This is a genomic window from Porticoccaceae bacterium LTM1 (assembly GCA_030252795.1).
In the GTDB taxonomy this organism is placed as follows: domain Bacteria; phylum Pseudomonadota; class Gammaproteobacteria; order Pseudomonadales; family Porticoccaceae; genus SCSIO-12696.
Window position 1 is genome coordinate 2,879,559 of sequence record CP127080.1, and the last position, 57,671, is coordinate 2,937,229.

Below are 57,671 nucleotides of genomic sequence, written 5' to 3' on the forward strand. Positions count from 1 at the left end.
ATTGTCGAGCTGGACCCTGAATCGCCCCAGTTTGGCGATATCCTCAGTGAATATGAGTTCAGCGGCTTTGAACAGCCCCTGCACCACCTCTACTACAGCCCCACTGGTCGCCTGTACGCCACTGGCCTCGATCCCAAATGCAGCCTGGCCGAAATTGGCCTGAACCGTGACGCAACCGGCTCACCAGTAATCACCGGCTATACCTGCCTGGACACCCAGAATCAGCAAGTGGGTGAAGACATCATGTGGCACACAGTCAACGGACAGGAATACATGTTTGTCACCTTTATGGGCGGTACCGGTGTCGACCAGTCGGACTGTGGCTCAATTGGTGTATTTGATCCGCAGACCAACGAAGTGGTGAAAATTATCACTGCCCGTAAAAGTGAGCAGGAAGATGGCCCTTACATCATGTATCCCCACGGCCTCTCGGCCTATGGTGACCGAATGGTGGTCAGCTCCACTGTGCACCCCGACCTGCAAACCGGGGTCGGCAATGCCGTAACTGTGATCGACCTGAACACGTTCGAGCCCATTGAAAACATTACCATCGAAGACGCCAAGCCGGTTGGCTTCCCGTCATCCCCGGTGGAAGTGCTGTTCCTGCGACCCAGCATTGTGGCCGATGTGCAGCCTACCGTACTGGTGAACACCATGTTCGGGTTTGAAACCTGGAGAATCCCTTACAACGCGGACGACAAAAGCTTTGGCGCACCGGAAGTGGCGTACAGCGGTGTTGAGCAGGGCACCGGCGTACCGCTTGAGTTCTACGGCAACGAAACCGAACTGTTTATCAGCCATTCCATACCCGGCGTGGTTAAGCGCTACCATCTCGACAAACTGCCCGAGCTGGTTTCGTCCGGCCCGGACATTGTGTCCGACCTAGGCGCGCACCATATGATCTTTTATCCGTCTGGTTCGGGCCGCAAATTGATCGCTGTGCAAAACAACCTGCTGAATTTGGGCTCGGCTGAGGACAATGACCCCACCGATGTCGACTTCATCGCCAAGGTTAACGCCCACACCATTACCGTGCATGATCTTGCCAGCAGTGAAAAACTGGCTACCATCAACTTTAAGGATCGCTATCAAAAAGGGGTCGAAAACGTCGAGGCACTGTTTGGCTCCGGGTTTGTTCACCACCATTGAGCGCCTCACTGAAATGGCCACCCGGGTGTGGCCCTGAATTATGAAACGCAAGGCTCTTTATGTGCCAGCCATCGGCGTTCTGCTAGCCGGAGCACTGATGGTCTGGCGGAGTCCAACTCCACCACCGGTTACCACCCCGCTGAGTGGTTTCAGCGCCCCCTTTGTATTTGGTCATTTCACCGTCCCCGACGACAACCCCCTCACCAATGAGGGTTTTGAGCTGGGCCGGCGGTTGTTTTACGACACTAAACTTTCTGCAAACAACACGGTAGCTTGCGCCACCTGTCACCTTCAGGAGTTGGCCTTTACCGACGGCAAACGCACCGCCGTTGGTATTAGTGGCAAACCGCTCGACTTTAACAGTATGAGCCTGGTCAACCTGATGTGGGGACCGCAACACTTTTTCTGGAATGGCCGGGCGGCCTCGCTGGAAGATCAGGCGCTGACCCCAATTCAGGACCCCAATGAAATGGGCCAGAATCTCGATGAACTGGTTCGCGAACTGGAGGCTGACCCACAATACCCACAACTGTTTGCCGCCGCCTATGGCGACATCACGCCCCAGAATATCGCCAAAGCGCTGGCCACCTTTCAGCGCGCACTGGTCTCTGATAACTCTAAATACGATCAGTACCTGCGCGGTGAATTAAAACTCAGCGAACAGGAGGAGTTGGGCCGCAAACTGTTTATGGCCCACCCCGATGTCAAAGTCAGTTTGCGCGGTGGTAACTGCATCGACTGTCACAGCCAGTTTCTCACCAGCGGCTTCAATACACTTTACGACGGCTTTTCCAATAACGGCCTGGACGATGAACAGCATCTCCGTCCCGGCCTGCAAACCGTTACTAACGACCCTAATCATCGCGGCATGTTCAAGGTACCCTCGCTGCGCAACATTGCCGTCACCGCGCCCTACATGCACGACGGCCGCTTTGCCACACTGGAAGAAGTACTGGAACACTATGACAACGGCGTCATGCGCAGTAACACTCTTAGCCCACTGATTGCCGAGGCGACTAACCTCAGTAAAGGCCAGGACGCACCGATCGAATTGCACCTGTCTGATGCCGAAAAGCAGGCCATTATCGCGTTTTTACACACCCTGACCGATCAGAGCCTGCTGACCAACCCCGACTTTGCCAATCCATTCAGTCCTGCCAACCCTGCTGCTGACAGTGTGCCTGATGATCAACCAACGAATCTTCACACTTCACCCGAGTAAAGCCATGAATACCGCCACCCGAAAACACATTCCGCTGATTACTTTCCTGGTCGCTGTAGTCTTGGCTACAGCACTTTATCTGGTATTACGTCCGGCCCCCGTCATCAACCTGACCTTGCGGCTTGATGCCATCATCGACAGCGAGCCACTGGTTCTCAACCAACTCAAATATCCCAACCCCGGCGGAGAGGGAAATTTCAAGATTCGGGATTTTCAGTTTTACCTGACCAATATTGTTTTGACCGCAGACGGTGAAAGCTATGTCGAGCCCGACAGCTATCACCTGGCACGTTTTGATGGCGCCAGCCCAAGCTACGCAATTACTCTGGAGGGAATTCCCAACAACAAATACCACACCCTGAGCTTCGCCATTGGTGTGGATCCCAACGCCAATAAATCAATCGCCAGTCGCGGAGACCTGAACCCCAATAGCCGCATGGCCTGGAGCTGGGACGTGGGATACAAATTTGTACTACTGGAAGGGCAGCTGGATACGGGAGGAGAGTTAATACCTCTGGTTTACCACATTGGTTTTGACGAGAACTATAAACCCCTGGAGTTTAATCTGGCACCATCGCTGTTTACTGCAAGTCTGTTTGGCAACTCCCTGCTTGCAGAAAACCTGTTTGGTGGATCCAACACAACGGTAGCGCTCAACGTTGACCCCACCAGGCTTTTCAAAGGGCAGCAGGTGGTTGATCTTACTGCCCTTCCCAGTGTGAAATTCGATCACGACGATGCCAGGCTCATTGCCGACAACTATCAGGACATGATCACTTTACAGTGAAGGGAACTGCTTTTTAGTTGCTATTACCCCACCACAGTAATCGCTATACTGAACTCCTTAAAAATTCACCAAAAATTCGATAATCCAGGTGGGCAAACATGAAAGTCATTGGCTACAGCGGCAAGCTGCAACTGCAACATCCCAATGCATTTGTCACCTTTGAGATGGAATATCCCGAACCAGCAAATCACGACCTGTTGGTTGAAGTCAGTGCGGTGTCCGTTAACCCCATCGACACCAAAATACGCGCTCGAACAGATACACCTCAACATCCGCCCAAAATTCTCGGCTGGGATGCAGTGGGTACCGTGATTGCAACAGGTCCTAAAGTAACCCGATTCAAACCCGGTGACAGAGTCTATTATGCCGGGGACATAACTCGCCCCGGGTGCAATGCCAGCCATCAACTGGTGGATGAGCGGATCACCGGCCATTGCCCCACATCGCTCAGCAATAGCGAAGCCGCTGCATTGCCACTGACCACCATCACAGCCTGGGAAGCGCTGTTTGACCGCCTGAAAATAAACCGTGACAACGACCGAAATAAAACACTGCTGATAATTGGTGCAGCCGGAGGTGTAGGCTCTATGGCCATACAGCTGGCAAGGGAGATTGGTGGCCTGAACGTTATTGCTACGGCGTCACGTCCGCAAAGCCGTCAATGGTGTTTTAACATGGGAGCCAACTCTGTGGTGGACCACCGCAGCGACCTGGTTTCTGAGTTTCGCCAAAAGCGACTACCTGCGCCTGACTATATCCTGTGTTGCAACAGCCCCGACCAGCATTTTTCCGCTATGGCGGAATTAATCGCTCCACAGGGAATGATCTGCAGTATCGTTGATTTTAACCAGACACCGGATATGAACGTTCTCAAGCCGAAAAGCGTCGGTTTTGTCTGGGAATTTATGTTCACTCGTCCAATGCAGCAGACTAAAGACATCAGCGCCCAAGGTGAGCTACTGGATCGTGTGGCTGCACTGGTGGATCGCGGCACCCTCAAAACGACACTACGCCAAAATCTGGGTGCAATGTCACCCGCCAGTCTGTGCGAAGCGCACAGACTGATTGAGCAGGGATCTACGATCGGGAAGATTGTACTGGAAGGTATCCAGTAAACCGGAAACTCAGTTCCTTACCGTTACCTCAAGGGAAACCGGACATTTCATAGAGTTGGTCACAAGGCAGTTTTCCTCGGCCTTGTGTAACACGCGTTCTGCCTTGGCAGCATCTACATCCGCAGAAACGGTCAAAGCAGCTTTGATCGTTAACCCGGTAAACTGCAATTTTCCGTCTGCCTTGTCCAATACGCCATCAGCAGAGCACTCCAGCGCCTGCCACTCCAGCTTGGAAGCACGGGCAATGGCCCGGAAGGTGAGAATAAAGCAGTCCGCAACCGCACCAACAAACAAGTCCTCTGGCGACCAGTACCCTTCCGGGCCACCAAATCCGGGAGGCGCATTGCTGATAAGCCGCGTGGCACTGCCTTGATCAAGAACTATATCGCCCTCTTGCTGGGAGCGGGCGGTAACAACATAATTGTGTGGTAACGGTTGCATAGCAATCACTCTCGTAAGACCTGAGTCATTCACAATTTAGACTCAACTGTTAGGCAGTATGACCTACAGTTTTACTCAAGTATTTGATCGGTGTCAGTCAAAACGCAACTCGCCCATGCGGTTACTTGATCACTCAACCTGGTTTGAGTGCTCAACGATGATCAGCTTATCAACATCAAAACCACGCGCCTTGGACATCGCCTTGAACTTCTCCATCACTGCCGGATCCACCGAAGGCGTTCGCGATAACAACCATAGATAATCTGTGTTCGGGCCGGAGATAAACGCGTACTGATAGCCCTTTTTATCCAGTTCAAAAATCACATATGAGCCATAAAACGGCCCAAAGAAAGATACCTTCAGATAACCTTCGGTTTCTTCATTGACAAAATACGCCTTGCCTTCGGCTTCTTGCCATTCTTTATTAGCTGTCGAAAAACCCCGATTCAGCACCCGAACACCGCCATCCTCTTTCAAGCTGTATTCTGCCGTGATATCGCTCAGGCCACGCTCAAAAGAGTGATCCAAGCGGGCAACTTCGTACCACTTACCCAAATACCGATCCAGCTCAAAGCCAGTCACTGGCTTGACCGGTTCGGGCATGCCTAGGCAGCCATTCAAAACAAAGAGGGAAAGTAGTATTAGAGATTTTCTTAAGATCAGATGCATACCTATCAACCAAAATTTTATCTTTAAAACAACTCAACTATAGAATGGATCCAATTTTTTGAACATGATTTTTGCCGAGCCCGGACATACTGACGAATATTGTGTGGTGCTTTTAACTGACTCCAGCACACTCTCTCTGGGTGCAGAAGCGTAGCCAAACATAGAAAAATAAGAAGTGGCTGTTGTAGTTAATAGATAAATCGCCTTTACACCTTTTGACGCACAAAATATTTCAACATGCCTAACCAAGGCCGCCCCATCACCTTTCCTTTGCCTTGATGGCAAAACAGCAAGCGAACGCAGTAGGGCTATCTCACCAAGCACCTCAACGCCTACACATGATGTCAAAACATCGCCATCATATATGCCAAAGAAAAAATTATTATTATCCACCTTTAAATCAGATGTTGGCAGAGAACTATCCTGAAGCAGTTCAGCTACATCTTCAACAGCCTTAATTTGCTCGATATTCATATTGATTTGATTAGTTCCCAAAAACGTGTAATTTCAATCTCCTTACAAAGATAGCAAGTTATCTATGCTTTTTAACAAACCTGCTAACCCTTTGTTTTCAAAGTCAATTATTCAGCCCTGAAAGGAGAGCCTCATATTCTTTATATGGAAAATCGACAAATTCGTCTTTAGCGCCTCAATTTGATACTAAAATCCATAGAACATTCCTATCAAGGTATGTTCATATGGTGAAATCAATCTGCGGCGTTATTCTATCCTCGGCAGATCCTGCGGCATTAGCCAAATTTTATTCTGCAATAATGGACATTAGTTTTGAGCCAGAAAAACATGGCAACCTGCATGTTCACTTTGGCGCAGATATTGGCGAGGTTCACTTTGGCATTCACCCACCAGAAAACCTGGCCAAATCTGCCACAGGATACTCCACCACTACTATCGCATTTAATGTGGCATCTCTTGATATGGTTATTGAGAAACTGAAAGCTTTGGGCGCCAAGGAAGTGATTGCTCCGCACAATGAGGGATTTGGCCTGACAACCACTTACATGGACCCTGAAGGCAACCATTTAGAGTTGGTTGAGCTGGATTACAATTTTGACAGATGACTACTAATCAATTCCGTAATTACTTCACTGGCCCACTCTCTCACCCTGCCCTACTATCTGTCTACGATTAATGGAGAAGAATCATGGCTCAATATCTATTTATTTATCACGGAGGTGGAGCACCGGAACCTGAGGAGATGAATCAGGTAATGGAAGCCTGGGGAGACTGGTTTGCCAATTTGGGCTCATCCGTTGTGGATGGTGGCAACCCGGTAGGTATTTCTACCACAGTGACCAGTGATGGTACGGTGCTTAATCACGGCGGCAGTAATCCAGCCACTGGCTACAGTATGATTGAAGCCCAATCCCTGACTGATGCCATTACAAAGGCGCAAAAGTGTCCGATACTTGCAGCAGGCGGCAGTGTCGAGTTAGCTGAAATTATTGATACGCCGCTGGAGTAATTTCTCTTTACTAAGATAGCGACTGAGAAAATTTATGAATAACTTATTACTAATTATTCTTGCCATTATCGTTCCGCCAGTAGCTGCCTATGTAAAATCGAGGGCGAACAAATATCTGGTTCTTAATATTATTTTATGGATTCTCGGAGTAATACCTGGAGTTATTCATGCTCTTTGGGTGGTCACCAAGTAGCCACCCTAAATGAAAGTTCATAGCCACTGATACAGATTTTTAGTTTGTTAATCGTTAAAATTGAATAACTTTTATTGGCAGCTTGTTACTTTAACCAAATCCTGTAAATAACCAATCAGCCTTAATCAGCCCTCCATTAATCAACTAGTTAAAGAGGGGGCTCTGGAAATAAGCTAATCACATTGTCGAGTAACCCGCAGGGCAGCAATAAAAGCACCTCACATTGAGGGTTTTGATTTCCACTCAAATCGCAATGCAACCTTTGTAAGAGCGCCTTAGGCACTTCATTCGCTAACCAGCCTTCGCTTTGGAACTTTCACCCCAAGCCCATAGAAACGCTATATCTATGATTCACAAGGATAAATTGTGAATTCATAGTGAGATTTTAGTTTGAGTCTCTCCAATACAGTCACAATCAGTCAATTTTCTATCAATTCATATCCAACCTTCCTTAGTGCTTGGTACGTAAAAAAACTGAGAGAGATATAGGGTTTTGGTGCGCCAGATACGTGTGCTAATTAGTGAGGTACTTTTTTAGAGCTGACATGTATAGAACAAGAGGAAATGTTGTCGTTTTCAAGCGTCTTGATGGCGGGGGGCGCCAATGGCTTGAACAATTGTTCAGGCTGCACCACAGCGCAGTTGAAGCTTTTCTTCGTGCTCGTATTGGACTTGATGAAAGTGTTGAAGACCTGGTGCAAGAGGTATTCAGTAAAGTGGCGGGAGTTCCAGATGCCGAAAGCCGCCTGCCCCCGGATAAATCATCAACTCGCTCTTATCTGGTATCAGTGGCCAACAACCTTATGGTCGACAAGGAGCGTCAAAAGTCTGTCCGACGACGCCATTTAGAGAGAGAGACATTGTTGCCAGGTGAGGAAGATCATCGTGTATGTAGCTTATCGCCGGAAATTCAAGCGTTATCCGGGGAGCAACTTGACTATATCAAACAAGTAATTCTAGGGATGTCGCCCGGTACACGCGAAGTCTTTTTACTAAATCGCTTCAAGGGTTTGACACAAAAGGAAATTGCTGCCCGAAGACGAATTACCGTAAAGCAGGTTGAACAGTATATGCGCCAAGCACTTCAACAATTACAAATTGCTGCAGATGAACTGAGGCGCTGGGAGTGATCTCAATACGAGGTCATCAGGAAACCAAGAAATGATTGAGAAGAGCGTGATAGGAAAAGGTCGAACAATGGACGCCCAAAAGCGTGCAGCTAACAGAATTGTCGATATGTTGTCAGGCGATCAGGCTAAGGAGGCGCGCGCTGCAGAATCTAATTGGCGAGAGCGTCCCGCTGCCGAGCAACAGGCCCTACTAAAGGGACTGCACATGCTTTCGGACATAGAACAACTCGCCAATGATGATGACATCCAGAAATTACTGGAAAACATCGATCAACCACATTCAGACTTTCCGAATAGACAGCTTCCTTGGAGACCAATTGCGCTAGCGGCATCCGTGCTGATTGGCGTAATTATCACTCTTCTTGTCATAAAGCTGAACGAACCCCTGCAAATGCAATTTGACCGTTATATCACTCGCACAGGAGAGCAAAAAACGGTAGAGCTCGAGGATGGTTCAGTTATAACCCTAAATACAGCCACACAATTACTAGTGGCAATCAGCGACAATGAACGCCGCATCGTTCTTGATCGCGGCGAAGCTTATTTTGCAGTGGCCAAAGACGCGAATCGCCCGTTTACTGTGCAGGTGGACGGTCGATCAGTCACTGCCTTGGGGACTGCGTTCAACATTCGCAATGATCTTGATCATTTTAAGCTGGCAGTTGTTGAAGGGATCGTTGCAATTCACCAACCGAGCACCACTCCATCTCTGGCTGCACCACTGCTGGATGAGACCACACCATCTCCCCGCCTACTAACCGGCCAGTACCGCATTGAAGCAGGTATGGTGATTGATTACGACCTAAAAGAGCACGGTATTAAAGCCACAAAACCGGAAAACGTATCCTCGTTATTTCAATGGCGAACCGGAATGATTGGCTTTAATGCCGTTCCGCTTTCAGAGGTTGTAAAAGAATTGAACCGATATTCAGCAAAGAAAATCCTAATTGAGGATACATCAATAATGGACCTGAAGCTCTATGCCGGGATTCGCCTGGATCGACTGGACATTTCCCTGATGGGAATTGAAGCCTCATTACCTGTAACGGTCAAAACTTATATCGATCGAATTGTTATCGTCGGTCGACAATAAAATCTGCAACAAAATGATATAGGGTTTTGTAATTGCTTAGACGTGCACTTATAGATTCATAAATTTGGATCTTGATGGTTTTAAATCAATACAATTAATAGGTGGGTAAATATGAAAGCAACCAAGCAATTTACAAACAAACGACTTGCTTTAGCTGTTGCAGCATCACTGGTACTTGGTGCCGGAAACCTGATGGCAGCAGGCCAAAAAACTTTAGAACTGGATGTTTCCAGTCAAAAAATTGGCTCCGCACTGGTAGAGCTGTCTAAAACCTCAGGCGTGCAAATTGTTCTGTCTCAAGAGTTGGGAGACAAAGTTATTTTGGATGCGATCAAGGGTCAATTTACTCTGTCCGAGGCACTGGATCTCATGTTAAGTGGCTCTGGTCTGACTTACGAGTTTCGTTCAGACGAGCTTGTTGTTATTAATGAAGAAGAAAAATCTGACTCAGCTGAAAAAGAAAAGGAAGTTGAGGAAGTTGTTGTAACAGGAACAATGCTTCGTGGCGCAAGAAGCGCATCACCAGTAATTCAAATTGACAGAACAGAATTTCGCAGACTGGGCGCATCTACTGTTGAGGATGTAATCAGGTCTTTACCTCAAAACGTCTCTACCATGAACACTGCTTCATCGATGGAGAGCTCGAATGAAATTTATGATGGCGTCCTGACCCCTTCATCCCAGGGAACCTCAATGGCAAACTTACGAGGATTGGGAAGTGCCGCTACGCTGGTTTTGGTTAATGGCCGACGCAAAGCAGGTACAGCGACCAGCCAGGGTCGCGCAGTAAACTTATCAACTATCCCCCTTGCTTCCGTTGAAAGAATTGATGTGATGCTTGATAGCGCATCCGCGATCTATGGCTCTGATGCAGTGGGCGGTGTAATCAACATTATTACCAAGAAAGGGGAATATACCAGCGGCTCAACCAGTGTTCGATATTCTTCTATTGGAAATGGTGACAGTGAGAAAGAGATAAGCCAGACAATTACTCTGTCCGGGGAAAAGTATCGTGTAACCTTTAACGCTGGCCTACAAGAAAATGCCCCAGTTTCCGCCTCAAAAGCTGGTTATACCGGCGCTGATAAAAGCTCATTCGGGGGAACCAACTGGTATGACTACATCACGTATTACTCCACTCCAGGTCGTATCAGGAATATTGGCAATGGTTGGGCTTATCTCGGCTCCCTGCCAGATTCTTTTGATGGAACTGAAGACTGGAGTGAAGCTGACCTAACTGACTCCACGCCAAGTACCAAAGCTTCTGCCAGGGAGCATGTCAGACCTTATGCAAAAAGCTCTTCAATCTCCATGGATTTTGAATACGAACTCAATGAGGATCTTGAGATCTTTGGTGATCTCCGATTCACTGATAACAAAACCGAATCAATAAGGTCTGTTTCTGCATACTGGTATAACATTTCAGCGGACAACCCTTTCAATCAACTAGACAGAGATGTAAGAGTTTATTACAGCTTTGAAAATGAGGTTGAAAATGGCCTGATTCCGGGGGCAACAGAGGTTTTCACCAGACAACAATCCAGAAGTGGCGTAATTGGTGCAAATTACTCACTGCCTTTTAAAGATTGGCAGCTAGAGCTGACTTACTCCCACGATGAAGACAGCACCAAATTAGACCAATTCGGTTTTAACTACAGTCCCACAAACGATAGCACGGGGACCTGGGATACTCTTTTAAACTCTCTCGATCCTTCTGAGGCATTTAACCCATTTGGTAATGGCAGCGCTCAATCACCGCTGATTTCCAACCTGTGGGGCAAATTTTACGACACAGAAAACTCCAGTGAATCATCTTCCTGGAACCTGAAAGTTGACGGGGAGCTGTTAACACTGTGGGAGCGCGAAGTAAGGTTTGCTGCCGGATTGCAATCTACAGAAATAACACTGGATCTATCCAAGGGCTTTTATGATAACACTGCAGCTCACCCGTACCCAGGGCGTGATTCACTAGCCGCATTTATTGAGCTTGGTTCTCAGGTCAGTGAAAATCTTTACCTCAAAGTAGCCTCCAGGTACGACCGCCATGAAAACCACTTAGGCCAGGTCCAATATAACTTCAGAGCCGATAGAGATGACCCTGATCGTTTCGTGATACTTAATGATGATGGAGCCGTCAACTCCAAGGTTACCTCCAAGTTGGATGTAATTTGGAATCCGATGGAGTCAGTTCAGCTCACCGCCAGCTGGGGCCAGTCATTTATCATGCCACGCTTCCAGGATGTTATGGATCCACCCACCCCAGATGTTGGTGAAGCTGATGCATACTCTACCTATACCTATGACTGGGTTAATGAAGAGTACATTACTGTAGACACCCAATGGGGTGGAAACCCCAACCTGAAACCAGAGACAGCCGTTTCTAAAACATTTGGTGTGAAGCTTACTCCAGAGTTTATTGAAGGACTTGTATTTGGTGTTACCTATTCAGACATTGATTACACCAATCGAATTAAAAAATATTACCCTTGGCCGGGCTTTATCGGTGAGTCAGAAGGTAAAGCTGTTTACTCCGATCCCAATATCGCAGTGCGAGATGAAGATGGAACGCTGATTGGTTTCCGGGTTCTGCCGGTAAACATCGCCACCCGCAGAACGAAGAGTCTCGACTTTGATGCCAACTACATTTTTGACACAAAAGTTGGACAGTTTGGGGTAGAACTGGTCGCAATGCACTCACTGAAGCAATACGACGAAATAAACGCGGAATCGCCGAGAGTATCCTTGCTCGACACTCAAGGTGGTGCTCCGGAATGGGCTGGCCGAGTTGGCCTGTCATGGACTGGCAGTGGTAAAGGTTTGGATCTGATCTTTAATCACAGGGATGGATTCGCATATACCTCAAGAGGCACTCCAAAACGAGTTGATGACTGGAGGACTGTGGATCTGAGTGGATATTTTGAAATTGATCAGAGCAATATTCTTATCTCCGGTGGAATAAAAAACCTGACCAATGAAGATTTCCCATTCCTTGACACAGCTGGCGCTCCATACAGCACAGTGCAAGTAGATGTAAGAGGTCGTGTTGCTTATCTTTCATTCCAGATTGATTATGATCTTTAAGAAAGGCTTAACTCACTAACGGTAAAACCCTCCTGAAAAAGTGGCCAGTTTTATAACTTGTCACTTTTTCAGGGAGCTTTGGAAGTTTTCAGTCCAAACCTCACTAGAGCTTCGGTTGTCCTATTCGCTTAGACTTTGTTAAATCTTAGGAAACGATGGAAGAAAATAAATTAGACAGCCTCACCCAACCAACTCATTCAGACATTTATGCACCATTTCATGAGCTGAACTGAATCCTTTCAGACACTCACCATATACCTTCATGTCATTCACCATAGTGCCGCAACACCAGGAATCCCCCAGGAACCAACCATAAAGCCAATGAGCTCATTGTAATACATCCAGGAGTTAATTTATGATCAAAATTGTCGCTTTAATTTCACTTAGCCTTTTTATCAGCAGTGCATTAGGATCTGAATTTAAATATCAAGCCAATTCATTCGAAATCGTTAGAGATAAGAAGTTATATTTTCCTATTTATGGAAAACCAGAAAATCTTTATCTGCATAAAAACAATGATGAATCCAGTTACACAGGAGAATTACCAGTCGCCAACAATTTAATTTCAATTAAAGTTGGCGACTTTAGCAGCTCAACTGGCTGCCCGACATTGAGATGTGATCAGGACCGGGATGGAAAGTACGAGCTTTCAATCGAACATTTTCGGGTGAGAACAGATGAAAAGAGTGGTGTTACCAGTTGTGCATATAAGGACTATTTAAACATAAGCTATAACACTGAAGAAACCAACCTATCACCCCGAAAGATAAGAGTTCTATTTTATCTATCCATGGATAAAAACGGTTTCGTTTCAGAGGCAGCTCGCTTTAGCGTCGGCATGACATTGACATCTAAAGTTAGCATTAACAACATTGACTTTGACATTGTTCTTCAGGATATGAATAGTAATGCCCTGATTGATAAAGATACTGACTATTGGGTTCTGCGCCGCAGTGATATTAATCAGCGCATCAATCACACAGACCCTCGTGGCATGAATGATTTTATGTGGGTAGATGGTATTGCATATAAAGCTGTTCTGACAGATACGTATCCAACTTCTGTATCAATTCATACATTTAATCCTGGAATTAGCGAGAAAGAGGACCTAGCAAATCGTGACAGATATCAAGCTGACAGAGCAGCCCCTAAAGCAAAAAAACCTCTTTTTTTCTCAAACAATTTTCGCGATGCCATATCTGAGTCCAAATCAGCCGGAAAGCCTTACTTTGTTGACTTTGAAGCTTCTTGGTGCGCACCTTGCAAGGCTATGGACACTCACGTATACACAGCCAAAGCCGTTGTAATGGCCGCCGAGGGTATTACTTGTATAAAAGTAGATGGGGACGAAGAAGTAGAGCTGGTTTCTGAGATGAATGTGAAGTCTTATCCAACCGGGATTCTTTTTGATGCAAAAGGCAACGAGATTAAACGCTTCATTGGTTATCAAAGCGTTGAAAATATGATTCAATTTTTCCAGATGTAACTTGGCCCATTCAAGCCAACCCAGACAACTCCCTGCAACAACGGGAACAAACCATCAACAAAAAGCCCATAAAACCTAAAACTTACCAAAACTAACTGAAAACAATATTACATAGAGTTTGACCTGACAGATTACTACCGTAGCCTGTCAGGTCTAGGATCAAACAACAATGTCAATTCTTGCAACTATCATTTTTGAACGAAAAATTTCTTTAATTGAATGATAGACTGATAGCCAATAAATCGCGCCACTTCCTCTCCATCAGGAGAGAATAAAATACCGGTTGGATAGCCATCTACCTTGTATTTCTTAACCAATTCTTCACTTTCATCCCCATCCACCTTGATAGATATTATATCTTTGGCAGCTTCAACAATTTCTTTTGCCGTATATACATACCTATCCATCTGCTTACACGGGCCGCACCAGTCTGTTTCAAAGTCAACGAAATACATTTTTCCTTGTTGCTTGGCTTCCGAGATAGCTTTTTTGAAGTCATGATAAAAATTCATCGGCTCCAAAGATCTCTCTGCCTGCTTATCTGCGTAAGTCGAATCCCTGTTAATTCTATCCTGTTCCTCTGAGAGCCCTGAATCAAAAGCGGAAACAACTGCGGAATCAGGCAAATTTCCCACAAGCACAACTTTATAGGACTTCCCGTCAGCCCAATTAAAATCACTCAAGCTTCGGCATTCGCTTGGCCTCACAGAACTTTCAACATCAGACCTTCTTAAAACCCAATAGTCACTTTCTTTTGTAAAAAAGCCATCATAATTCATGTCCATAAGAATTAAATCATGCTTAACGCCTTCAATATTTACCTCAGAAGTCAGGTACATATCAGTACTATATCGAGCCACTGCTGGAAAACCATCGTTTTTGGAAAAATACAGATACAGCCCCACCTTACACAATCTTTTCTGGCTAGTTGAACCAAACTCCAAAGGCAGCGTAACACTGTAAACAGTTTCTTTTTCAGTCTCTCGTAATAGCTTCGCAGGAAGCTTCAACTCATTATCTTCTACGTCTATTTGTTTCGCTATCAGCTCTTCGAGTGCAGTTGAATCTTCGTTACCAATAAACTTAAGATTCCATCGTTGATCTGCAATTTTCAGAATTCCAGATTTATGGCTCTTTGCATCATCAAATGAAAGGTTGATAGTTCCGGATTTTCCAAAAACCGGAGGATTCAATTTGCTCCTTTCTATCGTAGATTTTGACTCAAACACCCCAACAGGGTAACCAGTATCACTCCACGCCAGACACGAAACCAGCAAAGAAGTTAAAAAAATACAAATAGGCTTCATTAAAAAATCCCTCACATTAAAATATAATGGCCACCCACAAAGAGGTGGCCATAACGAACAACTTAAATTTCAAAATCCTTACTAACTTCCATGTAAACCATTCGACCTCGGGGATCAAATCTACGAGAATCCCATGGCCCTCTAAAATAATCCATAAAATCCCAACTCTTATTTAGCACATTTTTAACGCCAAAATTTACCTTAGTTGAATATTCAGGAATATCTAAATATGCCGTCAAATCATAAGTAGTTGCGTGAGGCATCCATTTGTCTGAAATTTTATTTTCATAATAATCTGTAAGGTGGTAACCGCTTCTCCAGTTGGCATAAAGTGTCACGCCTTTATTATCACCACTCCAGCCAGCCTTGGCACGAATCTTAAATCGATCTGTACCCGTTAATAGACCAACACGATCTTTGGGAGCAATCGTTGGAACGGTTTGGTCATATTGCTTTAATGTTTCAACCGCATATATATTGAAATCAAAGAACCCAATATCTGTTTCCATCTGATAACTAACATCCAGATCCAGACTCTTATTCTTTCTTGACCATCCGTTTACAGGCTTACTGGCAGCAAAAGTAACTAAACCTGTATCTGGATCTCTCACCACCAACTCAGGAAACAGCTCTGGATTCTCTCGTACTTCAAGGCTCCCCCAGTACAATCGAGTCAATCGATTAGCCCACTCAATACTTGACAATGTGGCTGTTACTTTAAAGCCTTCCAAGTATTCAGGCTCATAAGTAACCGAGAAATTTGTATTTGTTGCCGTTTCAGGTTTTAGGTCTGGATTACCTCCTGACAGTGTTCGCACATTCTCTGTTTTTACTAGCCAGTAATCACCATTTGGAAAGTATTCTGCGCCAGGTACACTTTCTGGATTTGGATGATAATAGTCGTAAATCGTCCTTTCTGTTTCTTTAACTTCTGCATGCAGCCATTCGAGTGGCGGAGCTCGGAAAGACTCACCCCAGGAGCCCCTGATTGTTACTTCCGGTGTAACACCCCAAGCAATACCTAGCCGAGGATTTACACTATCAAAGGATTTTTTAGCCAAGGGCTTATCATCACCATAAAAATACCCTTCAAAACGATAATCCTCATAACGACCAGCCAACGACAAAATCAAACTATCAACCATTGGGAAATTATTCGCCTCCCCAACCAATGGAACTGACAACTCAGCGCCAAAGCCGAACACCTCACGAGCCATATCATCTGAAGTGGAACTACGCAACCCCACCAACCACTTAGCCTTACTCCAGTCGAGATGCTCTTCACGATGATTCAAGTTGATCGCCATCCTGACTGTACCACCTGAGATATCAAATAGTTCTCCATCAGCTGATATATCGAAATATTCATTGACAGTCGCTGGCCCTCTGCCGGCACTATCTATCACTAATGAATTTAAATCGAGATCGGGGTCATGATCAGAACCATCTCCGAACAAGTTGAGGGCTGGTACTGAAATTGTTTCTCCATCACCATCCAGAACAGGCTCATACTTTCCTGAGCTAATAAATTTCATTTGTATACCCGCAACAGCAGATGCCAATGCTTCATTCTCAGAGTATGTACTCATACTCCAGGAGCTGTATTGACCTTGCTCCTCTCCATAGCCGTAATTGACATCTATCAACCAGTCTTTGAATCCTGCATCAAACTTAAAGCCAACATCATAACTTACACGCTTATAGTTATTTGTTTGAGAGTTGCCCCGCATCCCTTGCTCGCGGAATTCATTCAAGAAATTTTTTGCTACGTACGCTTCTTTTCCAAATTTATTGAAAGGGTTTGTAGTCGGAACCACAAACGTAGTCCTGAACGGCCCTCTATCTGCATGGTTTTCCGATGAACTCCAAAGTGCGTTGGCATAAACTTCAAGGCTGTCAGTCAACTGCTGCTCAACCTTCAATGTAACAGACTTAGACTTCGATGTAGGAGTTCCTTCCAGGCCCAAAGCTGGTTCGTCGTAATACAGCCCCAAGGCCTCTCGATCCTCTTCCGAATAATAATCAAAGAGAATTAAATCAGACTTGTCCCAAGATGAATTTTCATATGCATCTTGATCAATTACTCCATCAACCCAATCCCATGGATCATCTGATGAATCCCTCAGGCCATATATAGATGAATATCTGCCACCACTAATTGCTCGTCGATCCCGTCCACCTAAATAACGGAAATCGTTAGTATACCAACCAGCTTTATATGTACTGGCACCATCAGTCTCACCATAAGACATGGTTGCCAACACACTTCCTGAGTCCCAAGAATAACCTAGTGTTTGAGTTAGCGTAAAATTATCTGCATTGTTAACACTATCCTCATATCGAACTTTGGTTAAAGCGCCTATATAGTCTTTTTTCAGGATAAAGTTAATTACTCCCCCAATAGCATCAGACCCATAAATTGCAGACGCACCATCAAGTAATATCTCTACACGTTCAATAGCAGCCGCTGGAATTGTCCCCAAATTCACACGTCCATCCGCCGAAAAACCTGGTGAAGACGCCATACGTCGCCCATCCACAAGGACCAGGGTCCCTTCTGAACCTACACCTCTAAGGTTTGCCGCTGCCTCACCCAATGTTCCATATGGCGTATCATTCTCTCCTCCATTAATTGTTGTAGAGGCTAGATTGACGTTATTGTTGTTTTGAGGAAGTGATGCAACAATATCAGCTGCAGTATTCACCCCCATACGATCTAACTCGTCTCGCGTCAACACCTTTACGTGTGATGTTGGTTTGCTATTACGTATCCGAGAACCGGTTACAACCAACTCTTCGACATCTTTCTTTTGAACATCCTTTTCAGCCCCCTCATCCTCACGCTCTACTAAAATGGCATCATCTGAAAGAACTTCATACTTAAGACCGGTACCATCCAGCAACTTATCGAGAGCAGATGTCAGCGTATATTCACCAGTTAGCCTAGGCAGATTTATCGCCTTACCCAAGTTGTGTGGAACCATTATCTGAACGCCAGTCTTTTTACCAAGTTCCAACAATGATTCACCGGCTTTTTTTGCCTTAATATCAATTTTAAATACTGATGATTCAGCCATAGCTGTTGCAGCACAAAGCAGCATTGCAGATGCAACACCAACTGACAAACGATTTCGGTTTACATTTTTTAGTAATTTCATTACTTACCCACCTCATAGTGTTCCAGATTAGAGGCCAACAAACTCAGGCCTACCCCATACACGGAGCCACGAAGCTTTTACCCTACACTATCTATTGGAATCACCTACCACAACGATTCGATCAAAATAGGTCGATACTTTAATAGGCAACATCTTCTCAAATCCAACCAGTGCCATTCCGACATTATCCGTACGAACTGTCGCAAATACTTTCATTTCCATAATTGATGAATCTTCGATCAAAATCTTTTTCACTGTATAACGATTCAATTCTTTAACAACTTCGGACAATGAAACATCAGAGAAAACCAGAATACCTGACTTCCACTCACCCATGCCGAATCCGTCATTATCTCTAGTTACCAGAAAATCATGAGATCGGCTATTAAACTTTACCAACAACCCTGACTCCACCCTTAGTGGAACTCTCGCATCATGAATCAAAGTCCCTGTTTCAGAAGGAGATAATCGTTTCAATTTATCGAAATTCTCCCCTCCTTTTTCATGCAGGGCGATGCTCCCTTCTTTTACACCAACAACAAAACCATCTGATGTCATTCTCAAATTAAAACTGGTACCCAGAACAGTTATCGTCTCTCGGCCCAAATCAATAGTGAACGGCCGATTCTCATCAGGTCGTACATCAAAGAAAGCTTCACCTCGATCGAAGACAACCTTTCTACCCATATCATCAAACTCTGCAAAAACTTTTGTAGCCGAGTTCAAGAACATCACACTACCATCAGGAAGAACAAACTCTTTTAGCTCTCCAATCCTGGTAATATATCGATCAACTTTTCCATGGCTAGGCGTCCGCTCATATTCATTAAGGGCCACAAAAATCAAGCCAACAAAAAAGACAACTGATGCCGCCAGAGACATTAATGACTTTCGATTCGCCATCTTAGACTTCCAATTCCTCTCAAGTGCATCTTCATCCAGAATTTCCAATAGCTCTGCATCATCTGACAGCACCTGTACCTTATCTATAATTTGATTAAACCCATTAAAGGCAGATTCATAATCACTAGACTCTTTACATCTCCGACGGATATATTCTTCGTCTGCCTCTTCCGCATATAGTTTGACGACATCTGCTGCCGCCTGAGAAACAGCCAGATCTGTACCTTTTCTAGAATTCATATGGAACTACCTCCTTGAAGATCCATCAAATCTCTTCGAAGCTCTATGAGCGCATTCCTCACATACTTCTCTACCGTTTTCACAGAAACTCCCATCTTTTCGGCCACCTGAGGAAACGTTAAATTTTTGAATCTATTGAGCATGAACGCCTTACTCCAATTTGGATTCATTTTCTTCAGGGTCATTTTCATTACTTCCAAATCTTCCAATGCTTGAGCAAGCACCTCAGGAGAACCTTCAGACGAATCTTCGACAAGTAGCGTGTGTGTTTGAACCACGTCCTCGTTACGCCGTCTGGAACTGTTCGATCGTTCAATATCTACCACAATGTTATTAGCCATTGTGAACATATATGCCCTATTCCTTTTTTCATCTTGACCAAACTTATCCTTCAGATCATTTCGTTTCGCTAATTTTGCAAAAATTTCCTGAATAACATCCTCTGGCTCACAGCAACCGCTCCGCCCCCTCAGAAACTTTTTTAAGGCTAAACTGTGTTTATGAAACAGTGACTCAAGCAACTCCTGCTGAAGTCTGGTTCCAATAAGGGTTACGCTCACTGCATCTGCTCTTCTGGACTTTTTAGTTTTCACTTGACTGAAACTTGTATTTTCTCACTCCGTACACGTAACCAAGTCTAGGTTACCCTACGCATAGCCCACAATATTTTCATTTTTCCCTAGGTTTTATCTATTTCTGGATATCGAATTTACCTCCAACCCAGAACAAATCGGAACAACACCCCAATAAACATCTTGGATTGGCAACCGCGCCCCACAAACAGGAGCCTTTGCAGCACAAATGTTTACTATGGTTTGAATTTCTTGGTATGTGGCAAGAGAAGTATCATCCAGTAGATGAGTGAGCTAGATAAATCATCGTGACGCCTAAAAAACAGAAAAACCGCAAATGGTAATAATTACCATTCCCAATTTCTGGTATTAAGGAGCCGGATAACAACGTTATGGGGGATAAATTGCAACGAAGTGCCTGCAGATTACAGGCACTTCAAGAGGGACCATTTCAGGGCAGGGCAAGTAGCAAGAAGTCACTCCCACCCCGATAAGCTCTATCTGTTCAATTCAGCAAAACACTGCTCAATAATATCCAGTCCTTCGTTAATCAGTGCATCGCTGATGGTCAGTGCTGGCAGGAAGCGAATCACATTGCCATAAAAACCGCAGGAAAGCAGCACCAGGCCCTTTTCTATCGCTTTACCAACCAACGCTTTGGTCAGTTCGGCATTGGGCTGCTCACTGTCACCGTTGTTAACCAGTTCCATGGCGATCATGGCACCGCGCTCGGCGCGAATGTCGCCAATCAGTTGTGGATACTGGGACTGCAATGCCGCCAATCGCTGTCCGAACAGTGCGCCGATCTGGTTGGCACGATCCACCAGCCCTTCTTCCTTGATGGTTTCGATTACCGCCAGTGCGGCCGCACAACCGATTGGGGAACCGCCGTAAGTACCACCCAGGCCACCCGGCATTGGTGCGTCCATAATTTCGGCTTTACCAATTACTGCGGCCAGCGGAAAACCACCGGCGATGCCTTTGGCTGAGGTCATCAAATCGGGTTCGACACCGGAGTATTCAGAGCAGAAGAATTTGCCGGTCCGGGCAAAGCCGGTTTGAATTTCGTCGGCGATCAGCACAATGCCGTGCTCGTCGCAAAGTTTGCGAAGCGCCTGCATAAAGCTGTTTGATGCCGGATAAAACCCGCCCTCACCCTGTACCGGCTCGATAATAATGGCAGCGACATCACGCGGCTCAATATCCACTTTGAATAAATTATTCAGCGCCTTGAGGGAGTCTTTTTCGCTGACACCATGGTACGGAATTGGAAATGGCGCGTGGTAAATTTCACCAGGAAATGGTCCAAACAGGTTTTTGTAGGGTGTGACTTTACCGGTAAGTCCCATCGCCATCATGGTGCGACCATGAAAGCCGCCGTTAAAGGCAATAACACCGCGACGGCCAGTATGGGCGCGGGCAATCTTGATACAGTTCTCTACCGCTTCGGCACCTGTAGAAACAAAAATGGTTTTCTTGGGAGTATTACCCGGTGCCAGTTCGTTTAGCTGTTCGGCCAACTCTACTGCGCTGTCGTACGGTGTCACCATTACACAGGTGTGGCTGAACTTCTCCAGCTGAGCCTGAACTGCCGCCTTTACTTTCGGATGGCCGTGACCGGTGTTTACTACCGCAATGCCGGAACCAAAATCGATATAGCGCTTGCCTTCCACGTCCCAGAGTTCGGCGTTTTCTGCTCGATCGACATACACTTGTGCCAAATTGCCCTGACCGCGAGCGATGGCCTGCTCTTTGCGGGCCTGGAGTTCTGCGTTTGTTGCCATTTTCGTTTCCTTTGTTCGGGAGATGGGAGACAAGAGATGAGAGACGTGTTACTCCGAAACAACCACGGAGCTACTCGTCTCTCATCTCCCATATCTCATCTCTCGTTACCTATCAATGCCACCCAGGCACATATATTTAATTTCGAGGTAATCCTCGATACCGTATTTGGAACCTTCTCGGCCGTTGCCGGATTCTTTTACTCCGCCAAAGGGAGCGGCAGCATTTGAAATAATACCTTCGTTGACGCCGACAATGCCGTATTCCAGCCCTTCGGAGACGCGCCAGATGCGGCCGATATCGCGGGAATAGAAATAGGAGGCGAGGCCAAACTCGGTGTCGTTGGCCATATCGATAGCTTCCTGTTCGGTGCTGAATTTAAACAGCGGTGCCACCGGGCCAAAAATTTCTTCGCGGAATACCCGCATATCGTCGCTGACATTGGTAAGCACGGTCGGGTCGACAAAGCTGCCGCCCAGTTTTGAGCGACCGCCGGTGGTTACGGTTGCACCCTTGGCAATGGCGTCGTCCACCATAGCGCAAACATTGTCGGCAGCGCCCTGGTCAATCAGCGGACCGATATTCACATCCTGCTCGGTACCATTGCCAACTTTGAATGCCTTCTCAACTGCCGCCGTCAACTTGGTAGCGAATTTGTCGTAGATACCTTCCTGCACCAGCACTCGGTTGGTGCACACACAGGTCTGCCCGGCGTTACGGTATTTTGAGGCGAGTACTCCCTGCACCGCCGCATCAATATCGGCGTCGTCAAAAACAATAAACGGCGCGTTACCACCCAGTTCCATGGAGGTTCGCTTCATGGTGTCGGCGCACTGTTTTACCAAGTGTTTACCCACTGGGGTGGAGCCGGTAAAGGTGAGCTTGCGCACCAACGCATTGCCGGTCAGTTCGTCGCCAATTTCGCGGGTAGCACCAGCCACCATATTTATAACGCCAGCAGGAATACCAGCGCGCTCAGCAAGCTCGGCAATGGCAAATGCAGACAGTGGCGTGGCATTGGCGGGTTTACACACTACGGTGCAACCGGCTGCCAGCGCTGGTGCAATCTTGCGGGTGAGCATGGCGTTGGGGAAATTCCACGGTGTGATGCACGCCACTACGCCAATCGGCTGCTTGATGCACACCAGACGCTTGTCGTTGGAAGGATGTGGAATGGTGTCACCGTAAATACGTTTGGCTTCTTCGGCAAACCACTCTACGTAGCTGGCACCGTAAGCAATTTCACCTTTGGCTTCGGCCAGCGGCTTGCCCTGTTCGGCTGTAAGAATGGCAGCCAGGTCGTCCTGATGTTGCATCATCAGGTTGAACCAGTTACGCAATAAATTGGCGCGCTCCGCTGCCGGGCGCTGGCGCCAGTTTTTTTGTGCCTGATTAGCCGCTTCAATAGCACGTCTGGTTTCAGCAGTACCGCATTTGGCAACTTTGGCCAGAGTTTCTCCAGTAGCCGGGTTGGTTACAGTAAACAACTGGCTGCTGTCGGCTGCCTGCCATTTACCATCAATGTAAGCCTCTGTTTTTAGCAGGGCGTTATCTTGTAAGGCGATTGCCATCATTATCTCCCGAACTCTGGGTGGCACTGGGTACATTCGATTGTTGGTCGATTTATGCACCATTATGAAAGATGCGAAAAATAGCAATTAATTCGTTGCGATTCTCTACCCTGTGTGGGTAGGGAGTAGCTCTTTTAATTATTGCTGAAGTCACTGGATTGCTTCGTCGTTTCACTCCTCGCAAAGACGTTCTAGCCTGGCAGCTGATAACCGGCAAACTGCTGGCGCAGGGTTTTCTTGCTGACTTTCCCGGTGGCGGTATGGGGAAGCTCTTCCACTATTTCACAAGCATCCGGCAACTGCCATGAAGCCACTTTATCGCGAAGGTAGTCGAGTACATCTTTTCCGTTCGCCTTTACTCCAGCTTTAAGCACCACCACCAGAAGCGGTCGCTCGCCCCAGCGCGGGTGATGTATGCCAATGGCAGCTGCCTCTGCCACCGCCTCGTGGCCCAGTGCCGAGTTTTCAAGATCAATGGAGCTGATCCATTCACCACCTGATTTGATCATATCCTTGCTTCGGTCGGTGATGGACAGGTAGCCATGTTTATCGATAGTGGCGACATCACCGGTATCAAACCAGCCGTTTTCAAAATGATCATCCAGTCCTTCCATTCGGAAGTAGCTACTGGCTACCCAGGGGCCACGTACTTTCAGCTCACCCGCACTGACTCCATCCCAGGGCAACTCGTTGCCTGCGGAATCCTCGATTTTTAACTCGACACCAAAAATTGCGCGCCCTGCTTTCAATTGCTGCTTTCGCCGCTGCTCCGGTTCCAATACTTCACTGCCAGGCATTGGGGAGTTATAGACGCCAAGGGGACTGGTTTCAGTCATTCCCCAACCGGGGTGCACCGTAACGCCGTAACTCTCAAGTGCTGTCATTAACGTCTCTGAGCAGGCAGCACCACCAACTACCACTGATTTAAGTGAAACAATCCGCTCACCGCTGTTTTGAAGGTAGTCGATCAGGGCATTCCAGATAGTGGGCACCCCCAGTGAATAGCTGACCTTATGGTGGTTGATCAGTCGGGTCAGGGTTTCGCCGTCGAGCATTTTGGGGCCTGGAAGTACCAGCTTGGCGCCGGTCATTGCTGCTGCATGAATAGAGCCCCAGGCGTTTACATGAAACATCGGTACCATTGGCATCAATACGGTATGGCTACCAATACCCATGACATCCGGTAGTGCTGCCATCATGCTATGCAGCACCATACTGCGATGGCTGTAAAGCACCCCCTTGGGGTCACCGGTGGTACCCGAGGTATAACAGAGTCCGGCAGCGTCACTTTCATCCAACTCCGGCCAGCGGCAGTGAATAGACTCTTCAGCCAACAGGGTTTCGTAGCAATAGGGTTTATTCAGGGTGTTGTCAGGCATATGCGCCTGGTCGGTGAGAACAATATAGCCCTTCACTTTTTGCAACTGTGGCTGCAGTTTTTCCACCAACGGCACCAAAAGAGGATCCACAAACAGCCACTGATCTTCGGCATGATTGATGATATACACCAACTGCTCTGGAAACAGTTTCGGGTTGATGGTCTGACACACCGCACCCATGCTGGCAACAGCAAAGTAGAGTTCGAAGTGTCGGTGATCGTTCCAGGCCAGGGTGCCGATTCGGTCCCCCTTCTTCACACCCAATTCACGCAGCGCATTGCCCAGTTGGTTCACTCGCCTAAACGCTACCCCGTAACTGTAATGCTGCCCTGGGTTATCCACCGTCACCGAAGCAATTTCCCGGTTCCAGTGTACCTTTTGTGCATGTCGCATGATCGCGGTTACGGTCAGTGGATAGTCCATCATCATCCCGAACATTTATTCTTCTCCTGCAGCTATACCAATTAAGGTATTGGTCAAAAGCGCCAACTCTTCTTATAGTGGCAGTCATTATTCAAAAGCGTAGTCTGAAATCATGTCGAACGAATTCAATCAGCCGCTAGGCGGCAACGAAATGCCCCGATTTGGCGGCATTGCCTCTATGTTCCGGCTGCCAATCCAGGCAAATGCCGAAGGCCTGGATATTGCTTTGATCGGGGTACCACTGGATATTGGCACCAGCAACCGCTCCGGCACCCGCTATGGACCGCGCCAGATTCGCACCGAATCTGTATTGGTTCGCCCTTACGGTATGTACACTCGCGCAGCACCCTTCGACAGTTTCCAGATAGCCGACCTGGGTGATGTGGCGGTTAACCCGTATAGCCTGGAGAAGTCGGTCGAGTTGATCGAGAAGTACTACGACGGGGTGATGGCCCAAAACAGCAAAACCGTTTCTTTTGGTGGCGATCACACCATTGCTTTACCGATTTTGCGCGCCCTGCATAAAAAACACGGCAAGATGGCGCTGATTCATGTGGATGCCCACGCGGATATCAATGACACCATGTTTGGCGAGAAGGTTGCCCACGGCACTATTTTCCGACGCGCCATTGAAGAGGGGCTGGTGGACGCCAACAAGATGACCCAGATCGGTCTGCGCGCTACGGGCTATTCCGCCGAGGACTTTGACTGGTCACGAGAGCAGGGTGTTCGTGTGGTTCAGGCTGAAGAGTGCTGGCACAAGTCACTGGAACCACTTATGGCAGAAGTGCGCGAGCGTATCGGTCCTGATACACCCTGCTATTTGAGTTTTGATATCGACGGACTCGACCCATCAGTAGCTCCTGGCACTGGTACCCCGGAGCCGGGCGGCCTGACTACCGCACAGGGGCTTGAAATCATTCGCGGCTGCTGGGGACTCAATATGGTGGGAGCCGACTTGGTAGAAGTTTCGCCACCTTACGACACCACTGGCAATACATCACTGCTGGCAGCGAACTTGATTTTTGAAATGTTGTGCAGTTTCCCCGGCTGTATGCGGCGGGATTGAATTAGCGCTGAATCGCACTCTTGTCATCCTGAGTGAAACGAAGGATCTCTAAGCTTAGCAGTAAGAGATCCTTCGCTACGCTCAGGATGACAGCTGTCGTTAGTGAGTTGAGCTTTATTGACTTAACTGCTTTTCAATATACGCCAGATCCGGCATCACAACACCGTTGTCATCCAGAGTTGCATACATCAGCACACCCGCATCCAGGGCCTCATCGCCCTGGGGGCGAAAATCACTGGTTGGGGTAATACGCACACTTCGTGGGTACCCTTGTGTAACCAAGCCATAAAAGCCGAATTTGGGCTTTTCTCCGGAAGCTTTGAGAATAGCAATACGGGCATTCTCGGTTAGGGATTGCAGCTCTCCGCCGATCAGCGCTTCATAGCACACCAGTGGAATCTCCTGCTCCCGCCACTCAATCATCCCCAAGTACCACTGATGGTCACTTTCAACCGAACTTACCGGTAACTTTTCCACCACTTCCGATACTGCGGATACTGGCAACAGCAGTGTCGCCTCCTTGATCGGCACCATCAGGCTGTCTACAAAAGAGACCAGCTGGCGAGGTTGAACACTGGTTATCTGGTTCATTCAGCAAGCTCCTGCGCAACCATTGCAGGTTCGCGGTTAAGCAGTTCGTTGATCGATTTCAACAGATCTTCCTCGCGATAGGGTTTACCAAGGTAATGGTTTACACCCAGCGACAGGGCCCGTTCGCGGTGCTTATCACCGGTTCTGGACGTGATCATGATAATTGGCAGTGACTCAAAACGAGCCATGGAGCGCAGTCGGCTGGCCACTTCGAAGCCATCCATTCTTGGCATTTCGATATCCAGCAACATTACATCCGGATCGTGGTCGCGCAGCAGACGCATTGCGTCGGCACCGTCTTTTGCGGTCAACACATTGAAGTTTTCCCGCTCCAGGAAGCGGCTGGTTACCTTGCGCACAGTCACCGAGTCATCCACCACCATAACGGTCGGTACGGTAACTCGACTGTCAGCCGCAGAAGCATCCTCCAGCCACTGAACCTTGCCACCACTGAGCTGCTTCTGGGTACGCAGCAGCGCCAGTAAGTCGAGAATCACCACCACGCGGCCATCACCCAATACGGTAGCACCGGAAAGTCCGGGCACCACACTGAACTGGGTGCCAAGGGTCTTCACCACAATTTCGCTACTGCCCACCAGGCGATCTACCTGCACCGCATAGGACTGCTGCTCTGAGCGAACCAATACCAGCGGAATCAATTCCTCTTCGGCACTGATACGCGGCGGCGTGCCAGCGTGGAGCAAAGAGCCCAGGTTGCGAACACTGTATTCCGAGGCACCGTATTTGTAGCGTGCCATCGGGTTGCGATAAAAATGTTCCAGTTCTGATGGAGTGAGACGAACCACACCGTCGATGGAGGTCAGCGGCAGGGCGTAGAGATCATCCGCAACTTCAATCATCAGGGCGCGGTTCACCGATACGGTAAACGGCAGACGCACCTGGAATTCGGTGCCGACGCCCTGCTCGGTGCGAATCGCAATCACACCGCCAAGCTGGCGCACTTCGGCGTTCACCACATCCATACCGACGCCGCGACCGGAAATATGGGACACATTCTCAGAGGTTGAGAAGCCAGCTTCGAGAATAAACTGAACGACCTCCTGATCACTGAGCTGAGCATCTTCGGCCATCAGCCCCACTTTGATCGCTTTTTGGCGAATAGCGTCGATATTCAGGCCGCGGCCGTCATCCGCCAGGCGAATCACGATATCGCCACCCTCTCGCTTCAGGTCGAGGCTGATAATTCCCTGATCCGGCTTGCCGGCAGCGTGACGCTGTTCGACAGATTCAATACCGTGGTCAATTGCGTTGCGCAGCATGTGATCCAGCGCTGGCAATATTTTCTCCAGTACCGAACGATCCATCTCGCCTTCTACATTCATCAGGCGCAGGTCAACCTGTTTACCTAACTCGGCAGAAACCTGGCGAACAATGCGACGCAGGCGCGGTACCAGACGGCTGAACGGCACCATACGTGAGCGCATCAACCCTTCCTGCAGGTCGGTATTAATACGACCCTGCTGGATCAGCAGTGATTCAGCTTCGCGCGATTTTAGGTTGAGGGTGTCTTTCAGGTCCTGCAAGTCGGACGCCGACTCCATCAGCGAGCGAGACAGCTGCTGCAATTTGGAGTAACGGTCCATTTCCAGCGGGTCAAAATCGTCGCGGTTATCGGAAGCCTCAATCTGCTCACGGCGGAACATCACCTGCGCCTCGGTCTCAATACCCAGGCGACGCACCTGGTCCTGAAGGCGGCGAATAGTGGTGTTCATTTCATCCAGCGCAAAGCTGAATTCGCTAATCTGTTGTTCAACACGGCCACGGGCAATGGAGGTTTCACCGGCCATATTCACCAGGCCATCCAGCAGGGTGGCATTAACCTTGACCATCTCCTGCGGCTGGTTTGAGGCGTTATCGTGTCCACCTCTTGCCGCAGAAATCAGTTGCGCCATACCACCGGAGACAATGCTCTTCACCGGAGCTTCAGCTGGCAACTGTGATTGCTCAGACTCTTTCGCCTCTTCCGGCTGCTTGTCACCACGCAGCTGGCGGGTTTTTTGGTGTAGCTCGTCCTGGCGTGCCTGAAGCGTTTCAAAGAAAGCGTCGTTGTGAGCATCGCCGTCTGTTTCAATCAACCAGGTCTCAAAGTCGTGGCTGACCTCACCCAGATCGGCCTGGTCGGCCATGCGGGCACCACCCTTAAAGGTGTGCAGATGGCGTTTGAGTTCTTCACAAGACGCGACACTGTCCGGCTTTTTCTGCCATTCCTGAATGCACTGGTCGATACTCTCCAGAAGCTCGTCGGCTTCTTCGAGGAAAATTTCCAGAATTTCGTTGTCGGCGCTCTGCTCTCTGGGCTGCGGTACATTGGCCGCATTGAGTAGCGGCTCCGGTGCCGGCTTTTCGGCTTCGGCTTCGGCTTCGGCTTCGGCTTCGGCTTCGGCTTCGGCTTCGGCTTCGGCTTCGGCTTCGGCTTCGGCTTCGGCTTCGGCTTCGGCTTCGGCTTCGGCTTCGGCTTCGGCTTCGGCTTCGGCTTCGGCTTCGGCTTCGGCTTCGGCTTCGGCTTCGGCTTCGGCTTCGGCTTCGGCTTCGGCTTCGGCTTCGGCTTCGGCTTCGGCTTCGGCTTCGGCTTCGGCTTCGGCTTCGGCTTCGGCTTCGGCTTCGGCTTCGGCTTCGGCTTCGGCTTCGGCTTCGGCTTCGGCTTCGGCTTCGGCTTCGGCTTCGGCTTCGGCTTCGGCTTCCAGAACAGATTCGAGCAGTTGCTCGTCAAACTCAACAGTTAATTCCTGATCGTCATGCTCCAAATGGATAAATTCGCCGGTTTCGAGGCTCACTTCGGCTAGCTCAGGAACAATCTCGTCTGTGTCCATGAGGCCAACAGGCTCTGCAAACAGCAGTTCGGTATTTTCAATAGATACCGGAACCTGCTCACTCACTTCCAGAACAAGTGGCTCGTCGTCCAGACCACCCACCTCGGTATTGGCAGCCAAAGAGATTGAAAGCGCATCTGTGATTTCAGGCTCAACTACCAAATCAACTGATTCGACTTCCTCTTCATCATTCTCAACAACCTCTTCCGGTTGTTGCTGCATGGCTTCGACGAGCTGGTTCAGTGCATCAATCTGCTGCCCTGGGTTGGCCAGAGCTTGCTCGGCAGCGACGGTATCCATCATATCGAGCAGATGGTCAAAGACCGGCAACAACTCGTCGACGATGCCTGTTTGCGCAGTTTGAAGTTCCGCTGCCACATTGAACGTTATCGCCAAACGCTCTGCGAGATCCGCAAGAGGAGTTTCTCCCGCTTCCACTGCGCCCTGCTGTAACTGTTTCGATTCATCAGCAAGGGTCTGCCATTGCGGCTGCAAGCCAGTTTCACGCCAGGAATTCATTGCCTCGTCGAGAGCGAGCAGGTTGTGCAGACCACCACTCATCAAGGCCTGTAATGTACGACGATCGGCAGGCGGAGTTTGATCGTCGGCCTGAGCTCCGCTAAGCAGCGGCTGAATCGACTGCTGATGAATCTGCTCAATGCGAGCAAGCATCTCCTGCAGGTCATCTACCGTTGGATTTTCGGAGTTTTCCAATACAGGAATAGAGGAGCAAAGCGTGGTTACAACGTCGTTCAACAAACTGACCAGTTCTTCAATCACTGGCAGCTGGAAGTTAAAGAACTCCTTGACCAGGTGCTCCAAAGGCGTCAGCAATTGGGCGAGGTCAACCACCTCAGCCATATGAGCACTGCCTTTAAGGGTATGGAAAGCGCGCTGAAGCTGTTCAGTCGGCACCGGATAATCAGGCGCAGACTGCTGGGCCAAGGACAGGAATTCGGAGATCGCCTCCAGATGCTGCTGAGTCTCTTTGGCAAATACCACCAGCAGGTTGTCTTCAACTTCCTCTTCTGCCGGTTCATCGGCCAAATCAACTGTCGGAAGCTGGGCAATATCGTAAGTGCTACCACTGGCAATGCTTTCAGCGACTCCTTGCAGCTCAGCAGCCAGCGCCGCATTTTCCGGCTGGCGGCGTTGCTCAAAGGCTGCAACAAGCTCCGGCATTACCGCAGAGCAGCGAGCTACCACTTCGGCCACCACCGGGCCCAGTGGCACACGTCCATCAATTACCCGGTTGAGCATGTCTTCCACAGCCCAGGCAAAGTCGCCAATGCGGTTGGCGCTCACCATTCGACCACTGCCCTTGAGGGTGTGGTAACTGCGGCGAATATCGGCGAGCGTACGTTCGTTATTCAGGTCAAGCTGCCATACGGGAACCAGATCGTGCAGAGTTTCCAGTACTTCGGCGGCTTCTTCGACGAAGACTTCAACAATTTCTTCGTCGAAGTCTTCATCAAACTCTTGCTCTTCTGTAGCCGACTGTTCAGTACTTTCAGGCTGCTGACACTCTGTATCGGTAGCTGTCGTCTCCGGTACAGAAGTTAACGGTTCTTCATAAGAAGGTGGTGCTTCGGCTTCTACCGACTCGACATTCGGCGTTTCCGCCCCAGAGTCAAACGCACTCAGATCGATGTCCAGAGACAGACTGTCTACGTCGTCAAGATCGAAGGTCGGAAGTTCACTCTCTGGGGTCGTCTCGCGCTCCTCTTCGACCTGCTCGACTTTAGGCGCGGTATCGACTTTTGATTTCTGTTCGTTTACCGCTGGAGCCAATTCACCGCGCAATACTTTTGCACCGTGCTCGGCCTGGGCCAAAATATTGTGTTTTTCTTCGTCATTACTCTGGTCATGCGCTTCCAGGTAGTACTCGATACTGGTGATCACATCGGCTAGGCAATCCAGCATTGGCCACTCTGGAATTTCGATACTATCCAGCAGGTGATTTTCGATGTAGTCGCCTGCTGCTTCGATGACCTCCGATGGTCGCATCATTCCCATCATCATCAGGGCACCACGGACTTCCTTGAGCATTTGCGGAGTCTGTTCCAGGAAATGGCGATCCCACTGCGATGAGATAAACTCGACCACGTTTTCCTTGATTTTTTCCAGACCGGTGCGCATCTCCCTGAGCAGAGTCTGGCGAGCTTGCTGAAGTTCGATTTCTGACTGGTCGACACTCTCTGATTGCAGGCCTCCCGAATTGCCCCAGGCATTCAGCAAGGTTTCGCAATCCACCAGTCGGGTAGCAATTTGATCCAGCTCTTCGTCATTCAGAGGTGTTTCACTTGAAGACGCTTTTTGCAGCTCTTCAGCCAGTTCGCGAAGCTGTTGCCCCATCTTGGCCAGGCCGACAAATTCCAGTGTATCCGCCATTCGCGCAACCAGTTCCCTGGTTCGCGCTATCAACTCGTGGTTGCTGCTGCCGGTGTGTTGGTACTCGGTAAGCGCTTCCTTGGAAACTCCCAGTTCTTCAAGCAAAGTATTGGCAATTGCCTTAACAGCACCGGGATCAAAGTTGGCTGATAAGCTACCCTCACCCCTGATACTGCCTTCCGGCAGTGCATTTTCGAGCTGATACGCTTTGCGAATAAAGTCGATACGCTGGGAGCTGGCGTTACTGGCCGCAATGTAATAAAGCAGGTTTTTTAGCAGGCCAGGGGCAACCGGCTGCTTCAAGGCTTCAACACCACCCTGTTGCAGCTGGCGTATCTCCCGCTCCAGGGAACGGAGCAGGAATTTCATCCCGGAAGACAGTGAAATACTGTTTTTGCTGACCCCTTCAATTACACCGAGGGCAACTTGCCAAAGTTGCTGTTGGGGATTCCCAGTGGCCAGCTCTTGCAGGCGACGAAATACTTTTTCGATGTAACCGATGTTTTTATCACGATCGGTATTACGAATCAGTCCCAGCAGTGCAACCTGATACATCTGGCGCAGTTTTTTCAACAACTCCACAAACGCGGTATTGTCGAGAAGTGTCTCTGAGCCACTGGCTTTTATTAGTGGAATTTCAGGATTAAATAACGACCCTTCGGACAGAAGTTGTTTTCCTCGTACCGCCCGCAGGTCATTCATCAGGGCAATGAGCGTGGCAGGCTGGTCGCTGCCACACATAACAATTTGCCGAATATAGGCTGGCAATTTGAGAATAGCCTGAACCAGTACCTCACTTGCCTCACTGGTATTGGCAATATTATCTGCAATGATCGCCTCAACCAGATCTTCCATCTCGTTGGCCAACTGAATGGCACCATGGCACTCGGCAATTTTCAGGGTACCGTTTACCTGATGGATATGGGTCTGACAAAACCGAATCTGGGTCTCATCGGACGGATCCTTGAGATAGCTATCGAGCGCTTCAAAGGCCTGCTTGAGAGATTCTTCGATCTCATCGACCAGCCACTCGAGGCCATGAAGATTTCCGCTTTCAATACTCACTTACGACTCCTCACCAGGCCGTCGGTAAACCTGCACGGTTTTCCCCCCGTCCCGCTCTAATGCTGGTGGTCGCCAGTCTGACAATTCACCGGGGCCTACTATCAAGCGACCTCCGGGTTTCAGACTGCTCGCCAGTCGTTTCACCAGTTCCTGTCGCTGCCAACGTCTAAAGTAGGGCAACAGGTTCTGGCAAAAGATTATGTCCGCATTACTGAACAGGCTGTTTTGATTATTTTCCAACAAATTTGCCTGAATAAAGCAGGTGCGGCGCTTTATTGTTTGTTTTATTTGGTAACGCCCTTCACCGGTTTTCTGAAAACAGTGATCCAGCAAAACCGGTTCAAGTTGGGACATCCTGGTTGAGTCGTATTCACCTCGCCGTGCAGAAGCAATTGCGGCACGGCTGACATCAACACCAAACACCCCGTAATTTACAGCGCTATTTGTGTGAGCCTGGCTCATTGCCATCGCCAGTGAATAAGTCTCTTCACCGCTTGCACACCCCAGACTCCACACCGAAAAACTACCGCCCCCCGACTGTTGATGTTGGCGCCAGCACTCTACCGCAAAGTCGATTGACTCCGGGTGACGAAAAAACCGGGTCTCCTTGACCACAAGCTCATCCGTCAAAAGCTGCCACTCTGAGATGCTCGCCGGATGATCGCCTGTTGCAAAATTAAAATACGTTTCCGCATCCATTTCGCAGGCAGCCATGCGTTCGACAATTCGACCACAGACTCCAAGCCGACGATCATCACCAATGCGAACCCCAATTTGCCGTTCAAAACGCTGGCACCAGAGTTGGTACACGTTTTCATCCAAATCGGCTGGCGTTCGCATCGCCACTGGGCTCATCAACACATTTACGTTCCGGTCAGGAAACTCGTTCTTCGTCGCTGATTTCTACCGATAACTCATCCTCTTCCCGGTCGAAATCAGCCACCAAAAGTTGGTCTTCACTGATATCCAGGTCAATGTCATCGGAGCTGTTGCGCCCGCTTTCATAAGAATCGGTCGAAAGAGTGTCAGCGATATCTTCAGCCATCATTACCAATTCGTCTGCATTGCGGCCGTGTTCTTCCTCATCGCTTTCACGAACCGGAAGCTGGCCATATGGATCGAAGCCTGCTGTGCCATGATCCTGCTCTGCAAATTCTTCATGCTCCTCAACAGCATCTTCATGACCAGCCACTTCTGGCAGCTTAAAGCCAGATACCGACTCACGCATGTCAACCGCCATCTCGGCCAACTCACCAACCGACTGGGCAGTGGCAGTGGTACCGGACAGGGTTTGCGAGGAAATTTCCCGAATTACGTTCATGGTGCCTGACACGTGGCTGGCAGTCTTGGCCTGCTGGCGTGCGGCGGTGGAGATATCCTGAATCAATTCCGCGAGGTCGGCAGATACCTTCTCGATCTCTTCCAGTGCCACACCAGCGTTGTGGGCAAGTTCCGCACCCTTCACTACCTCGGTGGTGGTGGACTCCATCGAGCTTACCGCTTCGTTGGTATCGGTCTGAATGGTTTTTACCAGCGAGGCAATCTGCTTGGTCGCCGAGGCAGAGCGTTCAGCCAGCCCCTGTACCTCGTCCGCAACCACCGCGAAACCGCGGCCCGCTTCACCGGCCATGGACGCCTGAATCGCGGCGTTCAATGCCAGAATGTTGGTCTGGTCGGCAATCTCGTTAATCAGGCTTACGATGTCACCAATCTCCTGGGAGGATTCACCCAGTCGCTTGATTCGTTTCGAGGTGTCCTGAATCTGTTCGCGAATGGTGTCCATGCCGGTGATGGTGTCACGTACAACCTCACCACCTTTTTTAGCGATGGATACCGAGCGCTCCGCTACCACGGCCGATTCGGCAGCATTGGTAGATACCTGGTCAATGGTCACCGCCATTTCGTTAATGGCCGCAGAAGCACCGATAATTTCCTGAGCCTGGTGCTCAGAGGCATCAGACAGTTCCAGTGCTGTAGCACGGGTTTCGTTAGCGGACGCCGCCACGTTCTCGGCAGTATCCTGAATTCGGGAAACCAGAATCCGCAGCTGGTCAATTGCGTAGTTGATGGAGTCAGCAATAGCACCGGTGAAGTCTTCGGTTACTGTCGCTTCAGAAGTCAGGTCACCTTCTGCAAGACCGCCAATTTCATCCAGCAGTCGAATCAGTGCTCCCTGGTTACGCTCGTTGGCTTCATTGGAGTCTTTCGCGCTGCGGCGGGTAGCTGTCCAGGAGATAACCCCCATCAGGAACAGAATCAACAGTGCAGCACCGCCACCCAACAAAGCAGTCTGATCGGTGAACTGACGCTGCTTCGGCAGCTCATTGATGATCCCTTCCAACGCGGTGATTTCGTTATCGAGGGTGAGGGATTCGTCGTCAATCACTTCGGATGCCTGACGAGCACGGAACAGTGCCGGAGTCGCTTCAAAAATAGCTTGTACTTCGTTACTTACAAACTGAAAGCGCTCACTGATCAGGTCGAGGTTTTCGCGGGCACGACGGTTAACTACTCGGGAAATCCCCATTACCGCATCGCCGTTGCGCATCCCTTCCAGCACTTTACCGAACTTGTTCGCATCGAGGTTAAACTGGTCAGCGGCGGCTTCGGCATCGCTGCCACCAGCCAGCATCTTATCGATGTTACGACCGATGCGCTCCACTCGCCACGCCTGCTCAACAGCCTGGGCAATCTGGTCGCCCGGTGAACGACCTTCAATCAGAATATCCACCACATCAAGGTGAGCCTGCTGCAATTCAGGCAGAGTATTGTTCAGGGTTGAAGCCACCTGGTTCAGATAGAGGATGGTTTCCCTGTCTGCCAAAATGGTATTGGCTTTTTCCTGTACCAACCCCCAGGAGTTGTCCATCAGGGAAAGCTTGCTGCTGTCGAGATTATCATCATTGCGCAGACTGGCTTTCAATCTTTTCCAGCTCTGGTCCATGCTGTCCACGGTGAGCTTGAGGTCATCAAAGGCCTTGTCACTGCCTGACGTCGCATCATCCACATGGGACGTCAACTGCGTCGACAGAATGTCGAGCTGCGATACCCGGTCTCTGTTTTCCCGGTCGCGCTCTGCACTATCGACTATCTGCATTACGTTAAAAGCCACAAACGCCATTGCTGCAACCAACAAGATGGTCAGCAATAGCTGTGTGACACTGAACTTGGCCTTTTTTGCACCGGTAATCATTTTGTTGTACTCCGTGCGAGTTGTGCTGTTAAAACCTTAGCCTTGCTGTTGAACAGGGATCTCTAACAAAAAAGAATGCGAGGTAAAGCTCGATTGCTACAAACAGAAATTCGGGAATCATTTCCCGGACTTCCAGATTGATCCTACCGCGTTGCCAAGCCTCTATGACTTTCTTGTTATCTTGCAGATTGTTGAAGTTCTATCTGCGTTGCTCCTGCCGCGTTAAAAATGGACTCAAATCGGTCATTTATTACAATAAACTCCCTCTTTTCGTCCATTTTTGCCTTGCAGTAGCCACCTCGAAAACGAATTTCAACAACCTGCTAATGGGCCAGTGACCCTAGGCGGTTACATTCATAAACCGCATATCTCCGGCCAATTGTGCAAACCGGAACAATCCCCAAACTCGATTGCCGTCCCTGAACCCCCCTTCGAGATAGGGCGACAATATTTTTTCCGTTCCAGCGTCCTCCACGAAGGTATCCACTGGAAAGTGGCGCATACCGACGATTTCATCGACCAGCAAGCCCACAAAAATTCCGTGCTTGTCCAACACCAGTACACGCTGCTGCTTTGGAGCAGAGGTCAGGCTGCTGCCGCAGTACGCCGCGAGATCAATAATTGGAAGTAGTCGGCCGCGGACATTGGCAACGCCGCGAACCCAATCCTGCACTCGAGGAAGACGCGTGCAGGGAGGAGGCTCTAGCAATTCGACAACGTCAGCGAAAGGCACTGCGTACCGGGTGTTATCCAGAACAAAGCAAATCACCGACACTGTCGGGATAGCTTCTTTCTGTGCAGGCAGCCTGGCGCCGCCCTGACGACAGTATTCATCGAGCGCTACCAGCGTTTGAAACGCTGAAGAAGATCTCACGCTCACTACGACGCCACCACCTCGTCAATTGCCTTGATCAGGGTTTTTTCGGTGACGGGCTTGGCCAGATAGGCTTTAGCGCCCTGGCGTGCACCCCACACTCGATCGGTTTCCTGATCCTTGCTGGTGACGATAATGACTGGTATATGACTTGTTTCCTGGGTACGGGTCAATTGACGGGTTGCCTGAAAGCCATTGAGTCCAGGCATCACAATATCCATCAATACCACGTCCGGCTGCTCAGCCAGAGCCAACTCAATACCCTTTTCACCGGACTCAGCCGAAAGCACCTGATGCCCACCCTTTTGCAACATAGCTGCCAGTTGATGAGTTTCGGTAGGAGAGTCATCTACGATGAGAACTTTTGCCATTTATCCCCCTGATGAAATGCAATTTTTAATAGTTGTTTTTAAGCCACAGATTCGGATGAAGCCGGCTGGGAGTAACGTTCGAGAACGTCGAATAATTCTGTTTTACTGAACGGCTTGGTGAGGTAGTCGTCAGCACCAACAATACGACCCTTGGCTTTATCAAACAGGCCGTCTTTGCTGGAAAGCATGATCACAGGTGTGTTGCGAAACTTGCTGTTGTTCTTGATCAGGGCGCAGGTCTGGTAGCCATCAAGGCGAGGCATCATGATATCGACGAAAATAACATGCGGCTCGATGTCGGCGATTTTAGCCAGGGAATCAAAGCCATCCACAGCTGTGACAACTTCACAGCCTGCTTTGGCTAACAGCGTCTCTGCGGTACGGCGAATGGTATTGCTGTCATCAATTACCATTACTTTGAGGTCTGAACGACTCTCTTCCATCATGTAAACCACCCATGAGTTTTATTATTTATGTGGTCAAATGTCCGGCTCATTTTTAACACAGATATATCAATTGCGCCATGATACTTCTGAGTGAGAGGGGACCAATTCCACGAATTCGGTATTTTTACAGCCAGCGTACGCCAGAACCGGTTGCCAAGTTGACCGCCACCTCTTAAGTTTGGGCCGGCTGAATGAATATTTTCTGCTGAGGCAATTTTTTAGCTACTACAGCAAGTATTCAATTAGTATTTAGCAGGCCCTTAACGCAGTGTGCGCTTATGGCGCAATATTACGAACACTTATGCACATAAAGTGTGACGCAGGTATCAGTTATGACGACACATCTCGGCGTGGTGATGGATCCGATCCACAGTATTTCATTTCACAAGGACACAACGCTGGCCATGCTGCTGGCCGCTGCAAAACGCGGCTGGACCCTATGGTACATGGAGCGTAGCGATTTGGCACTCGCCGATGCCAAGCCAATCGCCAGGATGAGGCCACTGGTGGTACACAATGACCCGGATAACTGGTTTGAGCTCGGCGAGCCCGAAGATAAACCGTTAAACAGCCTCGACACCTTGATGATGCGCCTGGACCCGCCGTTCAACAGTGAATACATATACGCCACTTACATCCTCGAAGCCGCCGAGCGCGAAGGCTTGCTGGTAGTGAACAAGCCACAAAGCCTGCGCGACTGTAACGAAAAAGTATTTGCCACCCAGTTCCCGCAGTGCTGCCCGGCCACGCTGGTGAGCAGCGACCCAGCGCGCCTGAAAGCGTTCCACCAGCAGCACCAGGACACCATCTACAAGCCGCTTGACGGCATGGGCGGCACATCCATTTTCCGGGTTCGCGGGGACGACTCCAACATCAATGTTATTATCGAAACCCTCACCAACTATGGTCGCGACACCATAATGGCTCAGAGCTACATTCCGGAAATCAGCAAAGGCGACAAACGAATCCTGATGGTCAACGGCGAACCCGTCGATCACTGCCTGGCGCGAATCCCGCAAAAAGGGGAACTGCGCGGCAACCTGGCCGCAGGAGGCAGCGGCGTGGTTCAACCATTGTCGGATCGCGACCGCTGGATCGCCGAGCAGGTTGGCCCCTCACTGAAAGAGAAAGGCCTCTACTTTGTCGGACTGGATGTGATTGGCGATTACCTCACCGAAATTAACGTTACCAGCCCTACCTGTGTGCGGGAAATTGATCGCGCCACCGGTTACGATATTGCCGGTCAGCTGATGGATGTTATTGCTGAGCAACTGGCAAGCCCAACCAGAGATAAGAGATAAATAACAGTGGCAGACGATTTCACACAGGTACCGGACTCCAATACCAGCGACCAGCTGGGGTTTGGCCTGTTTTTGGCGGTAGCATTTCATGCCCTGCTGATTTTCGGCATCGGATTCAGCCTGGCAGACCGTCAGCCGCCAGCACCCACATTGGAAATAACACTGGCCCAGCACAAGTCCCAACAAAAGCCTGAAGATGCCGACTATTTGGCCCAAATGGATCAGCAAGGCAGCGGGGATCAGGCTGAAAAAAGTGAAATCACAACCGATCGCAGTGCCGAGATGCCCGCTCCAACTACACGCCAGGCTGCCCCGGTACAAGTAGCAACCCCGCAACAGCAAAAAGCCTCCACCGACAGAGTCATCACGACTGTCGCAGACAGCGACGTCGCTTCCTCTCGCAGTGACCAGAAACAGGAGGTTGAAGGGCAACAGGCAGAAACCCAGCTCAACCAGCCTCTCCAGGAGCTTGCAAGTCTGCAAGCCCGTCTCGACCAACAGCGTCAGGAATACAGCCGCATGCCTCGTGTACACAGGCTAACTTCCGCCAGCACCCGCTCTGCGGAAGAAGCCAACTACATGCGTTACTGGGTAGAGCGCATCGAAGAGATTGGCAATAGCCACTATCCGGAAGAGGCACGGCGGCGCCAGCTATACGGGGAACTGCGCCTGGCTGTCACCCTGTTGCCGGATGGCACTGTCGAGACTGTAGAGATTCTGCAAAGCTCCGGACAGCAGGTGCTTGATCAGGCGGCGGTGCGAATTGTTCGCCAAGCCGCCCCGTTTGATACCTTTCCTGCCGAACTGCGTGATTGGGACAAACTGGAGATCATTCGCACCTGGCACTTTGAGCGCGGCGATACACTCAACACCCAGCATTAAGGGCTGTTGACAATGGCCAAAAGTACCGGCCGTCTGACAGCCTTGTATTCACCCAGTGGCACCCCAATACTAGTGAGTATGAGCACTCCTACCGAAACTGACGAAACCCTCTACCAAGGCAGCCTGCGCAATCACTTCCTGATTGCCATGCCGAACCTGGCAGACCCCAATTTCAGCAACTCGCTGATCTACATCTGTGAACACAGCCGGGATGGCTCTATGGGGTTGATTATCAATCGTCCTATGGATGTCCCATTAAGCCGCGTCTTCGAACAACTGGAAGTAGACGGAGATAGCCTGATTGGTACCCAGCCGTTGCTGTCCGGCGGCCCCGTAAGCACCGAACGAGGCTTTGTGCTGCACGCCACCAATGAGAAGCGCTGGGAATCCACCATGAAGATTTCGCCCCAGGTGAGCCTGACCGCTTCCCGCGATATCCTGATTGATATCGCTGCCGGAAACGGCCCTCAGGATGCCATGGTGGTGCTCGGTTATGCGGGTTGGGGAGCAGGCCAATTGGAGGAAGAGATAGCCGACAATGCCTGGCTCACGGTTCCGGCCGATGCCGAGATCATCTTCCACACTCCGTTTGCTAAACGCACCCAGGCAGCAGCCGCTACACTGGGTATCGACCTGATTCACCTCAGCGGCGGGGCTGGCCACGCCTGATACCCTCTCGGCAAATTCAGTTAGAATTTCACCTGTTGGCATGATCAGTTGTATTTCCAGACACGCTGCAAGTACATCCATGCCGCAGACGGTCTGGAAACACAACCGATCCCGCCCCCACCCAACAAAATCGAACAATTACTATGACTACCACGGTAAAAACCCTTTTAGCCTTTGACTACGGTACCCGCAGCATAGGCGTCGCCACCGGCCAGACTGTCACCGGCAGCGCCAATGCTCTCACCGAACTGCGCGCCCGCGACGGTGTTCCCAACTGGGATGAAATAGAAAAGCTCCTGAAAGAGTGGCAGCCACAACTGGTTCTGGTGGGACTTCCCCTGAATATGGACGACACCGAGAGTGAATTTGCCGCCCGCGCGCGCAAGTTTGCCAAGCGTCTGCACGGTCGATTTGGTGTTCAGGTGGCTATGGTGGATGAGCGCCTCAGCACTCGAGAGGCAAAAGCGCTTGCTGGCCAGCGAGACAGCTACCGGGAAAATCCGGTGGATGCGATCGCCGCACAGTTAATTCTGGAAAGCTGGCTTACCGATAACTCGATCGGCAAACCAGCCTGAACAGAGTCCCTAACGCCTAGAAGCGTTTGAACGAATCCAAATCGCGGTCTTCCTGCATACTCAGGTCGTCTGCGGCGTTGGATAGATAGTTGGAGTCGGTTTCCGACTGCAGTTTGATCATCAAACGCAGATCGTTCTTCGAGTCAGCGTGTGACAGTGCATCTTCGTAAGTAATCAATCCCTCTTCGTAGAGTCGATACAGCGCCTGGTCAAAGGTCTGCATGCCCAGCTCAGTGGAATTGGTCATTACTTCCTTGATCTTGTGAACCTCACCCTTGCGAATCAGGTCGCTGACCAGCGGGGTATTGATCAGAATTTCAATTGCCGCGCGACGCCCCTTGCCATCGGCCAGCGGAATCAGCTGTTGGGCCACCATCGCCTTCAAGTTCAGGGACAGGTCCATCCACAACTGCGGATGACGGTCTTCCGGGAAGAAGTGCAGAATACGATCCAGCGCCTGGTTAGCGTTGTTGGCGTGCAAGGTAGCCAACACCAGGTGACCGGTTTCCGCAAAGGTCACCGCGTGCTCCATGGTTTCACGGGAGCGAATCTCACCAATCAGAATCACATCCGGTGCCTGGCGCAGTGTGTTTTTCAACGCCACTTCAAAGGACTCGGTATCCACCCCCACCTCACGCTGGGTGATGATGCAGCCGCGGTGCTGGTGAACAAATTCAATCGGGTCCTCAATGGAGATGATGTGACCTTTGGAGTTGTTGTTTCGGTAACCAATCATCGACGCCAACGAGGTGGACTTACCGGTACCGGTCGCGCCCACAAAGATGATGATGCCGCGCTTGGTCATCGACAGTTCCTTGAGGATCGGCGGCAGGCTCAGGTCTTCAAAGGTGGGAATCACCGTCTCAATGCGACGCAACACCATGCCGGCGTGGTTTCGCTGGTAGAACGCACTGACCCGGAAACGGCCGAGGCCTTTGGAGCTGATCGCAAAGTTAAGCTCTTTGTTCTCTTCAAAAACCTCGCGCTGATGCTCATCCATGATGGAGTGCACCATCGCCCTGGCCTGTTCCGGACTGAGCGGTCCGGAATTTACCGGCATGATCTTTCCATGCACCTTAATGCAGGGAGGAACACCCGTGGTGATAAACAGGTCAGAGGCCTTCTTTTCCACCACAAGCTTTAACAGTTTTTCAAATTCGACTTCCACAACCTACTCCCTATTACTTTTCCCGACGTGGTAGAGCACAAAAATAGCTTCGGCCCCAACAGTGGCGGATATGAAACGTTAACAGACCCTAGAAGTCATCCGGAATTTTCGCTTTCTCGCGAGCCTGTTCACGGGTAATTACTTTCTGTGCCACCAGCTTGTGCAGACACTGGTCCATGGTCTGCATGCCGTGTGCACTGCCTGTCTGAATGGAGGAGTACATCTGCGCCACCTTATCCTCACGAATCAGGTTACGAATCGCTGGCGTGCCGACCATGATCTCGTGTGCGGCAATTCGGCCACCACCCACTTTTTTCATCAGGGTCTGGGCAATTACCGCCTGCAGGGATTCCGACAACATTGCCCGTACCATGGATTTTTCCGCTGCCGGGAAAACGTCGATAATCCGGTCGATGGTTTTCGCCGCCGAGCTGGTGTGCAAGGTACCAAATACCAGGTGACCGGTTTCCGCCGCGGTCAGTGCCAGGCGAATAGTTTCCAGGTCACGAAGCTCGCCCACCAGAATCACGTCCGGGTCTTCCCGCAGTGCCGAGCGCAGTGCCTCGTTAAAGCCGTGGGTATCTTTGTGCACCTCACGCTGGTTGAGCAGACATTTTTTACTCTCGTGAACAAATTCAATCGGGTCCTCAATAGTGAGGATATGCTGGTAGCGGTTTTCGTTTACGTAATCCACCATCGCAGCCAGAGTGGTACTTTTACCGGAACCGGTTGGCCCGGTTACCAGCACCAGTCCGCGCGGCAGCATCGACAGGTCGCGAAATACATTGCCGAAGCCGAGGTCGTCCAGTGTCAGGACTCGTGAAGGAATAGTACGGAATACCGCACCGGCACCGCGGTTCTGGTTAAAGGCGTTTACCCGGAAACGCGCCACGCCCGGCACTTCAAACGAGAAGTCAGTTTCCAGAAACTCTTCGTAATCACGACGCTGTTTGTCATTCATGATCTCGTAAATCAGCGCGTGAACTTCACGGTGATCCATCGGCGGCAAGTTAATGCGCCGAATATCCCCGTCGATACGAATCATCGGTGGCAAACCAGCGGATAAGTGCAAATCCGACGCCCCCTGCTTCACACTGAAAGCGAGCAACTCGGTAATATCCATATGTACTTCCTATTTGTTATTGCTTTAACAGGCTCCAGTTAATAGATCATAGATCAAGCCTGTCGATCGTAATTATTGTCAAATACCCCGACGATTTCCGCTCAAGCCAGTCCAGTGCCGGTCGCACTGCGGTATCAAACCGCACATAGCCTGTTAGAATATCGCCGCTGCAGAATACGGCACTTTTCTTACATACAGTATTTAAGAGTATATGCCCCATATGTCTATAAATGTTAGCGACATTGCCGCCAATATCCACCAAGTGCAACAACGCATTGCCGAGGCCGGTGAGCAATCCGGTCGCCAACCCGGCGATGTGGCCCTGCTGGCGGTCAGCAAAACCAAGCCGGTTGAAGCCCTGCGCGCGGCCTATCAAGCGGGACAGCGGCGCTTTGGCGAAAATTATCTGCAGGAATCCCTCGATAAGATGGATCGACTTCAGGATCTCGACATAGAGTGGCATTTCATCGGCCCACTGCAATCCAATAAAACACGAAACGTTGCCGAGCGATTTGACTGGGTTCACACAATTGATCGCGACAAGATCGCTCGTCGCCTTAACGACCAGCGCCCCGCAAACTTGCCACCCCTGAATGTCTGTCTGCAGGTCAATATAGACGATGAGGCCAGCAAATCCGGAGTTGCACCGGAACAGCTGGGCAAACTCACCGAAGCGGTGATCGCAATGCCGCGCCTGAGATTGCGAGGTTTGATGGCCATTCCGGCACCCAGCGAACACATCGACCAACAACGCCAGTCATTTGCCCGTGTCGCACAACTACAGCGGGAACTACGCGAGGCTTACCCCAACTACGATGGCTTTGATACCCTGTCGATGGGCATGTCTCGCGATATGGCCGCGGCCATTGCCGAAGGTGCGACCATGGTGCGGATCGGCACCGATATTTTTGGCCAGCGCGACTATACAAATACATCGAATTCAAACAAGGACACCGCATGACACACCCAACCATCGCATTTATTGGCGGCGGCAATATGGCCAGCAGCCTGATTGGTGGCCTACTGGAAAATGGCCACCCGGCCAGCGCCATTTTGGCGACAGCACGATCCGAGCAAACCCGCAGCGCCTTGAATGAGAAGTTTGGCATTGCCTGCATGGCCGACAACAGCGAGGCAGCAAAGCGTGCAGATGTGGTGGTGCTGGCAGTGAAGCCACAAATGATGCGCGACGTTTGCTCGAGCCTGACCGACGCGCTTGATCACCAACCGCTGATTGTTTCGGTAGCGGCAGGTATCACTACCGATCTTATTGGCAACTGGCTTGGCGGCGATCACGCCATCGTGCGCTGCATGCCCAACACTCCGTCGCAATTGCATTGCGGTGCCAGTGGCCTTTTCGCCAACAGTGCGGTTTCAGCCGAGCAGCGCAAATTGGCCGAAACCCTGCTCTCAGCAGTTGGAATTGTTGAGTGGGTAGTGAATGAAGATCTCATGGACGCTGTAACTGCAATTGCCGGTAGCGGACCCGCCTACTATTTCCTGATCATGGAATTAATGGAAAAAGTCGGCATCGAACTGGGGCTCAACCCCGACACCGCTCGACAGCTAACCATTCAAACCGCACTGGGCGCTGCCAAAATGGCTGCGCAGGGCGATATCGAACCGGCAGAGCTGAGAGCGCGTGTCACCTCCAAAAAAGGAACTACCGACCGGGCCATCACAACCTTTCTCAAGGAAGGCCTGGAAGATATTATGCGCAAGGGAATTACCGGCGCACGCGATCGCGGCCGGGAGCTGGCAATAGAAATGAGCAATCAGAGCTGAGTTTTCCAGCCAATAAAAACCGCTGTATTAAGAAGAGCAAATTATGACTAGTGCATTTAGTGAATCCGGCATTTTTTTAATCCAGACCTTTGGCGGTCTGTACCTCTACATCATGCTTTTTAGATTGCTGCTACCGTTGGTGAGAGCAGACTTCTACAATCCACTCTCGCAATTTGTGGTCAAGGCAACCCAATACCCGCTGACGCCGATTCGCAAAATTCTGCCCACAGTAGGGCGACTCGACTTGGCCTGCCTGGTACTGGCGATTGTTATTCAATGGGCCATACTCTGTGCGATCTACGCAATGGCGGGTGCTCCATTCACCATCCTGGGTCTGTTGATTCCGAGTCCCTTTCTGCTGGCAACAAAGCTGCTCAATATCTTTTTCTACGGCATTATCGGCAGCATTATCATCAGCTGGGTAGCACCCTATAGCCACCATCCGGCGGTCTCGTTGATTCGGCAAGTTACCGAACCGGTAATGGCGCCATTTCGCAAAATACTGCCACCGATGGGGGGACTGGATCTCTCTCCAATGTTGGCCATGGCCGCCATCTATGTCTGTCAAATTTTCCTTCGGAATTTGATGGGCGGTTAGACGCTGCAATATTGTGCTGCCTGAGTACCACACATAGACTTGCCAACTGAATCGAATTTATCAACGCGGTCACATTATGCCCGACAATGCCAATAACAATTGGCCCGCCGACTCCGTAGGTCTGGTTGAGCCTTTTCAGATTACCTTTGAAGAGCCGCTGGAGCTTGCCTGCGGCCGCTTCCTTGGGCCCTATCAGCTGAGCGTGGAAACTTATGGCCAGCTCAATGCCAACAAGTCCAACGCCATCCTGATTTGCCACGCCCTGTCTGGCCATCATCACGCGGCGGGTTATCACAGTGCCGATGATCAGAAACCGGGCTGGTGGGACGACTATATCGGCCCCGGCAAACCCATCGATACCTCGCGCTTTTTTGTAGTGGCGCTCAACAACCTGGGTGGTTGCCATGGAAGTACCGGCCCCACCAGCATCAACCCAGCTACAGAAAAACCCTGGGGGCCGGGCTTTCCGCCGATGAGAGTGCGCGACTGGGTGAACAGTCAGGCCAAATTGGCCGATCACCTCGGTATCAAGCAGTGGGCAGCAGTAATTGGCGGCAGCCTCGGCGGTATGCAGGCGATGCGCTGGGCGCTGCTCTACCCGGAACGGGTTCGTCACTGTGTGGTGATTGCTTCAGCCATGAAACTCACGGCCCAAAATATTGCTTTTAACGAGCTGGCCCGCCGTGCCATCAAATCAGACCCGGACTTTATGGATGGCGACTACCTCAACCAGCAAACCGCCCCCAAACGCGGCTTGGCACTGGCTCGTATGATCGGTCACGTCACCTATCTGTCGGATGAACTGATGGGCGCACGATTCGGCCGTGAACTGCGCACCGGCAGCTTTCAGCAGTCGTCCGAGCCTGTGGAATTTCAGGTGGAGAGCTATTTGCGTTACCAAGGTGACAAATTCTCAGGCCTGTTTGATGCCAACACCTACTTGTTGATGACCAAAGCGCTTGACTACTTTGATCTTGCGCGTGATTTTGAAGGCGATGCCATCGCAGCCTTCCAGCAGGCGCTGTGTAAATTCCTGGTGGTTTCGTTTTCCAGCGACTGGCGCTTTTCGCCGGAGCGCTCCCGTGAATTGGTGGACGCCCTGATGGCCGCTAATCGCGATGTCAGCTACGCCGAGATTGAATCACCCCACGGCCATGACGCTTTCCTGCTTCCGAATGAGCGCTATCAGGCGGTATTTGGCGGCTACCTGAAACGCGTCGCCAACGAACTGGAACAGGAGGCCAACGGTGCGCTTTGATCACGATATTCTGACCCAATGGATTGCACCCCAAAGCCGGGTTCTCGACCTGGGATGTGGTGATGGCTCACTGCTCAGCCACCTCAAAACCGAACGCCAGATTGAAGGCTATGGGCTGGAAATCGACCACGATGCCATCACTGCCTGTATTGAAAATGGCGTCAATGTTGTGGAAACCGACCTGAACAAGGGCCTTAAGAACTTCAGTGATGGCAGCTTTGACACTGTGGTAATGACCCAGGCCCTGCAGGTGATGCGCTACCCGCATATGGTGCTGGAGGAGATGCTGCGAGTGGGCAATGAGTGCATTGTCACTTTCCCGAACTTTGCCAACTGGCGCGCCCGCTTCTACCTGATGTTTCATGGCAAAATGCCGGTGACCAAACAGCTTAGCTGGCAGTGGTACGACACTCCAAACATTCACTTCTGTACCATTACTGACTTCGAGAACCTATGCCGGGATATGGATATTCGCATCATGGATCGAGTGATAGTGGCCGAACGAAACCCCGACAGGCAGCTCAAAGGGTTATGGCCTAACCTTTTTGGTGATACAGCCATTTACCATCTCAGTAAATAAGGCCGTGACAAGGAGCCCATGATGAAAACACTGATTACTCTGTTGACCGCGCTAGTGCTCTCCACAAGCGCCATGGCGGACAAACCCTTTAAAGTTCTTGGCGATAACAAGGTCTATTACAGCGCCTTTAACAGCAGCTTTATTGACCCCAAAATAGCCAGTGAAAACAACATTGTACGCGGTGCTGATCGGGGTCTGATCAATATCGCTGTGGTTCCAAATGACAAGGAATCCGGCGGCATTACTGCACTGGTCAAAGGCACCGTCACAAATATTATCCAGCAATCACAAAAGCTGGACTTTTTCGAAGTGCGGGAAGGCGACGTGGTTTACTATCTTGCCTCGTTCAAGTTTGATCACGAGGACAGCCTAACCTTCAAGATTGAAGTTAAAGCTGACCCCAACAAACCTTCGGAAACACTGACCTTCCGCAAAACTTTTTACGAAGACGGCAAATAACCTGATATGACAACACACACCAAGGTGGTGCTTGCCAGTGGCAACACCGGCAAACTGAACGAATTCAATCACCTACTGGCCGACTGCGGATTTGAAGTGCTTCCCCAGTCGGCTTTTTCTGTGCCCGATGTAGCCGAAACCGGTCGTACCTTTGTGGAAAACGCCATTATTAAAGCCCGTAACGCCTCCCACTATGCTGGGCTGCCTGCCATTGCCGACGACTCAGGGCTGGAAGTGGATATTCTCAAAGGCGCTCCCGGCATCTACTCGGCGCGCTTTTCAGGAGAAGACGCCACCGACCAGAAGAACAACGCGAAGTTGCTGGGCCTGCTCAAGGACGTCTCCGAAGAACAGCGCACTGCGCGCTTTCAGTGCGTGCTTGTCTACCTGCGCCATCCGGATGACCCGACACCGTTAATCTGCCAGGGGAGCTGGGAGGGACGAATTCTCACCGAACCGCGCGGCGAAAATGGTTTTGGTTACGACCCGCTATTTCTGGTGCCAGAACATAACTGTGCCAGTGCCGAACTTCCCAAAGAGGTTAAAAACCGTATCAGTCATCGTGGCAAAGCTATGGCTAAGTTATTGGACGCTTTGAGAAGCTGATAGTTTTTACTTCGAATCCGTGGATGGGGAATAGCTTGCTGTGACACGTCGTAGACCCTTCCATGGGGACTCGAGGCCAGCATCCATGCTGGCCACGGTCACTGCAAGCTATTCCCCATCCACTCAGTAAATCCATTATCTGAGAATTAGCTATATTTGATAGAAGCAATTTGCGGAATAACAATATGTCTACAAAACCTCACCTTCCTGTGGTTTTGCTTTGCTTGTATTTAGTTGCGTGGCTGATTGCTGCAATTAACCCTTTGCACCGTGGCGACTGGCTGCTGGAAAACTTATTGCCAGCAGTATTTATCCCGATCTTTATTTTTACCTACCGCAAATTTCAGTTTTCAAATACAGGTTATTTACTGCTGTTTTTATTTATGCTCTGCCACGCTCTTGGCGCGCATTACACTTACGCCGAAGTCCCCTACGATCAGTGGAGCAAGGATTGGCTGGGTTTTAGTATCAATGATTTATTTGGTTTTGAACGCAATCATTACGACCGGCTAATTCACTTCACTTACGGATTGTTTCTGGTGCTGCCATACCGTGAGTGGCTGACCTGGATAATGTCAGCCTCACCACGGGCCAGCTGGTGGTTATCACTGGAATTTATCATTGCCAGTTCCGCAGTCTACGAATTGATTGAATGGGCTGCTGCGTTAGTTTTTGGCGGCGATCTCGGCATGGCATTTCTGGGCATTCAGGGCGATATCTGGGATGCGCATTGGGATATGATGCTGGCCGCATTGGGCGCACTGATAACTCTGTCGGTTGCGCCACTCCTTCAACGGACAAAACCATAAAATCCCTCATTCCACTTCCCCACTGGCTGTATACTACTCGCCATGTCCAAGCTCACCCTGCCTCCGCTGTCTCTGTACGTACACATTCCCTGGTGTGTGCGTAAATGCCCCTATTGCGACTTTAACTCCCATACCTCCAATGGCGAGCTGCCGGAAGCCGACTACGTGGCAGCGATTATTCGTGATTTAAGTAACGACAGCAGCTACGTGCAGGACCGCAATCTCCAGTCGATTTTTTTTGGCGGTGGCACCCCCAGCCTGTTTTCGCCCAAAGCGATAGAGCAGATTCTCAACGCCGCCGATCAGCAGATCGGTTTTGTCGACGACATCGAAATTACCCTCGAAGCAAATCCCGGTACGTTTGAACAGGAGAAATTTCGCGGTTATCGCAGCGCAGGGGTCAATCGCCTGTCGATCGGCATTCAGAGTTTTGATGACCTGTTTTTGCAGCAGCTCGGCCGCATTCATAACTCTCGCGAAGCTCATACCGTGGCCAGCATGGCGCGCGCCGCCGGGTTTGATAACTTCAACCTCGACCTGATGCACGGCCTGCCCGGCCAGTCACTGGAAGATGCGCTCAACGACCTGCGCCAAGCTATTGCCCTGGAGCCTATGCACTTGAGCTGGTACCAACTCACCATCGAGCCGAATACTGCGTTTTACCGCAATCCGCCTGACCTGCCGGACGACCCGATACTGGAAGCGATATTTGAACAGGGCCAACAACTACTGGCCGATAGCGGCTTCAGGCAATACGAAGTCTCTGCCTACGCTCGTGACGGACAGGCTTCGTTGCACAATCTCAACTACTGGGAGTTTGGCGATTACCTTGGTATAGGCGCTGGCGCTCACGGCAAAATCACTCTGCCAGAAAAACAACAGATCATTCGTACCCGTAAAACCCGCACTCCGCAGGACTACCTGGCGAGAGAGAATGACTACAATGCCGCCATCGACATCATCGCCGACGATGAATTGCCGCTGGAATTCCTGATGAATGCCCTGCGACTTAACAAGGGTGTGCCAAATCACTACTTCACCGAGCGAACCGGTAAAGAGCTGGAGATTATCAGGGAGCCGTTGAAAGCCATGCAACAAAGGCAGCTAATGGCAAACGACGACCAACGCCTGCAACCCACCCCATTGGGGCACCGCTTTCTCAACACCCTGCTGGAAGAGTTTTCCTGACAGTCACAGACCTACCAAGCTGATACTTATCAGCCTGAGCAAATACTTGTCATCCTGAGCGCAGCTAAGGATCCGACTGCATTCGTCACTAAGTTACTTGGAGTTACTTTGGTGCTCATAGTCCGCCCTTGCCTGACCGGAACAGGCCTGCCCTCATATACCCACAAATCGGGCAAACCTGTTCCGGTCAGGCATGGGCTCAGTCTGTGCGATGAGAACCTTCGCTACGTCCAGGATGACAATGTGCTTTTTTACGCAAAAAAAAGCCCCGCTGAAAACCAGCGGGGCAACGAGTTGTGAAAATCACATCAAGGGGGTAGGTAAATCGTCGAGCAAACGTTACTGGGAAAGACGAGCCGTTTTCAGATCGTCCGCAGCAATTGCGGAAACCAGCAGACCGGTAACAGTAAAAGCAGCAATCATAATCATGTCGGTTCTCCAAAGTGGCTGTCGCCGTAACGTTGATGGGTGCCATTATGGAGAAGTGCAATGTTAAGTAGGGTGCTGGAAGGGTAAAGATTGGTAAAGCAGATTTGCAATCCTGAGCAGATACTTGTCATCCTGAGCGCAGCGAAGGATCCTGCTGCGTTCGTCAGTAAGTTATTTTGGTGCTTATAGTCCGCCCATGCCTTACCGGAACAGGCCCGCCCTCATATACCCACAAATCGGGCAAACCTGTTCCGGTAAGGCATGGGCTCAGCCTGTGCCAAAAAATTCTTCCCTGCGCTCAGGATGATACAAACATTTTTTCAAACGCAAAAAAAAGCCCCACTGAAAACCAGCGGGGCAAAGAGTTGTGAAAATCACATCAAGGGGGTAGGTAAATCGTCGAGCAAACGTTACCGGGAAAGACGAGCCGCTTTCAGATCATCCGCAGCAATTGCGGAAACCAGCAGACCGGTAACAGTAAAAGCAGCAATCATAAGCATGTCGTTTCTCCAAAGTGGCTGTCGCCGTAACGTTGATGGGTGCCATTATGGAGAAGGACAATGTTAAGTAGGGTGGTGAAAGCGTAAAGAACCGTAAAAGTAGCTCTTTTCCTGACCTGACAGGTCGCGACGATTTGTAAGTTATATGAGGAGTGACCTGTCAGGTCAGTAAAAGTGCGGGCTACTTATACAAAACCCGCAACACAAGAATCTCCGTCTTTCCCAGATTAAACTGAGATTCCTTACAGTTATTCTTACAACCCCATCGCCTGCCTAATCAACTGCTTTTTCAGCGGATCAATTTTATTCACCAACGACATGCCCTCATTGCGAAGCACGCGAAGAATCGGCAATTCACTGCCAAACAACTCTTTAAATCCTTTCATTGCAGCCATGGTCGCCAGGTTGTCCGGTTTGCGGACGCGCTGGTAGCGGTTGAGCACACATAAATCACCCAGCGGCAGGCCGCGTTCGGTAGCGCGTTTTAGTTCGTCCACCAGTGCCACTACATCTTTAAAGCCGAGATTTACACCCTGCCCGGCGAGGGGATGAATGGTGTGGGCGGCATCGCCGAGCAGAGCGACATTTGGTTTCACATAGTCGCTGGCATGGCGCTGGGTCAGTGGAAAACAGAATCGTTTGGAAACGGTTTTTACATTACCGAGGGTAAATTGGCTGGCGCGGCTGAGAGCAGTGCAAAATTCGGCATCATCCAAAGCCATCAACTCTTTAGCTTTTATATTGCGCTGAGACCAGACGATGGAAATATGATGTTCGCTTTCACCATTACCATCCGGTGATTGATTGATTGGCAAAAATGCCAGCGGTCCGTCGGAGCTGAACCACTGCCTCGCCGTAGCACCGTGGGGGTGTTCACATTCAATGGTGGCCACTATGGCAGAGTGGCCATAGGGATCTTCGTTGAGGGCGAAGTCGCACAGGGTACGTACGCTCGAGCGGGCTCCATCGGCAGCTACCAGTAATAGCGCACTGAGGGTCTCACCGCTGTCCAGAGTGACTGTTAGCTGCTCACCGTTGCGAGTAACGGATTCTACTTTCGCCGGACAGATAAGTTCGATATTTGAATAATCGGCGAGCTTGTCCTGCAGGGCGCCAACTATATTGGCGTTTTCCACAATATGGCCGATGCTCTCCTCGCCAATATCGTCACCATCAAATTCGATAAAGCCGGTGCCGTCGCTATCCCACACCGACATATGGGTGTAGGGCGTTACCCGGCGCTGAGCTATGGTTTGCCATACGCCGATCTCAGCGAGCATTCGCCGCGAGGCTTCAGTCAGCGCCACCACGCGGGGATCAAACTCCGTGTCTTCAAAGTAGCCTGAAAAGGGGTGAGACTCGATTACCGCTACCGACAGGGTCGGCACTTTTTTTGCCATCAGTGCCGCAAACGCAGCGCCTACCAAGCCGCCACCGGCAACTACTACATCCACATTTCGAGTCATCTTTTCGTTCCGAACGAGTACGCGATGCGCACTAAAAATACTATTCCAGGCCCATACCGTAACGGGCAAACTGGCTACGTAATCCCGGCATCATATCCATGGCAAACAGACCAGCGCCACGCGCCAGCGCAACTGAAGGTGACGTTTTCGCAAATAGTTTTGGCAGCCAGTCGCTGGCGGTTACTGTGCGCAGTTGATCTTTTTGCTGGCTGTTAAGGTAGCGCTGCAGCAGCGCCAGATCGCCACAGGATTCACCACGCTTTGTCCCGATATCAAGCGTTTTGGCCAGTGCTGCAATATCACGCAACGCCAGGTTAAAGCCCTGCCCCGCCACCGGGTGCAGACTGTGGGCGGCGTTGCCAACCACCGCGATATTCCGGCGAACCTGTTCATTGGCCTGAATCAGTTTTAACGGGTAGCAGGCGCGTTCACCAACGCCATTGAACTGCCCCTGGCGGTATCCAAACCAGTGATGCAGCTCGGCCAGAAAATCTGCTTCGCTGCACACCATCAATTCACCAGCCCTCTCTGGAGGCAGTGTCCACACCAATGCGCTGCGATGCTGACTGCCGGCATCCAGCAGTGGCAACAGCGCCATCGGGCCGTTGTCGGTAAAGCGTTCATAGGCGATACCGTTGTGGGGCTTGTTAAGTGCGATGTTGGCGATCAGTCCCATCTGACCGTAATCATCAACCTGGCAGCCGATACCCAGCTTCTCCCGGGTGGCAGACTGCGCACCATCGGCGACCACCAGTAGTGAGGTATGAATGGCGTCCTGACGATCACTGAGGGTTAGCCTCACTCCATCGCGAACCATTTCAAGAGCGTCTATGGTAGCGGGTGCTGCGAACTCTACATCGGTATTAATCAATGCCCCGTTCAATACTGCCCCGAGGCGACGGTTCTCCACCACATAGCCAAAGGCATCGAGTTGCTGCTCATGAGCGTGCAATTCAGTAGAGGCAACATGGCCCCGGTCGCTGACCTGAATACTGTTGATGGCGGCAAGCTCTGGCAGCAACTGCGGCCACAGGCCGATTTTTTCTAATATACGCCGAGTGCTGAAGGAAAGCGCCGTTGAGCGGGCGTCAAAACTCGGTGCAAAGCTGGTACTGGCTTGCTGTTGCGGATTGGCTTCCACGACAAGTACTTTCCATCGATGGGACTGGGCGGCCAACAGCAGGGCCAGGCTGGCCCCTACCATTCCGCCGCCGGCAATCACGATGTCATAATTTACGCCACAGTTACTGGATGTCTCAGCCAATTCTCACTTCCCGCATCGCACGTTACCCGTCACTCGTCTCTCATCTCACGTTGCGCCATCAGCGCTTCAATTTCATCGGCGTTGGTTGGCACCGAGGCGGTGAGGTTTTCGTAGCCATCTTTGGTAACTGCCACATCGTCTTCAATACGAATACCGATGCCGCGCCATTTCTCTTCGACGTTGAGGTTGTCCGGGGCAATATACAAGCCCGGCTCCACAGTAAGCACCATACCCGGTTCCAGCACGCGGGACTGCCCATCCACCTGATAGTCACCGACGTCGTGCACATCAAGGCCGATCCAGTGACCGGTCTTGTGCATATAAAACTCTCGATAGGCGCCGTTTTCGATCAGCTCGTCGCGCTTACCACGCAACAGGCCAAGCTCGATCAACCCTTCTGTGAGCACTCTCACTGCGGCATCGTGGGGTGCGCTCCAAAGCTTGCCCGGTGCCACTTCGTCAAAGGCGGCGTGCATCGCAGCCAACACAATATCGTAGAGGGCACGCTGCTCTGGACTGAATCTGCCACTGACCGGGAAGGTGCGGGTGATATCGGCAGCGTAGCCGTTCAACTCACATCCGGCATCGATTAACACCAGGTCACCATCTTTCAGCTCATCGCGGTTTTCAATGTAGTGGAGAATGCAGCCATTAGCCCCACCACCGACGATGGTGCTGTAGGCGGGAAAGCGGGCACCGGAATTGGCAAATTCATGATTGATCTCCGCTTCCAGCTGATACTCAAACAAACCGGGGCGGCAACTATTCATCGCCCGACAATGAGCACGGGCGCTTATTTCACCCGCTTTACGCATGATCTCCAGCTCAGCGTCGCTTTTAAACAATCGCAGGTCGTGAACCAGGTGATCGAGGTCGACAAATTCGCTCGGTGGTACAGCACCGGTGCGCACCTGTTTGCGCAGCTGTTTGACCCACCCCATCAGTTGGTCATCAAAGTCCGGGTGGCGGCCCATGGAATAGTAGACCCGCTCACGACCTTCCAGCAGCCCCGGCAGAATATCGTCGATATCACTGATCGGAAATGCGTCGTCAGCACCAAATTGCTTGGTAGCACCCTCGGGGCCAACCCGATATCCATCCCAGGTTTCACGCTCACGATTGCGTTCGCGACAGAACAGCACGGTTTCTCCCTGCTGACGCCCTGGAATCAGTACCAGCACTGCCTCCGGCTCGGGAAAGCCACACAGGTAATGAAAATCACTGTCCTGGCGATAGTGGTATTCAGTATCGCGACTGCGGGTGCGCATGGGCGCGGCCGGCAGCACCGCGATGCTGCCATCGCCCATCAGGTTCATCAATGTGCGACGACGGCGGCGAAATTCGGCGTTGGTGATCAAAGGAGTGTTCCCTGTTGCTGCATTTTGATGAATTAGTGAATGGTCGGCTTTTTCTCGCCATCCGGCAGTTGCGCTTCCAGCACTTCTGAGTGCACCAGCAACACCGCCATACGAACGTATTCGCTCACTTCAAAAAACTGGTTATCGCCCTCGTCACTATCCATTTCCTGCGGGTCAATCTGGGCAATCTGGGCAAGATCTTTCAGGGCGTCCGCTGCATCGGCGGAAAACTGGGTGTCGCTGGACAGGCCGGAGAGGCCGAGCCCCACAAGGAAGCCCTGACACCACTCACCAAGGCAATCCAGGCGCTGGGTGAGTTCATACTCGTCGTCCGGCAGCAATAGCTCAAAGCCAAAACTGGTATCTTCCAGCTGCCCGGCCGTGGCACGACACAGGGCGATAAGAGTATCGCTGATGGCACCCAGTTTTTCGGTATCAGCCTGAAACATTTCGGCGACAGCTTTCAGGCAGTCGCTGTCAGTCAGCTGCTGACCACCGGTCAGGCGACCGCTCAACATCCCGTGCAGTTCGGAAGGGCTTTCGGTGATGCCTGCACCCAGCAGTACATCGGCGATGTTCTCAAAGGTTAAATCCACGATGGAAATCCTTGTCGTTGGTCAGTTTCAGGCACTTAATATGTGTGCCCGAAATCGTACCATCCTTTTGCCTGACAGGCAGTAACTGCGCAACTTGCCAGAGGCCATTGGCTGGAATTTGATCAGGTTTTGCGACCAAATTCTGTATCACAGCCCTGCAAATAGCGACGGTATCTAGAATCTGCTTTAAATCGTTGACCGCCCGATCACCAATCAATATAGTTAGCCGCAGAACATGGCAGGCCTAATCATGGATCAGGATCAACTACAAAAAATCGAACAAAAGGTGGATCGACTGATCTCCTTGTGTTCGCGGCTGCATAAAGAAAATCTGGCCCTCAAGGAACGCGAGGCCAATCTGTTGCGCGAGCGCAGCAAGTTGATTGAGAAAAATGAACAGGCCCGCCATCGCGTCGAAGGCATGATCACTCGGCTAAAAAGCCTCAATAACGAAGGGTAACGCCCGTGACTTCGCCCAATAGCACCAACATCCGTATTCTCGACAAAGAGTATCAGGTGAACTGCTCGCCAGAGGAGCGGCCCGCTCTTCTGCAATCCGCCCAGTCACTCGATCAACGGATGCGCAATATCAAAACCAACGGCAGCGTGCTGGGTATTGAGCGCATCGCAGTAATGGCAGCTCTCAACCTGACCTACGACCTGATGAAGCTGGAGCAGCAGCCCGGCACCAGTGCCGACATGGAGGCACGCCTGCTCAAGCTGGACAACACCCTCGACGAGGCGCTGCACAAGTTCGAGAATGAATCCCTTTTTTAGTCTAAAAATATCTCTGACTACTGAGCAACCACTATTCACAGGCGCATTTTAATCTCGCCAGCTGCGACGGTATAATAGTCGGCAACCCTGGGGTGTTTGCCAGTTGGCCGATGTCCTGAGCCGATAAAGCAAACCCCGGATTTCTTTTGCAGATACTGTTGAGCATACCCGCACGACGGGAAGCCTGATGTATCGCTGAGTTATCCACCTTGAATCTTACGGTTCAAGGCTTAAGTCAACAGCGGCACGCTCGGGGCCTATTCCT

At 50.4% G+C, this 57,671-nt stretch carries 49 protein-coding genes and 1 other RNA gene (1 of these 50 only partly in view); 27 read left to right on the plus strand and 23 right to left on the minus strand.

All coding sequences use genetic code 11. The features are described from left to right. The 4 genes from QP938_12530 to QP938_12545 all read left to right on the plus strand — a co-directional run. Positions 1 to 1,149: the 3' portion of a hypothetical protein gene (locus tag QP938_12530; protein ID WIO74113.1), read on the plus strand. 195 nt of this gene lie to the left of the window's left edge; 1,149 of the gene's 1,344 nt are visible here — the last part of the coding sequence; its start codon lies off the left edge, out of view; the stop codon is at positions 1,147 to 1,149. Between the two features lie 40 nt (positions 1,150 to 1,189). Next, positions 1,190 to 2,371, plus strand: coding sequence for a cytochrome c peroxidase (locus tag QP938_12535; protein ID WIO74114.1), 1,182 nt, complete (start codon positions 1,190 to 1,192; stop codon positions 2,369 to 2,371). A gap of 4 nt (positions 2,372 to 2,375) precedes the next feature. After that, complete coding sequence (locus QP938_12540) at positions 2,376 to 3,158, plus strand: hypothetical protein (protein ID WIO74115.1); 783 nt, start codon at positions 2,376 to 2,378, stop codon at positions 3,156 to 3,158. A 98-nt stretch (positions 3,159 to 3,256) separates the two neighbouring features. Further along, on the plus strand, positions 3,257 to 4,273 hold the full coding sequence (locus tag QP938_12545) for a zinc-binding alcohol dehydrogenase family protein (protein ID WIO74116.1): 1,017 nt from the start codon (positions 3,257 to 3,259) through the stop codon (positions 4,271 to 4,273). Between the two features lie 9 nt (positions 4,274 to 4,282). Here the strand turns inward: QP938_12545 and QP938_12550 are convergent, their stop codons facing one another. The 3 genes from QP938_12550 to arsN2 all read right to left on the minus strand — a co-directional run bounded on the left by QP938_12550 (position 4,283) and on the right by arsN2 (position 5,857). Continuing rightward, a complete protein-coding gene (locus QP938_12550) occupies positions 4,283 to 4,714 on the minus strand; it encodes an OsmC family protein (protein WIO74117.1) in 432 nt (143 codons plus the stop codon). A gap of 129 nt (positions 4,715 to 4,843) precedes the next feature. Next, complete coding sequence (locus QP938_12555) at positions 4,844 to 5,317, minus strand: lipocalin family protein (protein ID WIO74118.1); 474 nt, start codon at positions 5,315 to 5,317, stop codon at positions 4,844 to 4,846. Between the two features lie 99 nt (positions 5,318 to 5,416). Then, positions 5,417 to 5,857, minus strand: coding sequence for an arsenic resistance N-acetyltransferase ArsN2 (gene arsN2, locus QP938_12560; protein ID WIO74119.1), 441 nt, complete (start codon positions 5,855 to 5,857; stop codon positions 5,417 to 5,419). Between the two features lie 224 nt (positions 5,858 to 6,081). Between arsN2 and QP938_12565 the strand changes: the two genes are divergently transcribed. The 6 genes from QP938_12565 (at position 6,082) to QP938_12590 (ending at position 13,849) form a co-directional block, all read left to right on the plus strand. After that, positions 6,082 to 6,462 (plus strand): VOC family protein, encoded by a 381-nt coding sequence (locus QP938_12565; GenBank protein ID WIO74120.1) that lies wholly within the window; start codon positions 6,082 to 6,084, stop codon positions 6,460 to 6,462. An 83-nt stretch (positions 6,463 to 6,545) separates the two neighbouring features. Next, the gene (locus QP938_12570; protein ID WIO74121.1) at positions 6,546 to 6,866 is read left to right on the plus strand and encodes a hypothetical protein; all 321 of its coding nucleotides are present in this window, start codon (positions 6,546 to 6,548) and stop codon (positions 6,864 to 6,866) included. A gap of 738 nt (positions 6,867 to 7,604) precedes the next feature. Continuing rightward, complete coding sequence (locus QP938_12575) at positions 7,605 to 8,189, plus strand: RNA polymerase sigma factor (GenBank protein WIO74122.1); 585 nt, start codon at positions 7,605 to 7,607, stop codon at positions 8,187 to 8,189. A 31-nt stretch (positions 8,190 to 8,220) separates the two neighbouring features. Further along, positions 8,221 to 9,282: a FecR domain-containing protein gene (locus QP938_12580; protein WIO74123.1), complete on the plus strand. Its 1,062-nt coding sequence runs from the start codon at positions 8,221 to 8,223 to the stop codon at positions 9,280 to 9,282. Positions 9,283 to 9,393: 111 nt separating this feature from the next. Further along, the gene (locus tag QP938_12585) at positions 9,394 to 12,363 is read left to right on the plus strand and encodes a TonB-dependent receptor (GenBank protein ID WIO74124.1); all 2,970 of its coding nucleotides are present in this window, start codon (positions 9,394 to 9,396) and stop codon (positions 12,361 to 12,363) included. 355 nt (positions 12,364 to 12,718) lie between these two features. After that, positions 12,719 to 13,849 carry a thioredoxin family protein gene (locus tag QP938_12590; protein WIO74125.1) on the plus strand — a complete coding sequence of 377 codons (1,131 nt, stop codon included), beginning with the start codon at positions 12,719 to 12,721 and terminating at the stop codon, positions 13,847 to 13,849. A gap of 188 nt (positions 13,850 to 14,037) precedes the next feature. On the opposite strand, the gene QP938_12595 is transcribed toward QP938_12590, so the two are convergent. The 7 genes from QP938_12595 to QP938_12625 all read right to left on the minus strand — a co-directional run bounded on the left by QP938_12595 (position 14,038) and on the right by QP938_12625 (position 25,199). Next, positions 14,038 to 15,156 carry a thioredoxin family protein gene (locus QP938_12595; GenBank protein ID WIO74126.1) on the minus strand — a complete coding sequence of 373 codons (1,119 nt, stop codon included), beginning with the start codon at positions 15,154 to 15,156 and terminating at the stop codon, positions 14,038 to 14,040. A 62-nt stretch (positions 15,157 to 15,218) separates the two neighbouring features. Further along, a complete protein-coding gene (locus tag QP938_12600; protein ID WIO74127.1) occupies positions 15,219 to 18,314 on the minus strand; it encodes a TonB-dependent receptor in 3,096 nt (1,031 codons plus the stop codon). An 87-nt stretch (positions 18,315 to 18,401) separates the two neighbouring features. Beyond that, complete coding sequence (locus tag QP938_12605) at positions 18,402 to 19,457, minus strand: FecR domain-containing protein (GenBank protein ID WIO74128.1); 1,056 nt, start codon at positions 19,455 to 19,457, stop codon at positions 18,402 to 18,404. Continuing rightward, on the minus strand, positions 19,454 to 20,050 hold the full coding sequence (locus QP938_12610) for a sigma-70 family RNA polymerase sigma factor (protein WIO74129.1): 597 nt from the start codon (positions 20,048 to 20,050) through the stop codon (positions 19,454 to 19,456). Before QP938_12610 ends, QP938_12605 begins: the two co-directional genes overlap by 4 nt. 476 nt (positions 20,051 to 20,526) lie before the next feature. Then, positions 20,527 to 21,813 (minus strand): 4-aminobutyrate--2-oxoglutarate transaminase, encoded by a 1,287-nt coding sequence (gabT, locus tag QP938_12615; protein WIO74130.1) that lies wholly within the window; start codon positions 21,811 to 21,813, stop codon positions 20,527 to 20,529. A 105-nt stretch (positions 21,814 to 21,918) separates the two neighbouring features. Beyond that, complete coding sequence (locus tag QP938_12620) at positions 21,919 to 23,382, minus strand: NAD-dependent succinate-semialdehyde dehydrogenase (GenBank protein WIO74131.1); 1,464 nt, start codon at positions 23,380 to 23,382, stop codon at positions 21,919 to 21,921. A 191-nt stretch (positions 23,383 to 23,573) separates the two neighbouring features. Continuing rightward, the gene (locus tag QP938_12625; GenBank protein WIO74132.1) at positions 23,574 to 25,199 is read right to left on the minus strand and encodes a long-chain fatty acid--CoA ligase; all 1,626 of its coding nucleotides are present in this window, start codon (positions 25,197 to 25,199) and stop codon (positions 23,574 to 23,576) included. Between the two features lie 97 nt (positions 25,200 to 25,296). Between QP938_12625 and speB the strand changes: the two genes are divergently transcribed. Continuing rightward, on the plus strand, positions 25,297 to 26,253 hold the full coding sequence (gene speB, locus QP938_12630) for an agmatinase (protein WIO74133.1): 957 nt from the start codon (positions 25,297 to 25,299) through the stop codon (positions 26,251 to 26,253). A 114-nt stretch (positions 26,254 to 26,367) separates the two neighbouring features. On the opposite strand, the gene QP938_12635 is transcribed toward speB, so the two are convergent. From QP938_12635 to pilG, 7 genes are all read right to left on the minus strand, one after another. Beyond that, complete coding sequence (locus QP938_12635; protein ID WIO74134.1) at positions 26,368 to 26,844, minus strand: chemotaxis protein CheW; 477 nt, start codon at positions 26,842 to 26,844, stop codon at positions 26,368 to 26,370. Continuing rightward, positions 26,841 to 33,131 (minus strand): response regulator, encoded by a 6,291-nt coding sequence (locus tag QP938_12640; GenBank protein WIO74135.1) that lies wholly within the window; start codon positions 33,129 to 33,131, stop codon positions 26,841 to 26,843. Before QP938_12640 ends, QP938_12635 begins: the two co-directional genes overlap by 4 nt. Then, positions 33,132 to 33,986, minus strand: a complete 855-nt coding sequence (locus tag QP938_12645; protein ID WIO75666.1) for a protein-glutamate O-methyltransferase CheR — start codon at positions 33,984 to 33,986, stop codon at positions 33,132 to 33,134. Between the two features lie 19 nt (positions 33,987 to 34,005). Next, positions 34,006 to 36,324 carry a methyl-accepting chemotaxis protein gene (locus QP938_12650; GenBank protein WIO74136.1) on the minus strand — a complete coding sequence of 773 codons (2,319 nt, stop codon included), beginning with the start codon at positions 36,322 to 36,324 and terminating at the stop codon, positions 34,006 to 34,008. Between the two features lie 340 nt (positions 36,325 to 36,664). Then, entirely contained in the window at positions 36,665 to 37,204 is a 540-nt protein-coding gene (locus QP938_12655) for a chemotaxis protein CheW (GenBank protein ID WIO74137.1), read from the minus strand. Next, positions 37,204 to 37,569, minus strand: a complete 366-nt coding sequence (gene pilH, locus QP938_12660) for a twitching motility response regulator PilH (GenBank protein ID WIO74138.1) — start codon at positions 37,567 to 37,569, stop codon at positions 37,204 to 37,206. The genes QP938_12655 and pilH overlap by 1 nt, the downstream gene beginning before the upstream one ends. Before the next feature lie 38 nt (positions 37,570 to 37,607). Next, positions 37,608 to 38,012, minus strand: coding sequence for a twitching motility response regulator PilG (gene pilG / locus QP938_12665; GenBank protein ID WIO75667.1), 405 nt, complete (start codon positions 38,010 to 38,012; stop codon positions 37,608 to 37,610). 335 nt (positions 38,013 to 38,347) lie between these two features. On the opposite strand from pilG, the gene gshB reads away from it, so the two are divergent. The 4 genes from gshB (at position 38,348) to ruvX (ending at position 41,442) form a co-directional block, all read left to right on the plus strand. Further along, positions 38,348 to 39,316 (plus strand): glutathione synthase, encoded by a 969-nt coding sequence (gene gshB, locus QP938_12670; protein WIO74139.1) that lies wholly within the window; start codon positions 38,348 to 38,350, stop codon positions 39,314 to 39,316. 6 nt (positions 39,317 to 39,322) lie between these two features. Beyond that, a complete protein-coding gene (locus QP938_12675; GenBank protein WIO74140.1) occupies positions 39,323 to 40,198 on the plus strand; it encodes an energy transducer TonB in 876 nt (291 codons plus the stop codon). A 78-nt stretch (positions 40,199 to 40,276) separates the two neighbouring features. Then, positions 40,277 to 40,867 carry a YqgE/AlgH family protein gene (locus tag QP938_12680; protein WIO75668.1) on the plus strand — a complete coding sequence of 197 codons (591 nt, stop codon included), beginning with the start codon at positions 40,277 to 40,279 and terminating at the stop codon, positions 40,865 to 40,867. Positions 40,868 to 41,010: 143 nt separating this feature from the next. Next, complete coding sequence (gene ruvX / locus QP938_12685; GenBank protein ID WIO74141.1) at positions 41,011 to 41,442, plus strand: Holliday junction resolvase RuvX; 432 nt, start codon at positions 41,011 to 41,013, stop codon at positions 41,440 to 41,442. A 16-nt stretch (positions 41,443 to 41,458) separates the two neighbouring features. Here ruvX and QP938_12690 read toward each other — a convergent pair whose 3' ends face one another. Continuing rightward, positions 41,459 to 42,610 carry a PilT/PilU family type 4a pilus ATPase gene (locus QP938_12690; protein WIO74142.1) on the minus strand — a complete coding sequence of 384 codons (1,152 nt, stop codon included), beginning with the start codon at positions 42,608 to 42,610 and terminating at the stop codon, positions 41,459 to 41,461. Positions 42,611 to 42,698: 88 nt separating this feature from the next. After that, positions 42,699 to 43,733, minus strand: a complete 1,035-nt coding sequence (locus QP938_12695) for a type IV pilus twitching motility protein PilT (protein ID WIO74143.1) — start codon at positions 43,731 to 43,733, stop codon at positions 42,699 to 42,701. A 220-nt stretch (positions 43,734 to 43,953) separates the two neighbouring features. Here QP938_12695 and QP938_12700 point away from each other — a divergent pair, with 220 nt between their 5' ends. From QP938_12700 to hemW, 9 genes are all read left to right on the plus strand, one after another. Then, a complete protein-coding gene (locus tag QP938_12700) occupies positions 43,954 to 44,694 on the plus strand; it encodes a YggS family pyridoxal phosphate-dependent enzyme (protein WIO74144.1) in 741 nt (246 codons plus the stop codon). Further along, positions 44,691 to 45,518, plus strand: a complete 828-nt coding sequence (gene proC, locus QP938_12705; protein ID WIO74145.1) for a pyrroline-5-carboxylate reductase — start codon at positions 44,691 to 44,693, stop codon at positions 45,516 to 45,518. Before QP938_12700 ends, proC begins: the two co-directional genes overlap by 4 nt. 43 nt (positions 45,519 to 45,561) lie before the next feature. After that, entirely contained in the window at positions 45,562 to 46,116 is a 555-nt protein-coding gene (locus QP938_12710; GenBank protein WIO74146.1) for a YggT family protein, read from the plus strand. A gap of 76 nt (positions 46,117 to 46,192) precedes the next feature. Next, complete coding sequence (locus tag QP938_12715; GenBank protein ID WIO74147.1) at positions 46,193 to 47,374, plus strand: homoserine O-acetyltransferase; 1,182 nt, start codon at positions 46,193 to 46,195, stop codon at positions 47,372 to 47,374. Continuing rightward, positions 47,364 to 47,954: a methionine biosynthesis protein MetW gene (metW, locus tag QP938_12720; GenBank protein ID WIO74148.1), complete on the plus strand. Its 591-nt coding sequence runs from the start codon at positions 47,364 to 47,366 to the stop codon at positions 47,952 to 47,954. The genes QP938_12715 and metW overlap by 11 nt, the downstream gene beginning before the upstream one ends. A gap of 21 nt (positions 47,955 to 47,975) precedes the next feature. Then, a complete protein-coding gene (locus QP938_12725) occupies positions 47,976 to 48,413 on the plus strand; it encodes a DUF4426 domain-containing protein (GenBank protein WIO74149.1) in 438 nt (145 codons plus the stop codon). A 6-nt stretch (positions 48,414 to 48,419) separates the two neighbouring features. Beyond that, entirely contained in the window at positions 48,420 to 49,019 is a 600-nt protein-coding gene (locus QP938_12730) for an XTP/dITP diphosphatase (protein ID WIO74150.1), read from the plus strand. A 185-nt stretch (positions 49,020 to 49,204) separates the two neighbouring features. Continuing rightward, a complete protein-coding gene (locus tag QP938_12735) occupies positions 49,205 to 49,828 on the plus strand; it encodes a DUF2238 domain-containing protein (GenBank protein ID WIO74151.1) in 624 nt (207 codons plus the stop codon). 42 nt (positions 49,829 to 49,870) lie between these two features. Then, the gene (hemW, locus tag QP938_12740) at positions 49,871 to 51,016 is read left to right on the plus strand and encodes a radical SAM family heme chaperone HemW (GenBank protein ID WIO74152.1); all 1,146 of its coding nucleotides are present in this window, start codon (positions 49,871 to 49,873) and stop codon (positions 51,014 to 51,016) included. Between the two features lie 1,183 nt (positions 51,017 to 52,199). Here hemW and QP938_12745 read toward each other — a convergent pair. From QP938_12745 to QP938_12760, 4 genes are all read right to left on the minus strand, one after another. Then, positions 52,200 to 53,411 carry a UbiH/UbiF/VisC/COQ6 family ubiquinone biosynthesis hydroxylase gene (locus QP938_12745; protein WIO74153.1) on the minus strand — a complete coding sequence of 404 codons (1,212 nt, stop codon included), beginning with the start codon at positions 53,409 to 53,411 and terminating at the stop codon, positions 52,200 to 52,202. Positions 53,412 to 53,451: 40 nt separating this feature from the next. Next, positions 53,452 to 54,675: a 2-octaprenyl-6-methoxyphenyl hydroxylase gene (ubiH, locus tag QP938_12750; protein ID WIO74154.1), complete on the minus strand. Its 1,224-nt coding sequence runs from the start codon at positions 54,673 to 54,675 to the stop codon at positions 53,452 to 53,454. Positions 54,676 to 54,704: 29 nt separating this feature from the next. Further along, a complete protein-coding gene (gene pepP / locus QP938_12755) occupies positions 54,705 to 55,991 on the minus strand; it encodes a Xaa-Pro aminopeptidase (protein ID WIO75669.1) in 1,287 nt (428 codons plus the stop codon). Positions 55,992 to 56,065: 74 nt separating this feature from the next. Beyond that, positions 56,066 to 56,629, minus strand: a complete 564-nt coding sequence (locus tag QP938_12760) for a UPF0149 family protein (GenBank protein ID WIO74155.1) — start codon at positions 56,627 to 56,629, stop codon at positions 56,066 to 56,068. Positions 56,630 to 56,879: 250 nt separating this feature from the next. Between QP938_12760 and QP938_12765 the strand changes: the two genes are divergently transcribed. The 3 genes from QP938_12765 to ssrS all read left to right on the plus strand — a co-directional run bounded on the left by QP938_12765 (position 56,880) and on the right by ssrS (position 57,667). Next, entirely contained in the window at positions 56,880 to 57,089 is a 210-nt protein-coding gene (locus QP938_12765; GenBank protein ID WIO74156.1) for a TIGR02449 family protein, read from the plus strand. 5 nt (positions 57,090 to 57,094) lie between these two features. Beyond that, positions 57,095 to 57,406, plus strand: coding sequence for a cell division protein ZapA (locus tag QP938_12770; GenBank protein ID WIO74157.1), 312 nt, complete (start codon positions 57,095 to 57,097; stop codon positions 57,404 to 57,406). 81 nt (positions 57,407 to 57,487) lie between these two features. Then, positions 57,488 to 57,667, plus strand: a non-coding RNA gene (ssrS, locus tag QP938_12775) — 6S RNA. Positions 57,668 to 57,671: the final 4 nt, after the last annotated feature.

Bases quoted from the DNA above. Each gene is read 5' to 3' on its own strand.
- QP938_12535 (WIO74114.1), top strand. From the start codon at position 1,190: ATGAAACGCAAGGCTCTTTATGTGCCAGCCATCGGCGTTCTGCTAGCC.
- QP938_12540 (WIO74115.1), top strand. From the start codon at position 2,376: ATGAATACCGCCACCCGAAAACACATTCCGCTGATTACTTTCCTGGTC.
- QP938_12545 (WIO74116.1), top strand. From the start codon at position 3,257: ATGAAAGTCATTGGCTACAGCGGCAAGCTGCAACTGCAACATCCCAAT.
- QP938_12550 (WIO74117.1), bottom strand. From the start codon at position 4,714: ATGCAACCGTTACCACACAATTATGTTGTTACCGCCCGCTCCCAGCAA.
- QP938_12555 (WIO74118.1), bottom strand. From the start codon at position 5,317: ATGCCCGAACCGGTCAAGCCAGTGACTGGCTTTGAGCTGGATCGGTAT.
- arsN2 (WIO74119.1), bottom strand. From the start codon at position 5,857: ATGAATATCGAGCAAATTAAGGCTGTTGAAGATGTAGCTGAACTGCTT.
- QP938_12565 (WIO74120.1), top strand. From the start codon at position 6,082: ATGGTGAAATCAATCTGCGGCGTTATTCTATCCTCGGCAGATCCTGCG.
- QP938_12570 (WIO74121.1), top strand. From the start codon at position 6,546: ATGGCTCAATATCTATTTATTTATCACGGAGGTGGAGCACCGGAACCT.
- QP938_12575 (WIO74122.1), top strand. From the start codon at position 7,605: ATGTATAGAACAAGAGGAAATGTTGTCGTTTTCAAGCGTCTTGATGGC.
- QP938_12580 (WIO74123.1), top strand. From the start codon at position 8,221: ATGATTGAGAAGAGCGTGATAGGAAAAGGTCGAACAATGGACGCCCAA.
- QP938_12585 (WIO74124.1), top strand. From the start codon at position 9,394: ATGAAAGCAACCAAGCAATTTACAAACAAACGACTTGCTTTAGCTGTT.
- QP938_12590 (WIO74125.1), top strand. From the start codon at position 12,719: ATGATCAAAATTGTCGCTTTAATTTCACTTAGCCTTTTTATCAGCAGT.
- QP938_12595 (WIO74126.1), bottom strand. From the start codon at position 15,156: ATGAAGCCTATTTGTATTTTTTTAACTTCTTTGCTGGTTTCGTGTCTG.
- QP938_12600 (WIO74127.1), bottom strand. From the start codon at position 18,314: ATGAAATTACTAAAAAATGTAAACCGAAATCGTTTGTCAGTTGGTGTT.
- QP938_12605 (WIO74128.1), bottom strand. From the start codon at position 19,457: ATGAATTCTAGAAAAGGTACAGATCTGGCTGTTTCTCAGGCGGCAGCA.
- gabT (WIO74130.1), bottom strand. From the start codon at position 21,813: ATGGCAACAAACGCAGAACTCCAGGCCCGCAAAGAGCAGGCCATCGCT.
- QP938_12620 (WIO74131.1), bottom strand. From the start codon at position 23,382: ATGGCAATCGCCTTACAAGATAACGCCCTGCTAAAAACAGAGGCTTAC.
- QP938_12625 (WIO74132.1), bottom strand. From the start codon at position 25,199: ATGTTCGGGATGATGATGGACTATCCACTGACCGTAACCGCGATCATG.
- speB (WIO74133.1), top strand. From the start codon at position 25,297: ATGTCGAACGAATTCAATCAGCCGCTAGGCGGCAACGAAATGCCCCGA.
- QP938_12635 (WIO74134.1), bottom strand. From the start codon at position 26,844: ATGAACCAGATAACCAGTGTTCAACCTCGCCAGCTGGTCTCTTTTGTA.
- QP938_12645 (WIO75666.1), bottom strand. From the start codon at position 33,986: ATGAGCCCAGTGGCGATGCGAACGCCAGCCGATTTGGATGAAAACGTG.
- QP938_12650 (WIO74136.1), bottom strand. From the start codon at position 36,324: ATGATTACCGGTGCAAAAAAGGCCAAGTTCAGTGTCACACAGCTATTG.
- pilH (WIO74138.1), bottom strand. From the start codon at position 37,569: ATGGCAAAAGTTCTCATCGTAGATGACTCTCCTACCGAAACTCATCAA.
- pilG (WIO75667.1), bottom strand. From the start codon at position 38,012: ATGGAAGAGAGTCGTTCAGACCTCAAAGTAATGGTAATTGATGACAGC.
- gshB (WIO74139.1), top strand. From the start codon at position 38,348: ATGACGACACATCTCGGCGTGGTGATGGATCCGATCCACAGTATTTCA.
- QP938_12680 (WIO75668.1), top strand. From the start codon at position 40,277: ATGAGCACTCCTACCGAAACTGACGAAACCCTCTACCAAGGCAGCCTG.
- ruvX (WIO74141.1), top strand. From the start codon at position 41,011: ATGACTACCACGGTAAAAACCCTTTTAGCCTTTGACTACGGTACCCGC.
- QP938_12695 (WIO74143.1), bottom strand. From the start codon at position 43,733: ATGGATATTACCGAGTTGCTCGCTTTCAGTGTGAAGCAGGGGGCGTCG.
- QP938_12700 (WIO74144.1), top strand. From the start codon at position 43,954: ATGTCTATAAATGTTAGCGACATTGCCGCCAATATCCACCAAGTGCAA.
- proC (WIO74145.1), top strand. From the start codon at position 44,691: ATGACACACCCAACCATCGCATTTATTGGCGGCGGCAATATGGCCAGC.
- QP938_12710 (WIO74146.1), top strand. From the start codon at position 45,562: ATGACTAGTGCATTTAGTGAATCCGGCATTTTTTTAATCCAGACCTTT.
- QP938_12715 (WIO74147.1), top strand. From the start codon at position 46,193: ATGCCCGACAATGCCAATAACAATTGGCCCGCCGACTCCGTAGGTCTG.
- QP938_12725 (WIO74149.1), top strand. From the start codon at position 47,976: ATGAAAACACTGATTACTCTGTTGACCGCGCTAGTGCTCTCCACAAGC.
- QP938_12730 (WIO74150.1), top strand. From the start codon at position 48,420: ATGACAACACACACCAAGGTGGTGCTTGCCAGTGGCAACACCGGCAAA.
- QP938_12735 (WIO74151.1), top strand. From the start codon at position 49,205: ATGTCTACAAAACCTCACCTTCCTGTGGTTTTGCTTTGCTTGTATTTA.
- hemW (WIO74152.1), top strand. From the start codon at position 49,871: ATGTCCAAGCTCACCCTGCCTCCGCTGTCTCTGTACGTACACATTCCC.
- QP938_12745 (WIO74153.1), bottom strand. From the start codon at position 53,411: ATGACTCGAAATGTGGATGTAGTAGTTGCCGGTGGCGGCTTGGTAGGC.
- pepP (WIO75669.1), bottom strand. From the start codon at position 55,991: ATGAACCTGATGGGCGATGGCAGCATCGCGGTGCTGCCGGCCGCGCCC.
- QP938_12765 (WIO74156.1), top strand. From the start codon at position 56,880: ATGGATCAGGATCAACTACAAAAAATCGAACAAAAGGTGGATCGACTG.